Annotated in this window: 34 protein-coding genes and 1 tRNA gene; 10 read left to right on the top strand and 25 right to left on the bottom strand. The window is 43.7% G+C overall.

The genetic code is table 11. The annotated features are described in order from the left end of the window. Positions 1-200 precede the first annotated feature (200 nt). The 9 genes from MR764_RS18800 to ispG all read right to left on the bottom strand — a co-directional run bounded on the left by MR764_RS18800 (position 201) and on the right by ispG (position 11,438). On the bottom strand, positions 201-719 hold the full coding sequence (locus MR764_RS18800; protein WP_247981002.1) for a nitroreductase family protein: 519 nt from the start codon (positions 717-719) through the stop codon (positions 201-203). A gap of 76 nt (positions 720-795) precedes the next feature. Next, entirely contained in the window at positions 796-1,179 is a 384-nt protein-coding gene (locus MR764_RS18805) for a lipocalin family protein (RefSeq protein ID WP_247981003.1), read from the bottom strand. A 199-nt stretch (positions 1,180-1,378) separates the two neighbouring features. Then, positions 1,379-3,133, bottom strand: a complete 1,755-nt coding sequence (locus MR764_RS18810; RefSeq protein WP_247981004.1) for a hypothetical protein — start codon at positions 3,131-3,133, stop codon at positions 1,379-1,381. Between the two features lie 132 nt (positions 3,134-3,265). Then, positions 3,266-3,607, bottom strand: a complete 342-nt coding sequence (locus tag MR764_RS18815) for a zinc ribbon domain-containing protein YjdM (RefSeq protein WP_282189254.1) — start codon at positions 3,605-3,607, stop codon at positions 3,266-3,268. Positions 3,608-3,751: 144 nt separating this feature from the next. After that, the gene (locus MR764_RS18820) at positions 3,752-4,765 is read right to left on the bottom strand and encodes a glycoside hydrolase family 43 protein (RefSeq protein ID WP_247981005.1); all 1,014 of its coding nucleotides are present in this window, start codon (positions 4,763-4,765) and stop codon (positions 3,752-3,754) included. A gap of 884 nt (positions 4,766-5,649) precedes the next feature. Then, complete coding sequence (locus MR764_RS18825) at positions 5,650-6,159, bottom strand: hypothetical protein (protein ID WP_247981006.1); 510 nt, start codon at positions 6,157-6,159, stop codon at positions 5,650-5,652. A gap of 319 nt (positions 6,160-6,478) precedes the next feature. Continuing rightward, a complete protein-coding gene (locus MR764_RS18830; protein ID WP_247981007.1) occupies positions 6,479-8,569 on the bottom strand; it encodes a M3 family metallopeptidase in 2,091 nt (696 codons plus the stop codon). Positions 8,570-8,738: 169 nt separating this feature from the next. Beyond that, a complete protein-coding gene (locus MR764_RS18835; RefSeq protein WP_247981008.1) occupies positions 8,739-9,320 on the bottom strand; it encodes a flavin reductase family protein in 582 nt (193 codons plus the stop codon). A 258-nt stretch (positions 9,321-9,578) separates the two neighbouring features. Next, on the bottom strand, positions 9,579-11,438 hold the full coding sequence (gene ispG, locus MR764_RS18840; RefSeq protein WP_247981009.1) for a (E)-4-hydroxy-3-methylbut-2-enyl-diphosphate synthase: 1,860 nt from the start codon (positions 11,436-11,438) through the stop codon (positions 9,579-9,581). A gap of 90 nt (positions 11,439-11,528) precedes the next feature. Between ispG and gldA the strand changes: the two genes are divergently transcribed. From gldA to MR764_RS18875, 7 genes are all read left to right on the top strand, one after another. Beyond that, positions 11,529-12,443, top strand: coding sequence for a gliding motility-associated ABC transporter ATP-binding subunit GldA (gene gldA, locus MR764_RS18845; protein ID WP_247981010.1), 915 nt, complete (start codon positions 11,529-11,531; stop codon positions 12,441-12,443). Between the two features lie 320 nt (positions 12,444-12,763). Next, positions 12,764-14,560 carry a histidine kinase gene (locus MR764_RS18850; RefSeq protein WP_247981011.1) on the top strand — a complete coding sequence of 599 codons (1,797 nt, stop codon included), beginning with the start codon at positions 12,764-12,766 and terminating at the stop codon, positions 14,558-14,560. After that, positions 14,557-15,327 carry a LytTR family transcriptional regulator DNA-binding domain-containing protein gene (locus MR764_RS18855; protein ID WP_247981012.1) on the top strand — a complete coding sequence of 257 codons (771 nt, stop codon included), beginning with the start codon at positions 14,557-14,559 and terminating at the stop codon, positions 15,325-15,327. Before MR764_RS18850 ends, MR764_RS18855 begins: the two co-directional genes overlap by 4 nt. Positions 15,328-15,835: 508 nt before the next feature. Further along, positions 15,836-17,089: a methionine adenosyltransferase gene (gene metK / locus MR764_RS18860; protein ID WP_247981013.1), complete on the top strand. Its 1,254-nt coding sequence runs from the start codon at positions 15,836-15,838 to the stop codon at positions 17,087-17,089. A gap of 140 nt (positions 17,090-17,229) precedes the next feature. Beyond that, positions 17,230-18,339: a universal stress protein gene (locus MR764_RS18865; protein WP_247981014.1), complete on the top strand. Its 1,110-nt coding sequence runs from the start codon at positions 17,230-17,232 to the stop codon at positions 18,337-18,339. A gap of 144 nt (positions 18,340-18,483) precedes the next feature. Further along, a tRNA-Met gene (locus MR764_RS18870) sits at positions 18,484-18,556 on the top strand. Positions 18,557-18,745: 189 nt separating this feature from the next. After that, positions 18,746-19,072, top strand: coding sequence for a hypothetical protein (locus MR764_RS18875; RefSeq protein ID WP_247981015.1), 327 nt, complete (start codon positions 18,746-18,748; stop codon positions 19,070-19,072). A 283-nt stretch (positions 19,073-19,355) separates the two neighbouring features. Here the strand turns inward: MR764_RS18875 and MR764_RS18880 are convergent, their stop codons facing one another. The 6 genes from MR764_RS18880 to MR764_RS18905 all read right to left on the bottom strand — a co-directional run bounded on the left by MR764_RS18880 (position 19,356) and on the right by MR764_RS18905 (position 33,033). Continuing rightward, positions 19,356-21,596 carry a glycoside hydrolase family 3 N-terminal domain-containing protein gene (locus MR764_RS18880; RefSeq protein WP_247981016.1) on the bottom strand — a complete coding sequence of 747 codons (2,241 nt, stop codon included), beginning with the start codon at positions 21,594-21,596 and terminating at the stop codon, positions 19,356-19,358. Positions 21,597-21,615: 19 nt separating this feature from the next. Beyond that, a complete protein-coding gene (locus tag MR764_RS18885) occupies positions 21,616-22,905 on the bottom strand; it encodes a glycoside hydrolase family 16 protein (protein ID WP_247981017.1) in 1,290 nt (429 codons plus the stop codon). A 320-nt stretch (positions 22,906-23,225) separates the two neighbouring features. After that, the gene (locus MR764_RS18890) at positions 23,226-24,983 is read right to left on the bottom strand and encodes a PKD domain-containing protein (RefSeq protein ID WP_247981018.1); all 1,758 of its coding nucleotides are present in this window, start codon (positions 24,981-24,983) and stop codon (positions 23,226-23,228) included. 32 nt (positions 24,984-25,015) lie between these two features. Beyond that, positions 25,016-26,614 (bottom strand): RagB/SusD family nutrient uptake outer membrane protein, encoded by a 1,599-nt coding sequence (locus tag MR764_RS18895; RefSeq protein WP_247981019.1) that lies wholly within the window; start codon positions 26,612-26,614, stop codon positions 25,016-25,018. 38 nt (positions 26,615-26,652) lie between these two features. Next, positions 26,653-29,724, bottom strand: a complete 3,072-nt coding sequence (locus tag MR764_RS18900) for a TonB-dependent receptor (protein ID WP_247981020.1) — start codon at positions 29,722-29,724, stop codon at positions 26,653-26,655. Between the two features lie 438 nt (positions 29,725-30,162). Continuing rightward, the gene (locus MR764_RS18905) at positions 30,163-33,033 is read right to left on the bottom strand and encodes a triple tyrosine motif-containing protein (RefSeq protein WP_247981021.1); all 2,871 of its coding nucleotides are present in this window, start codon (positions 33,031-33,033) and stop codon (positions 30,163-30,165) included. A 190-nt stretch (positions 33,034-33,223) separates the two neighbouring features. On the opposite strand from MR764_RS18905, the gene MR764_RS18910 reads away from it, so the two are divergent. Beyond that, positions 33,224-34,648 carry a serine hydrolase gene (locus MR764_RS18910; RefSeq protein WP_247981022.1) on the top strand — a complete coding sequence of 475 codons (1,425 nt, stop codon included), beginning with the start codon at positions 33,224-33,226 and terminating at the stop codon, positions 34,646-34,648. A gap of 59 nt (positions 34,649-34,707) precedes the next feature. Here MR764_RS18910 and efp read toward each other — a convergent pair whose 3' ends face one another. The 10 genes from efp to MR764_RS18960 all read right to left on the bottom strand — a co-directional run bounded on the left by efp (position 34,708) and on the right by MR764_RS18960 (position 46,389). After that, the gene (gene efp, locus MR764_RS18915) at positions 34,708-35,277 is read right to left on the bottom strand and encodes an elongation factor P (protein ID WP_247981023.1); all 570 of its coding nucleotides are present in this window, start codon (positions 35,275-35,277) and stop codon (positions 34,708-34,710) included. Between the two features lie 100 nt (positions 35,278-35,377). Continuing rightward, entirely contained in the window at positions 35,378-36,112 is a 735-nt protein-coding gene (locus tag MR764_RS18920) for a DUF3108 domain-containing protein (RefSeq protein ID WP_247981024.1), read from the bottom strand. Continuing rightward, the gene (gene tsaB, locus MR764_RS18925) at positions 36,109-36,819 is read right to left on the bottom strand and encodes a tRNA (adenosine(37)-N6)-threonylcarbamoyltransferase complex dimerization subunit type 1 TsaB (RefSeq protein ID WP_247981025.1); all 711 of its coding nucleotides are present in this window, start codon (positions 36,817-36,819) and stop codon (positions 36,109-36,111) included. The genes MR764_RS18920 and tsaB overlap by 4 nt, the downstream gene beginning before the upstream one ends. A 34-nt stretch (positions 36,820-36,853) precedes the next feature. Continuing rightward, complete coding sequence (locus MR764_RS18930; RefSeq protein ID WP_247981026.1) at positions 36,854-38,503, bottom strand: carbamoyltransferase C-terminal domain-containing protein; 1,650 nt, start codon at positions 38,501-38,503, stop codon at positions 36,854-36,856. Next, a complete protein-coding gene (locus MR764_RS18935; RefSeq protein ID WP_247981027.1) occupies positions 38,503-39,489 on the bottom strand; it encodes a DUF6427 family protein in 987 nt (328 codons plus the stop codon). The genes MR764_RS18930 and MR764_RS18935 overlap by 1 nt, the downstream gene beginning before the upstream one ends. 3 nt (positions 39,490-39,492) lie before the next feature. Continuing rightward, on the bottom strand, positions 39,493-40,761 hold the full coding sequence (gene purD / locus MR764_RS18940) for a phosphoribosylamine--glycine ligase (RefSeq protein WP_247981028.1): 1,269 nt from the start codon (positions 40,759-40,761) through the stop codon (positions 39,493-39,495). Positions 40,762-40,786: 25 nt separating this feature from the next. After that, the gene (locus tag MR764_RS18945) at positions 40,787-43,870 is read right to left on the bottom strand and encodes a DUF2723 domain-containing protein (protein WP_247981029.1); all 3,084 of its coding nucleotides are present in this window, start codon (positions 43,868-43,870) and stop codon (positions 40,787-40,789) included. 144 nt (positions 43,871-44,014) lie between these two features. After that, on the bottom strand, positions 44,015-44,920 hold the full coding sequence (locus MR764_RS18950; RefSeq protein WP_247981030.1) for a PorP/SprF family type IX secretion system membrane protein: 906 nt from the start codon (positions 44,918-44,920) through the stop codon (positions 44,015-44,017). Between the two features lie 55 nt (positions 44,921-44,975). Further along, entirely contained in the window at positions 44,976-45,719 is a 744-nt protein-coding gene (gene pgeF, locus MR764_RS18955; RefSeq protein WP_247981031.1) for a peptidoglycan editing factor PgeF, read from the bottom strand. Beyond that, positions 45,712-46,389: a Crp/Fnr family transcriptional regulator gene (locus tag MR764_RS18960; RefSeq protein WP_247981032.1), complete on the bottom strand. Its 678-nt coding sequence runs from the start codon at positions 46,387-46,389 to the stop codon at positions 45,712-45,714. Before MR764_RS18960 ends, pgeF begins: the two co-directional genes overlap by 8 nt. Positions 46,390-46,476: 87 nt before the next feature. On the opposite strand from MR764_RS18960, the gene MR764_RS18965 reads away from it, so the two are divergent. Continuing rightward, a complete protein-coding gene (locus MR764_RS18965) occupies positions 46,477-47,358 on the top strand; it encodes a 4Fe-4S binding protein (RefSeq protein WP_247981033.1) in 882 nt (293 codons plus the stop codon). Positions 47,359-47,486: 128 nt separating this feature from the next. Then, positions 47,487-49,154: a hydroxylamine reductase gene (hcp, locus tag MR764_RS18970; RefSeq protein WP_247981034.1), complete on the top strand. Its 1,668-nt coding sequence runs from the start codon at positions 47,487-47,489 to the stop codon at positions 49,152-49,154. The last annotated feature ends 150 nt before the right edge of the window (positions 49,155-49,304 follow it).

A 49,304-nucleotide genomic window follows, 5' to 3' on the forward strand; every position in this document is an offset into this window, starting at 1 on the left:
CAAACAAGATACCATTAAAATTAAAAGCTATAAAAGAACAGACCGTTTCAAAGCTAGCTTTGAAACGGTCTGTGAATCTATTAACTTAGTCCAATAATCTGTAACGCTTATTTAGGACTAGTCATACAAACGAAAAAAAGGAACGGTTCTTAACACGAGGAACCGTTCCTTTTTTTATGCGTGAAACCAGTTGAACCGTGTTAAAAACGGTTCATCCTAATCTTTTCAAACTGCAATTCTTCCAGCGGTTTACCTTCTCTCAACTTTTCAGGACAACCAATAGTCACAATGCTTAGCACCCTGAAATTTTCGGGAATGTTTAATAAATCCTGAATGAATTTTTCCGAAGAAACCGCTTCGGAGTGCATCCGTTCGCGAACCTGAATCCAGCAACTTCCCAAGCCAAGCGATTGTGCCGTTAGTTGCAGCAGAATCGAGGCGATGGAACAATCTTCCACCCACACATCGTTCTTTGTTTCATCGGCGCAAACAACAACAGCAAGCGGAGCTGTACCTAGCGGAGCAACACCATGTGGCTTGCAGTTTTTTAACTCGCCGATCAAAGCAGGGTCATCTACAAAAACAAACTCCCAGGGATTGATATTTTTTGAAGAAGGCGAACGTAAAACGGCCTCCTTAAGTATTTCCAGTTTTTCGGGTTCAATCTGTTGCGTGGTGTATTTCCGGATACTCCGGCGCTGACGTAAAAGTCCGATCATGATTTTTTATCTTCAAAGATACGGGTTTCAGGATTACGTCAACGGATTAAAAATCCAACCCGGCAGGAATTCTGTTTTACTTCTTTTTCACCTGAATTAGTTCAAACGCCTCTGCCCATTCAGAGCCGTATCCTCGCCAAAACATAGTATCGCTTTTAATCGTTACATTCCAGAAACTATCGTCTTCGGGACCTGTGTCACTGTCCAGAAAGAGTTTATTCTCATTCTCGTTAAATTCATACTTACCTGTATTCTTCCCGAAAGGACGCCCCCCACTCTCGAAACTACAGTCTGATTTCAAGATCAAAAACCGTTCATGGTAAGGATCGTGTTCCAAAGTCACATCTTTCCCGTTTTGAATGACCTTGTACATTAACCAGGTTCCCTGAATATTATTCTTCGGATTTTGAGAATTAAAGAAGATGAAAAAAGCTACAATAAGAGTCACCACGAATTTCATATTTTGCTTGCTTAAAACGACTTACAAGAATAAAACATTCCTTGCCGCCCGAGAGTTCACACTGATTTCCATTTAAACTTTTCACTCCTTGTTTCAAGGCCATTCCTCTAAGAATTAGGTGTGCAATATAAAACCGAAACATCAGAATTATTTCTTTCTATTGACAGGGAATTCCGACTTTTCTGGCCTATTTTTTTGATTAATGAGTCAGGTAAACAGTTTGAAGCATTGGCGCCTCTTCATTGCTAAAGACCTTGAAAAGTACGGAATCTTTTAGGATTTCCGACAACAACACAGGTTTCCCGTCCAGCAAAACCTGATTATTCATCAACCTAATTCCGTGACTGTAATCCACATACCAGTAAACATGCCCGCTGTAAACCGGCTGAATCGGGCTTCCATCTATTTTGTGCCAGCCGTAAATCACAACTTTATCGGGCAGTTGAGCGATGTGGTTCGAAAGAATAACATCCTTTTTTATGCCGGCAATAATTTGTCCGTTCTGTCCTCCTGCCGCAGCTTTTTGCCTTTCGATCTGCGTATTGTGATCGATAAACTTCTGAACCGTTTCGTTGGCATTACCCACCGGCTTGTACGGAAAGGGCTCCAACTTCACCTCCGCCTTTTGGTAAACATCATCACTGATTTTAGCGGTGATCAGCGACGCTCCGAACAGCGTTGCCAGTCGTTGGGCAGTGCGCGGATTCATTGGTATCCGGCAGAAATCATCGTCGCTGCCAACTGACAGATAATCGGGCACAATTTGGTACTCTACTTTATGAACAACTCCTTCAGCATCGGCAAAATCAGCTTCTAGAGAAACTGTATTTCTCAAAAGACCCGGCATATTCCCGGCTGCCAGCGCTTTGTAAATTTCTTCTTCCCTTTCCTCAAGCCGCATGTTTTCGATGCGTTTCATAAATACCGATCCGGTTTCGGCATTCGTTTTCCGCGGAGGAATGTTTAGTTGCCGAATAGGGGGATTTACAGCATCTGAAATATAATTTTTGTAGGCTCTTTCACCAAAATACCGGTACCCTTTCTGCTCGTGTTTTGTCCCACTCAGCATGCTTTGAATAAACCCATTTCGCTCCTCCTGCACAGTGTGATAGATCTTTTCTTCGGGATTGGTTTTAAGGATAAACTCTATTTTATTCCCGCGAGACCGGTACCACAAAAGCGAATCGTTCAGCTCTTCTCTAAATTGAAAGGACCGGGAGAGATAACTTTTCATCATCTTGCTTCGGTACCAGGTGCCACCTGTTGCTGAAACCAAGGGTTTCCCGTTGTACACCACCACGCTGTCGTTATAGGCCAGCACCGATAAAAACCGGTCTTTACCGGAATTGAGCCAATCGGTAAGTTTTGGCCCGTGGATGGAGTCTTCGTAACCGTAATCGCTGTCGAGGAATGCGATTCGCTTTACCTTGTCGGGGATTTTCTGAACCGCTTCCAGGTAACTAAAAATAAACCGTCCGCCACCACTGTGTCCGTTCAATACAATTTCCGGATTCCAGGCAGAAAACATGCTGGTGATTTTGTCTACTATATTTTTAGTATCGAATGAAAAATCAGGGTTATCTTTTTTCCACAAAGGCCAGCTTTTATGCGAGCTTTCGAGGTACACCACCACAATCGTTTCTTTGGTGATAACATGCCTCAGGTAACGAGTTTGCGCACCGATATGCTGAATATCAAAATGCCAGTCGTCACCTTCTTTTAATGCTTTCCCGAAAGTCTGTTCAATGGTATTCCCGTTGGGAAGTGCATAGAAAATCAACAAAACACGGTTGTGTTTACCAAAGCCATCCAATGGTGCATTGATCAGAATTCGTGTATTGGCCGGACTATCTTCCAGCAACATTTGCTGCTCGTTAAAAGAGGATGTTCGCTCAAAACCGGGCAAAAGCTGACCACTCGCCCAAAACGGCAACCACCAACAAATGGTTATCAAAAGGAAAGTTTTCATACACGGAAAATAACTGAAAAAATCCGTTATTCCTTCATTCTAAACAAAATACACACAAACAGCAAGATTAATGTCCGGGGGTAATTAAAGCCGTTTAGATGCCAGGCTGCCCGAAGGCTAACCTTTTCTTACAAACTCCGATTTTAAGGCCATGGCGCCAAACCCGTCAATTTTACAATCGATGTTGTGATCGCCTTCCACCAAACGGATGCGTTTTACCTTGGTTCCTGCTTTAATCGGGCCAGAAGCGCCTTTTACCGGCAGGTCTTTTATCACGACCACTGAATCGCCGTCCTGCAGCAGGTTTCCGTTGGCATCTTTCACAATCAATGTATCTTCGTCGATCACTTCTGCCGGGTTCCACTCGTGATTACACTCGGGACAGGCATATACTTCTTCCTTTAAAAAATATCCGTACGGACAGTCGCACTGCGGACATTGTTTCATTTCGTCTGACATGGTTTTTTCTTTTCTGATAATTAAGGGCGGCAAAGTTAGGGAAACTTTTATACATACCCAGACTAAAACGTGGACGCCAACTTGCATTAATCGCCGGAACGGGAAATTGCCTCAAAAAGCAAGCTCCCTCAAAACAAATTCAAATTATTTCGCTAAAAGTTCTTTTTTCAGAACCAGGGTACTTCCTGTATCTTCCAACTCGTAAATGTGCGCGCGCTCGGCCCCGCCCGGTGAGTTGGGTCCGTGGAAGGTAATGCACAATTTACCATCGAAGGTGCGGAAGACCATTCCGTGCCCGCCGTTTTTACTAAAAATCGGGGTAGGCTGCTGTTTCCAGGGACCCGTTACTTTTCCGGTTGCCGACTCGGCAATCCCGATAGCATACTCGCCATCCATAAAACTCGACCATATCATCAACAACTTACCGGCTTTTGTGGGGTAAAGAAAACAACCATCGGTAACATACGAGGTGGGAAGCGGCTCTGCATGTTTGCTTCCGGTCGACCAATCGGCTGCCGACGCACAAAACAAGGTCTGCGAACGACCAACCGGAGCCGACAAATCGGGGGCCAGTTGAACGAGTTCCATGGTCCCGTCGATCATTTGCACCCACTCGTGACAATAGATCATGTAAGGTGTTCCGTTTTCCACCCACAATGTCCCGTCGAGCGCCATGCGATCTGTAGGAGTATGCGGCACCAAATCAAAGGGCAAAAACGGCCCTTCCGGCGATTCTGAATAAAAGATTTGAGTTCCCCGAAAGCTGTAATCGGGCCAGCCTTCCAGCTTCTTCTTCCAGTAAATATTGCTGTTTAATGTCGCAAACAGATAGTACTTTCCCTCGTATTCGTGCACTTCGGGCGCCCAAACCCTTCCCGTAATCCAGTTATCTTCAGGAACAGTAAAAACACGCTCAGGCCCCTCCCAGGCTTTAAGGTCCTTGCTTTTAAACACTTCCACACCGCCCAGTGTTTCACCTTTTTCGGTGCGTACACTCGACGAACGATACATGTAGTAGGTTTTTGTTTTGGCATCGGGAAGGATAAACGGATCGCGAATGTTTATTGTGGCGAGCGCCTGTTTTGCACTTATTTCCTGGCAGAAAGCTGATGAAACTCCGAGAATTATCAGACAAAAAGTGAATACTACTCTTTTCATTAGGTTTATATTTTTGCTGGTTTTGATATTGAAAAAACTGAGGTTCTGACGAATCGGCAACCTCATCCGGAACAGCAATTCCGTTCACCTCCGAAAGATAATTAAATCGTTTTGTTTACAAACCGGATAAAATGATTGGCAGCTGAAAATCAGGAACCTTCTTCCAATTCGAATAGGTTTATTCCCGATTTTTAGATTTCACGTTAGCAAGGTATTGAATTGATTGTTACAGGCCGGAACCATTATCTTTTAAAAGATGACTATTATCTTATGCCAGAGAACCTCTCGCTGAAGGGACAGAACCTTTATCTTCAACAAGATCATCTTGCTCCTCCGTAAGAGAATCGCCATCTGACGGGGAAGAACCCTTCTCTGATAGAAGATGGTCTTTATCTTATACAAGAGAAGCACTATCGGGCGGGAGAGAATCTCTCTCTTCTGTAAGATAATCGCCGTCGGGCGGAACAGAACCACTGTCAGAGACGAAACGACGGGAAAAATACTTGATTCCGATCTGCGTTGAACCACTTGACCATCTTCCCTGCCTACCGCAGGCAGGCTTCCTTACGTGCAGAAAAGGATAAGTACAAATGAGAATGTACTTCCAGACTTTCAGAACGCCCCAAAACCGGGATGCTCGATAAATACCCGAATGCCGCGGTAGATATGGCCGCGTGACTGGGAATACCTGGGCACCGGCAATCCCATGAAAAGCGATTTAATTGACGGTGAATTTTGGGGATTGAAACTTCCCAGAGAGGTGGTTGATAAAATTTATTCGGGAAACGCTAAAATCTGGCATCAGAGCTTCTAACCGTCAAACAGGTACACTTCCTTGAACAAAAACTTTACTATTAATTGGGAATACGGGGATGAACCGGACTTTAACCTGCTTTCTCAATACTTAACAAATACTGGCTTTTCAGAGCATAATTAAAAATCAATTTATCTCCATCGGCACATTGTTCAAATAATTCCTTATCAACGTTGAACTTTATATCATCCACAAGAAACTCAAATCTTATGGTATTAGCATTTGGCGAACTCGTATCAAGGGTTGAATACACATAATCAACGGTTTTACTTTTGCCCGTTAATGTTTTTGGTACCTGGATTTTTTCGTTGAATTGCAAATCGCGGTAATACTTATGGTTTATCAGAAAATTTAGCGTCCCCGAAAAGATCAGTGTCCCTATGGAAATAAAAATCACCATTTTAGTATTGATGGCATCAGGATTCAAATCAAAAATTAGCTCATAAATAGTTACTCCCAAAATGGTAGTAAAAACAAACACGAGTATACTAAAGCCTAATCCCGTTTGACATCGATTTCTCAGCACTTTTCGATCTGTTTTTGAAAGGCCTCGCCGCGTTTGATATTTGTTGGTTCCCATTGTACTACTGTTAGTGATCTTTATGGATAAAGATATAAATCCATTCGGGTATTCTTCCCATAAAAAATCTGCTTTTGAACAGTTCACCCCTTCGCTGTACTATACATGATTCTCATGAATCAACAACAGGAATGAAATTGAGGAAGTCTGCTCCTATCCGGGAATTGTTTTAAATTTTTAATGCAGAATATCCAATATTCCGGATTTTGTTGAACATTTTACATTCAAAATTGAGAATTACATGTTTTTCAAAATTGACTTTTAAAAAAAATGGCACCCCGAAACCGGAATGCCATTTTCAATATTGTGCAGTTGCAGCTTACAAAAGACCACTGCGTTTTAACAAAGCATCAACCGTTGGCTCCTGCCCGCGGAAACGTTTGTACAATTCCATCGGATGCTCAGAGCCACCTTTTTCCAAAATGTTTTTACGGAACGAGGCCGCTACTTCTTTGTTAAATAATCCTTTTTCCTTGAAAACACTAAAGGCATCGGCATCCAGCACTTCGGCCCATTTATAACCGTAATATCCGGCAGCGTAACCTCCGGCAAACAAGTGCCCGAATTGTGTGCTCATGCATACCTCATCCACCAGCGGAAAAATCTGTGTCTTCTTCCAGGCTTGCTCTTCAAAATCTTTTACACTTCCGGTGTAAGGCTTTTCGAGCGTGTGCCAGGCCATGTCGAGGTAACCAAAACTCAGCTGACGAATGGAAAGATTACCGGCCAGGTAATTCTGCGAATCAACAATTTTCTGCACCAGTTCAGCCGGAATGGTTTCTCCGGTTTGATAATGTTTGGCAAAGCGATCGAGAAACTCTTTTTCCACTGCCCAGTTTTCCATGATCTGCGATGGCAGCTCTACAAAGTCGCGGTAAACATTGGTTCCCGAAATACTTGAGTAAGTAGAATTGGCCAGCATCCCGTGCAACGCATGACCAAACTCGTGCATCAGCGTTTCCACTTCGTAAAAAGTAAGCAAAGCCGGCTTGGTTTCGGTTGGGCGGGTAAAATTCATCACAATGGTAATTTGCGGACGCGAATCCACCCCGTTTTCTTTCCACTGGCCTTTGAAATCGTTCATCCAGGCACCACCACGTTTCCCCGGTCGCGGATGAAAATCGGTATAAAACACCGACAAAAATTTACCATCGGCATCAAATACCTCGTAGGCTGTCACTTCCGGATGATACACCGGAATTTCCTTATTTTCCCGAAATGTAATTCCAAACAACTCGGTAGCCAGTCCCAGCACACCTTCGGTTACCTGGTTCAGCTCGAAATAAGGTTTTAACATTTCATCGTCGAGGTTAAACTTCCTGACTTTCAATTTTTCGCTGTAATAGCTCCAATCCCAGGGCATTATTTCACCTTTAAAACCTTCTTCAGCAGCATACTCCTGAATTTCCTGCTTTTCTTTTAGCGCTACTTTATACGAGGCTTCGTACAAGTCGTCGAGCAGGCCATACACGCCGGCAGCATTCATAGCCATACGAAGTCCGAGCACATAGTCGGCATAATTTTTATACCCCAGCAGTTGCGCCAGCTCCAGACGAAGTTCAGCAATGCGCCTGACGTTTTCCTGGTTATCAAATTCATCGCCTTTAAACGATTTCGAACCATATGCCATGTAGAGTTTTTCCCGCAGCTCGCGGTTGTCGGCATATTTCATAACCGGAATATAACTGGGCTGCGTAATATCAATGAGCCAACCTTCCTTGTTTTTTGCCTTGGCACGTCCTGCTGCGGCTTCCAGCTCGCCCTCGGGCAAACCAGCCAACTCCTCTTTATCGGTAATTAAAAGCTCGTACGCGTTCGTTTCTTTCAGTACGTTTTCGCCAAACGTGAGGCTGAGTTTTGACAACTCGGTGCTAATGGCCCGAAACTTTTCCTTATCGGCTTCCGAGAGATTCGCGCCTTTCCGTACAAATCCTTCGTAGGTATTTTCGAGCAGTGTTTTTTGCTCCGCATCCAGCTCCAGCTGGTCTTTTTGCGCGTACACTGTTTTCACTTTTTCGAACAAAACCGGATCAAGCGATACATCGTTCTGGAACTTGGTGAGTTTAGGCGAAACCTCCTGCGCAATTTCTTGCAATTCGTCGTTGGTTTCCGAACTCAGCAGGTTAAAAAATACTCCGGAAGTGCGTCCCAACAGGCGTCCCACGCGGTCGAGTGCAACTATGGTATTCTCAAACGTTGGAGCTTCGGTATTGTTTTTTATGGCTTCCAGTTCTTCTTCGCCGGCCTTAATCGAAGCTTCGAAAGCAGGCAAAAAATGTTCGTTTTTGATTTCGTTGAAAGGCGCTGTTTCATGTGGCGTGTTAAACGTGCCCAACAATGGGTTATTCTGTGCGTTGATCATTCCGATATTCATTAAAAAAACAATTGATAACAAGTTAATTCTCTTCATAGTTAAAGATTAAGTTATACTCTGATGATTTGATTTTCTAAAAGACAAAGGCGGGATTGCTTTGTTCAAATGAAGTTTATTTTTTCATCTGTTTATAAGTGCCAATTTTTTATGGTTACAGATGGAACTCCCATGATGGTAATCAATCGCTTTTGCGTGAAAGATTTTCTCATGGTCGTTTCCTTCTCTTCTTTTTCTCAACACTCCAGCCAAACTTCCCGATCTTCTTACCCATCCCAAAATAGTGCCCATGACTGTAAACCAATGGATTGGCTTTTGAAAAACTGAAAGCATCTTTTTCGTTGATGTACGCATCGTCGATCGAAACACCCAAAACCTCGGAAATAAACATGTGATGCGATCCCAGTTCCACCACTTCCTTTACCCGGCATTCGATATTCACCGGCGATTCTTCGATAATGGGAGCCTTTACAAACTTTGCCGGCGCAGGTGTAAGGTTCATTTCCTTCCATTTGTTGAACTTTCTTCCCGACCGGCAACCACACCAATCGGTGGCTTTGGCCAGTTGTTCGGTGGTAAGGTTGATCACAAATTCACCGGTTCTTTTAATAATGTCGTAGGAATGCCGTCCCGGCCGCACCGAGATGTAACACATCGGGGGATCGCTGTTGATCGTACCTGTCCAGGCAATGGTTATGATGTTGTATTCTTCGGGTGTTTCACCGCAGCTCACCATTACCGCAGGAAGCGGGTAAATAATCGTTCCGGGTTTCCAGTAGGTTCGTGCCATCGAAATAGATTAAGAATTGATTGCGTAAAGGTAAAAAACTTATGTTTTACCTTCATGCAACATCCTATAAATACAGGCTATTTGTATACACACGAAAGCTGATTCAACAAGTTCTAACCATTACACACCAAGGTGAATAATAGATTGATAGCAGACTGATGTAGTTTGAATCAATCTCATCAATCCAAGCAATCATTTCAATCTAAAACTGGTTGAAAGTAATCTGCCAGAAAATACACGAATACTCCTTAAACGATGCTAATCCACCGGATCTGTCCAGTCGCCGTTTTCACGAATCAGCTGTTCCAGTTCGGTTACCGCATCTTCGTATGGAATGTGACGCTTGATCGGCTTCAGGCCTTTGTACAGATTCACCTTGTTATTTCCGGCCCCTACAAAACCATAATCCACGTCGCCCATTTCGCCGGGCCCGTTTACCACACAACCCATAATTCCGATCTTCAAATGATCGAGATGTTTGAAATGTTCCTTGATCTGTTTTGTGGTTTCGTGCAGGTTAAACAGCGTTCGTCCGCAACCCGGGCACGAAATAAATTCGGTTTTTGAAACACGCATCCGGCTGGCCTGCAAAATACCAAAGCTCAGGTCTTTCAGCTCGGTGAATGTAATATTTTCGTTGTCGTTCGAAATGCAAATACCATCGCCGTAACCATCAATCAGCAAACCTCCCAGGTCGGCAGACGATTTGATCTGCAGGTCTTCGAGATGACTTTCGTTGTAACGGCGGTGCAAAATTACCGGCACTTTCCAGATGTGGGTTTCCAGTGCCATAAAGAAAGCACGGAGTTCCGCCATCGGGTTGGCATTGAAACTCTCCAGTATCAACACGGTTTTACGTGTCTGTTTGAGTTTCATAATAATTTCGGGGTGAAGATTCATAAACTTGTCGAACTCTGCTTTACTGGTGCGGATAAATTTCATCCGTCCCCAACGCGTGCTTTCAAACAAGTATTCCTCAAGTGTAATTACCGGGTATTCTTCGCCTTCAATGTCCAGAATTCGGTTTCCCGACAGGAAATATTCTGGAATAAGTTTACCACGGATCGGGATCATCTCACGTAAACTGCGGTCGCCCAAATCGGCAATCACCACCGGAAGTTGCTTCCCTCCCATATTCAGCACCGGGCGCGTATCGCGGCGTTCATATTCAAACGGGTTGGTCTGCCCCACCATCGGCGCTGTTATGGGCGCATGATTCTGATAGGTTTTAAAATGATTGACCAGTTTCATGGCCACAGGAATTTCGTTGATTGGTTTTTCTGTCAGCGAAATTCTTACCGTGTCGCCAATTCCATCGGCCAGCAAAGCGCCTACTCCCACCGATGATTTCAGGCGGCCATCTTCACCTTCTCCGGCCTCTGTCACACCAAGATGGAACGGAAACTGCATGTCTTCGAGACGCATTTTAAAATTCAGCAAACGTGCGGTGTACACCATCACACGGGTGTTGCTCGACTTAATCGAAACCACCACGTTGTTGAAGTTTACTTTTTTACAAATGCGCAGGAATTCAAGCACCGATTCTGCAATACCGGCAGGTGTGTCACCAAAACGGCTCATCACCCTGTCGGACAGCGAACCGTGGTTGGCGCCAATCCGAAGACACGTATTCGTTTTTCTTAATACTTCAAGAAAAGGAACAAACTGCTTCTCGATAATTTCGAGTTCGTTTTTGTATTCCTCGTCGGTATATATTTTATTCTTGAATTGTGCTCTTTTGTCGTAAAAGTTCCCGGGATTGATACGCACTTTGGAAACATATTGAGCAGCCACTTCTGCCAGGCGCGGATTAAAATGAATATCGGCAACCAGCGGCGTGTTGTAGCCTCTGCCCACCAATTCTTTTTTAATAACCTGCAGGCTTTCAGCGTCCTGCATGCTTTTTACGGTAACCCGCACATAGTCGGCTCCCGCCTTTACTACCCGAATAATCTGCTCCACTGTTGCATCCGTATCACTCGTATCAGTATCGGTCATCGTCTGAATACGAATCGGATTACTTCCTCCCACGGCAACCCCGCCAATATTCACTTCGGTAGTTTCCTGCCGCTGATATCTGGTAAGGTCTTGAATGTAGTTGAAATGACGGTCCTTCATCTAATAAATCTGTTAAGCTGAACTGCAAATTTAAGTGAATGCTTCTAAAATAAAAACATTCCGCTATTTTTGTTCATTCCAAATAAGAAAATGAGCATCGAAACCCGAAATATCAGCAAGTTGTACGGGAAACAACGCGCTTTGGATACAGTAAGCTTAACCGCAAAAAAAGGCGAACTGGTTGGCTTTCTGGGCCCTAACGGGGCCGGCAAATCTACTATGATGAAAATCATAACCGGATACCTGCCTGCTGATTCCGGTGAGATCTTCATCAATGGAGAAAGAATTTTACGCGGTGATTTAGATTACAAAAAAGAGATTGGCTACCTTCCTGAACATAATCCGCTTTATTCTGACCTCTACATTAAAGAATATCTTGAAATTACCGCCGGTTTTTACGGACTGAAGAACGTAAAAAAACGGGTAGCTGAAATGGTGGAACTTACCGGACTTGGATTGGAACAACATAAAAAGATCCGCGCCCTTTCAAAAGGATACCGCCAACGTGTGGGGCTGGCACAGGCCTTGATCCACGATCCGTCGATTCTGATTTTGGATGAACCAACCACCGGACTTGACCCCAACCAGCTGGAAGAAATCCGTAACCTGATCCGCACCATCAGCCGAGAAAAAACCGTAATCCTTTCGTCGCATATCATGCAGGAAGTGGAAGCTATCTGCAACCGGGTAATCATCATCAACCGCGGAAAAATTGTCGCCGACGGTAGCATCGCGGAAGTAAAATCGGGAAGCCTTCAGCAAAATCAGGTAGTACTGGCGGAGTTTTCGACTACCGTTGAGCAGGAAAGATTACTGCAGATTTCCGGAGTGCAAAATGCGCTTCCAAACGGAAAGGGCTGGGAGCTGGAAGCTGCATCCGGTCAGGATATCCGGGCAGCAGTATTTGAATTTGCCGTACAAAACCAACTTACACTTCTCACACTTCACGAAAAACAGAAAAACCTGGAGAACGTTTTTCATCAGTTGACACAGAACCAGAGTTGAAACAGGAGTAGGACAAACACTCCAATTTGACCCCCTCGGTCCCCCGAAGGGGGAAGATTCCTCCCTTTTGGGGAGGTTAGGAGGGGCCAGCAACTTACAAAAAAGTGGAAAATTTGTTTTCTTAACTATCTAGACAGTCTCATAAGGGAGAGTTCCTCTAACTATGAAATGCAAAATTGCATATTTATAAGACAACGATAAAAACGAATCACGATAAAAGAAAAAGCAGAATATTCCCTAAATTCAGCACTTCATCGGAAAAAGCTGAAATACCAAATGATAACACTGTTTATTTGACCCAAAACTAAAATCCGCCCACTATGAAACAGTTGTTATTTATCCTGATCATTCTGCTAACATCGTTTAGTACGACTCTTGCGCAAAATAAAGATATTGATGAAAATGAAGTTTGGGATATAATCAGAGCCCGACTATTTGGAGATTACAACTCTGAAGCATTCCGGTTTGAGGACGATATTCACATTCAGTTGAAAGGCTCTCCAAATCATGAAGATTCCACGATCTTTCAAACTCTCATAAAAGAATTAAACTCATTAACAGAAACAGTTGAAGTAAAGCTCGTTAAGAATAATGCAAATTTTATTATCTCTATTTTACCTCCTAATGATGGTTTAGGTCTAAATCAAGATATGGACACAGAAGAGTATGTGATCCAAAAAGTTGAATTAGATTTCAATCTTCGTTATATAAACTCATACGAAGAAAAGTTAAGAGACTACTACTTTTATACCATTCGAAGCCTTACTCAATTATTTCACTTTGATGCTGACATTATTGGTTACGGAGGGATATTTTACTACAAAGACAAGCCTGAATACATAGCCTTTTCCGACATCGATAAAGAAATCATCAAAAAATTATATTCCAAAAACTTTTACCGCGATTTAAAGCAAAACACCATCAAGACATATGGTTATCTATATTATTGGAACATCCGGTACAAATCAACCCTAAAGTTTTTTCTTACTTTTATTTCAATAATTATTGCCGCGATAGGATTACTTTATATGCAATCCAGATATGTTAAAAAAACTACTTATAAACTAAAAGATTACTTCAAAACCGGATTTCTTGTATTGATTTTAACAGCCTTCATCTACTGGATATTCATGCTTCCTGCATTCATTAGCTCAAAAAGCACACACTATTTCTCCAATCTTGCATTCTTAATTTTAGCTTATCTGCCTTTAGGTTTAATTGCAATTCCATTCCTATATTACAGTGAACGTTTCTTATTAAAGAACAGTCAAAAGTTCCTTCAAAGACAAACCATTATTTTCTTTACCACAATCATCGCATTTCTAATTGGTCATTTGTTTGAGCTCTCAATATTTGTCACACTCCAGCACCTAAATTTCACAAACATTTCTACAAAACCGGGCTTTATCAGCACAACATTTGCGCTCGCCGCATGTATCACAGCGTTTTTACGCGTACTATTTAATTGGTCAAGCTACCGCATCCAAAGTATGGTAAACCAAAAAGATGTGGAAATTGCCAAAATGAAAGAGCTGAAAAACCAGGCAGAGTTAAATGCACTACACTCACGTATCAACCCGCACTTTTTATACAATTCGCTGAACTCGATTGCCAGCCTGGCACACATCGACGCCGATAAAACCGAAAACATGGCCACCGGGCTTTCCGAACTGTTCCGGTACTCGATCAACAAGGAAAACAAAACCTTTGTTACCGTTGCCGAAGAGCTCGAAATGGTTAAAAAATACCTCGAAATTGAAAAAACGCGTTTTGGCGATAAACTGGTGTATGAGATCGATGCCGATGAAAGTACACGGGAAAAACAAATCCCCAAATTCCTGATTCAGCCGCTGGTTGAAAATGCGGTAAAACACGGGCTGTCGAAAATAAAAGCCATGGGGAAAATTACGGTGGAAGTAAGACAGCTTGAAAAAGATCTTTCAATTTCGATTTTTGACAACGGCCCTGATTTCCCTGCGGAACCGGTGAGCGGTTACGGGCTTCAAAACCTGCACGACAAGCTGGATATTATTTACGGAAACGATGCCGGTATTAACTGGGAAAACGGAGATAACAAACACGTTCGAATAACCCTGAAAAATCAGTTTAACCAATGAAACTTAACCAACCCTGGAAAACGATAATTGTTGACGATGAACCCCTGGCACGTTTGCGCTTGCAAACATTGGCCGGGGAGCATCCGGGTAAATTTGAAATAATTGCTGAGGCCGAAAACGGCGAAGAAGCCATTGAAAAAATCAACCGGCTGCGCCCGGAGTATATTTTTCTGGATATTCAGATGCCCGAAATCAGCGGATTTGACGTACTCAAAAAACTGGACTACCTGCCAAAAGTTATTTTTTGCACGGCCTACGACGAATTTGCTTTGCAGGCTTTCGATACCCACTGTATCGACTACCTGGTAAAACCACTGACCAAAGAACGGTTTGCCAAAACGATTGCCAAACTGGAACAAATAAACAACAGCAGTCCCGCAATTAACCTGAACAAACTGATCGAACAGTTTAACCAGGAACACCGGAAAAATGAAGCCACATCGATTCCGGTAAAGGTAGGCGACCGGGTGATTTTCGTGCGGCTCGACGAAGTTTCCTACATCCAGGCGGATGAGAAATATGTAACCGTTGTTACCAAACATTCAAAATCGTATATCCTCGATTCGAGCTTAAAAAAACTGGAAGATAAACTCCCTGATTATTTTATTAGGGTGCACAAGTCGTACCTCATCAACAAAAACCTGCTAAAGGAGATCCGAAAGCATTTCAACAACCGCTTTGTTTTAATCCTGGATGATTACAACCAGAGCAGGATAACCAGCGGAAGAAGCTATTATCCGGATATTAAAGCAATGTTTGAATTGTAATACCTTCGGCTATTTATGTAAATTTTACTTCGCATTGCAAATATACATACCACGAATGTATGAAGCAGATATTGAATCAAGGGGTGCACAACAAGTTTCCATTTTGCCTCAGAATAAAGGAAATAGAAAAAACTCCGGGTACCTCTGTAAAAAACTCCGTATCCTCTGTGGTTAAAAGTAAGAGAAGCCACAGAGTGTCACAGAGAAAATAGCACAGAGTAACTTAGAGGTTTCGTCGTGAAGGAAATTTCTCGTGCACTCAGGATTATTGTGTATGATAAAGATTGAAAAAAGAGAAAAGCCTTCGGTTATAATAAATTCCAATAAGTCTTTTTTTATTCAAAATAAACCCCTTACATTTGTGCCCGCTACGTGGAAAGATTTGAGATTGATTGCAACCACATGAAAAAAACGCTAAAACAATCGCATTTTTCACTATCAATCGAACATCCCGCAGTTTCATTTAATGTTTAACGTGCTGAAGGTTTTCAGCTTAAAAAGGGATTTTATGCATTATTTATTTACAAGCGAATCGGTTTCCGAAGGTCATCCCGACAAGGTTTCCGATCAGATTTCAGACGCATTGCTGGACCAGTTTCTGGCATTCGATGCTGATTCGAAAGTAGCTATTGAAACGCTGGTAACCACCGGGCAGGTAGTTGTTGCCGGCGAGGTAAAATCAAAAACTTATGTTGATGTGCAGGAAGTGGTCCGCAAGGTGATTAACGACATCGGCTACACCAAGGCAGCTTACCGTTTTGACGGTGATTCGTGTGGTGTGCTTACTGCCATTCACGAACAAAGTGCCGACATCAACCGCGGGGTTGACAAGGAGGACAAAGACGACCAGGGCGCCGGTGACCAGGGAATGATGTTTGGTTACGCCTGCAAAGACACCGACAACTACATGCCGCTGACGCTGGAATTGTCGCACCTGATTTTACTGGAACTTGCCGACATTCGCCGCGAGGGAAAAACAATGACCTATCTTCGTCCCGATGCCAAATCGCAGGTAACGGTTGAGTACAACGAAGCCAACGAGCCGGTGAAAATTCACACCATTGTGGTTTCGACCCAACACGACGAGTTTGATGCCGACGAACCGATGCTGGCCAAAATCCGCGAAGACGTGATCAACATCCTGATCCCTCGCGTGGTGGCCAAATTGCCTGAACGTGTTCAGAAATTATTCGGAAACGATATTATTTATCACGTAAATCCAACAGGCAAGTTTGTAATTGGAGGCCCGCACGGAGACACCGGACTTACCGGCCGAAAAATTATTGTGGATACTTATGGAGGCCGCGGAGCTCACGGCGGTGGCGCTTTCTCGGGTAAAGACCCGTCGAAAGTAGACCGGTCGGCAGCATATGCATCGCGCCACATTGCCAAAAACCTGGTTGCAGCCGGCGTTGCCGACGAAGTGCTGGTTCAGCTGGCTTATGCCATTGGCGTTGCCGAGCCGGTGGGAGTTTTTGTAAACACATACGGTCGTTCGAATGTGAGTATTGGCGATGCTGAAATTGCTGAGAAAGTAAAAGCCATTTTCGACCTGCGTCCGTCGGCCATTGAAAAAAGACTTTCGCTGCGCAATCCTATTTACCTGGAAACAGCCGCTTACGGACACATGGGACGCACCCCTGTTACCATTACCAAAACCTTTGAATCTCCGTACTGGGGGAAACTGGAAAAAGAAGTGGAACTGTTTACCTGGGAGAAACTTAATTTTGTTGATCAAATCAAAGAAGCTTTCGGAATCTGATTCCGAGGGAAGTATTAGTAATACGCACATGGGGCGGTTCGTTATTCGGGCCGCCCTTTTTGTTGCCCTTTTTTGAAACATAATATGTATTCTTCTCGAATACAATACCGGGAATCAACAACAATTAAAAACTAAAAGTCATGGAAGAAAAACTGATAACTCTGGTCGTTCTGCCCTATTCAAAAGCACATATTTTTAAGATGATACTCGAAGAAAAGGGCGTTGATTGCGAGCTTGAAGATATTTATCTGATCCAGGGCGAAACATCTGCCACCGTGCGAATCAAGATCCTGGAAAAGGATATTCCGAAAGCCGTTCGCGAACTAGAAGAATTTTTGGGGACAAAAGTTACGCTTGCAACCGAAGAAGAAAGCGGCGGACTGAAACAGATCCTTGTGCCGGTTGATTTTTCTGAAGCCTCTAAAAAAGCAGCCCGCTTAGCGGTTGACATTGCGGCCCACTTAAAGGCTGAGCTCGTATTTATGCACAGTTTTATTAATCCGATTATTCATTCGGTTCCTTACAGCGACATTTATGCCTTCGACTCCAGTACGCTCTTTAAAATTGAACATGCCGAAAAAACAGCCAACGAAGACTTTCAAAATTTTATCCAGGAACTGGCGAAAGACGTTGGCGAAAAAGTATGGAAGTCGGTTGAAACGTACTACATCATTAAATCGGGTTATCCCGAAGAAGACATACTCGCCTACGCCCGTAAAAACAAACCTTTGCTGATTATTGTGGGTAGTGGTGGAGAAAATTACCCACACGGAATAGTGGGTAGTGTCACTGCCGACATCATGTACAACGCCAATGTGCCGGTTTTGGTGATACCGAAAAATGCACCGGAAAAGAAAGTTACAGCATTTAACAACGTGCTGTATGCAACCAATTTCGACGAAAAAGATTTTGTGGCCATTGATAAGTTGCTCGATCTGCTTCAGCCTTTCGAAATACAGCTCACCTGCGTACATGTGGGACAACCCCGCCAAAACGGATGGGATTTGGCCCGTTTGGAAGGAATGCGCGAAGTACTTCAGAAAAAATACGAGAAGCGAAACTTCAATTGCCAGCTACTGGAAGGCAACGATGTGCTGAATTCGATCGAAGAATACATTAAAAATTCGAACGTAGATCTGCTATCGCTCACATCGCACAAAAGAAATATGATCTCGCGGCTTTTTAACCCGAGCATTGCGCGCGAAATGGTATTTCACAGTAACACACCGCTTTTGATCTTTCATGCTTAACTAAAACGGTCGGGGAAAAAGCTTAGTTTTTACATAAATTGATTTTAATCGAAAAGGAATTGCAAACTTTTTTGCAGATTATAAAAAAGCTGTTATATTTGCACCCGCGTTCAAGAAGACATTTCAACAGAAATAAAGATACATTGCGGGGTGGAGCAGTTGGCAGCTCGTCGGGCTCATAACCCGAAGGTCATCGGTTCAAGTCCGGTCCCCGCTACTCAGAAGCCGGTTTTTTAACCGGCTTTTTTATTTCCCAGATCCCTACTTTTCCCCATTTCGTGAACTAATCCATTTTACCCAAGCGGCATAAATTCCGATTCCGTCGATAAAACCCGCCCGTACATCTATTTCATTTTCAGAGTCTTTGTTTTACGTGTAGCTTTGATTCAAATAAAAAACTACAGACATGAAAACAACGGTAAAACAATTAGCAACAGGAACATTTTTAATCGTTCTGTTATTGATGGGAAACACAAAAGCTGAAGCTTCAGAAAGAAAAGTCTTTAGCAAAACATACACCGAAACGGCACTTCAGCTGGAAAACTGGATGACCGAAGAAACCTTCTGGAATACGAATTCTACTGCCCGTATTGAGTTTGCTCCCGAAATCGAAGTTGGTTTGCAACTCGAAGACTGGATGCTGGATGACTCAAACTGGAAAGTAAGTAGTCCTGAAGACGAACCCCGTTTAACGATTGAACATTGGATGATCAATAAAAAATTTTGGAGGTAACTTGGAAAAAGAATTACTCATAGTGCTAGTTTCATGAAAAGAGGTTGGAAAATTTCAATCTTTTTTTTACATCCTTTGCCTTGAAAAGAGGACTTCTCTTAGATTATTTGTTGTGTTGCCGGTTTACCTCAAAGTAAAAGCGCCGCAAAATATGCCGACCGGATTCAAAAAAAGGCCGCCTTACGGCGACCTTACTCCCTCAATTGATTTGTAGCTTTTGCTACTCAATGTGCCCCTTTCTCAGTCTATCCAACCGAACAAAAGCGGCTGGAGACAAGCTATTTTATTTCAACACAAATGTACTGTGCAAGCCTTCATCCGAATTCGGCCCGATCCACACCTCAAAATCACCGGGTTCAACAACATAAGCTTTCCCGTTAAAAAACTGCAGATCTTCAGGTTTTATCTGGAACGACACTTTCCGCACATCGCCGGGTCTCAGGTTGATCTTGTCAAAGCCTTTCAACTCCTTGATCGGACGCGTAAGTGTTCCGACTTTATCGTGCACATACAGTTGTACAATTTCCTCGGCCTCGAAATTCCCCACATTTTTTATGTCGGCTGAAACCGTGATGGATCCGTCTTTTGTCATTTCGCGGGATGAAAGCACCAGGTTACTGTACTGAAATTCGGTGTAGGTCAGTCCGTAGCCAAAAGGCAGCAAAGGTGAAACTCCGTAATCCAGATGCATTGATTTAAAACCAAGCGACAGCTGTTTGGTGTTACGCGGAATATCGTCGATGTAAATGAAATCGTCTTCCGTTGCAGGGCGTCCCGTATTTTTCCGGTAATAATAGAACGGAATCTGTCCCGCCCCTTTTACAAACGTCACCGGTAGCTTGCCTGATGGCGAGAAGTCGCCAAACAAAAGATCAGTCACCGCCGGCCCCGCCATGGTTCCCGGATGCCAGGCATACAAAACGGCATCGGCCATTTCCATTTCTGCGCCAATGGCCAGCGGCCTTCCGGCCATAACAACCAGAATAAGTGGCTTTCCGGTCTTCTTTAATTCGCTGATTAACTCGGTTTGAATACCCGGCAGGTTAATGATCCCGCGCGCATTGGCTTCGCCCGACAGAATCGCTTCTTCTCCGGCAAAGAACAGGATGGCATCGGAACTCTTTGCAGCGGTTAATGCATCTGAAAATCCTTTGGTTGATTTGTCGCGGCTGTACTCCAGCCCCGGTGAATAATTCATGCGATTCCCCAACATTTGCCCGATTGCTGTCCGCGGGGTGGTTGAATCATCTTCATCCCCGTCAAAAACCCAGGTTCCTAGCTGATCGCGCGGAGCATCGGCCAGGGGACCGATAACCGCCAAACGCTGAATGGATTTTGAAATCGGCAATGTATTGTTTTTGTTTTTTAGCAACACCATGCTTTTTCGCGCCATTTCACGAGCCTCAGCTAAATGCGATGCCGCCAGAATCGTATCGCTTGATACCATCTGATCGTAGGGTTTTGTAAACAATCCCAACTTCATTTTAGCCCGAAGAATGTTACCCACACATTCGTCAATCAGCTGCTCTGAAACCACTCCTTGTTCAATCAGTGATCTTAAGTTTTCGACATAACAGGTGCTTGCCATTTCCATATCAACACCGGCTTTTACCGCAATTTCGGCGGCCTGGCGTTTATCGGCTGCAAAACCATGATTGATCATTTCTTCAATCGATCCCCAGTCGCTGACCACCATTCCGTCGTATTTCCATTCGTCACGTAAAATTTGTCTCAGTGTAAATTCGTTTCCCGACGTAGGCACACCGTTTAAATCGTTAAATGCCGACATAAACGTGAGCACTCCAGCTTCCTGCGCTGCTTTAAATGGACGCAAATGAACGTTGCGCAGCAGCGGCTCCGGAATGTACGTTGTGTTATAATCGCGACCGGCTTCGCTCATTCCATAACCTACATAATGTTTGGCACAGGCAGCCATCGCCGTTGGGTCGTTCATATCACCCTGAAATCCTTTTACCATGGCCGCAGCAAATTGCGAGGTTAAGTACGGATCTTCTCCACAGCTTTCGGCAATTCGCCCCCAGCGCGGATCCCAGGTAACATCCATCATTGGCGCAAAGGTCCAGTTAATTCCCATCGATGAAGCCTCTACCGCAGCAATTCGCATCGATTTCTCAGCTGCCTCCGGTTCCCATGAAGAAGCCATTCCGAGCGGAATCGGGAAGATGGTGCGATAGCCGTGAATTACATCGCGGCCAATCAGCAAGGGGATTCCGTGCTTGCTTTCTTCAAGCGCCACCCGCTGCAATTCGGCCACTCGCTCGGGGCCAACCACGTTTAGCACCGAACCAACCTTCCCATCGCGGATTGCCTGTTTGAGCGCTTCTTCATCGGGGTAAAAACCGTCAGCAAGCTGCTGCATCTGCCCGATTTTTTCATCCAATGTCATCTGAGCGATCAGTTCCTTTATTTTCCCTTCCTCTGTAGTGCTGCCCGTATTTTCAATATTGGCACAGGCTGTCGCCAGAATCATCAACACGATGTATGGTAAAATATTAAGCTTCATGTCTAATTTTTATTATTCCTTATTCCTCCTGAAATACTTTCACATAATCTACTTCCATGCTTTGCGGGAAAATGGTATTATCAATTCCCTGTGCACCTCCCCAGTTACCACCAACGGCCACATTCAGAATAAAAAACTGTGGTTTATCGAAAGGCCAGTTTTCGGCGGTTTTGTTTGACGGGGCATACCGGTGTGTTACATTTTCAGGGGTATCGGTATAAAAAACCATTTCTTTTTCGGTCCAGATCAAACCATAAATATGGAATTCTTCTTCGGCTGTTTCCAGGGTTTTGCTGCTTCCGCTCCCGTTTCCTCCGTAGCCAGCCGATGTATGCACAGTTGCATGAACGGTATTGGGCTGGTAACCCACATATTCCATGATGTCGATCTCTCCGCATGCAGGCCAGCCCACTGTCCCAATGTTGGCACCCAGCATCCAGATTGCAGGCCAGATTCCGGTTCCTGACGGAAGTTTGGCACGAATCTCCATCCGTCCGTAGGTAAATTCCTTTTTACCGCTGGTAATCATCCGGGTTGAGGTGTAAGAACCTGCCACCTTGTTATCATTTACTTTCCTGGCCGTGATCGTTAAGATTCCACCTTTTACTTCGGCGTTGTCACCGGCTGTGTAATTCTGAAGTTCGTTGTTTCCCCAGCCACCTGAACCTGTTTCAAAAGTCCAGTTGTTGGTATTAACTGCATTTCCATCAAACTCATCCGACCAAACCAAGGAGAACTTTGAGTAATAATCGGGATCGTTTGAGGCAATGGAAACGGTTTGTTTCGAAGAATACGTTATCCCGTCTTTGACAAGCTGCAACTCGATTTCATAATTTCCTGAATAGGGAAAATATGCCACTGCTGTGTTTTTATTCTCAATATTCCGGCTCCGGTAAATCCACTTCATCGAATCAAAGGTTCCTTCCGAGGTATTCACCAGGTTTACGTAATTGGGACGGGTTCCATCCACGCTTGCCGAAAAAGCAACGACTAAATCCGTTTTCGAAATGGTCACGGTTTGAGAGCTTGACTTTCGGTCACCTTCCAGTCCGATCAATTCCAACGAAACCACATAAGCGCCAGCCTCGGGATAGTACACTTCAAAAACCTGAGATTTGGTCGTGGTTGTCTCGGTGCGGCCATTTCCAAAGTTCCAGTTTAACAGGTGATATTCTCCTTCGGATTGGTTGGTAAAACGCACATGATTATCATCGATAAAAGTGTAACTAAAACCGGGAGTAAAAGCTACGCCGGCATCATCGCCTCCGCAGCTACTCAGAAACATAACACTAAAAAACAGTGTTAGCATATTCCTGAAATTCAAAAACCGAACTGCTTTTTGCATCTTCATCCTAATATCTTATTAACGTGTGTTTCGTGTTTATAACTCGTGTTTCTTTTCCATCCGGCAGGCGAAAAAAGTAGTGCCCCAATATTTCATTATTTAACCCGAAAGCAATCGTATTTATGCTCGTTTCCGATATCTGACTGTAAGGGTAAATTCATCTAAATGAGCTTTTCCGAATCCGTTCCAATATGCAATTCCATTTTTGCGGCTCCGGCACAGGCGTTTTGAAAAGAGCAGGAAAGGGAAGAAAACCTTCCCTTTCTTATCTAACCAAACACAACCTATCGACTGGCAGATTTGATACCCTCGACATGCGGGCCTGCCAACTCATCAAAATAAAACTCATGCGTTCCTTTGTCTACTCCCGGATTCAACATGATTCTCACAACATTGTAGAAATCGTGGCTAACTGCAGCATTCGGATCTGTTACGTCATTTGTAAAGAAACTACCTGCAGCACCATTGTTTGCGATTCCTTTGAAGTTGTATTCCACCACTTCCCAGGTATTATCCTGCTGAATAGTATAAGTCAGTTCAACACCCGACATCCAGGCCTCTCCTCCCCAATCAGTGTTCTCCAGCTTTAATAAAACTACATCACCTGCTTTACCATAAACCTGCATTTTGAACGTGCTTAACTGGCGCAAGTCGAAACGATAGCCCGACGGCAGTTGCATAAATGCATTGGCATACGGATTAGCGGTTTTAGAATAGAAACCAACTTTTGTACTCTTATTCGGGTACTGGCGATTAGGATTGTCAACTGTTGATACAGAACAATCCTGACCTTGTGCCGCAATCATTATCACTTCGCTAAAATCGTTGTACATCACCATCTCATCCAGGAGGAATTCCACATAATCCGGATGGTTTTCGGTAATTTCAAGGGTCTGTGTTTTGGTAAGAACACCCAGCGAAGTAGTTGTTGTAACCGTAATCATATAGGTCCCTTTTCGCATATAAGTATTGGTGAACACTTCATTTACATCGGTAGATTCCTGCACGGTTCCGTTTCCAAAATCAACTGAAATATTGTCGATCGACTGGCCTGCAGGAATATTATTCACGGTAAAATGAACTTCGTAAGCGTTGATTCCACTTCCGGCCTGAACACCTACGGTATATTCAATCTTCGGAGGTTCGTATCCTTTGGGAATCAAAATGTAGTACCAGCGATTTCCGTCACCGCCAATACAACTTAGCGAGAGTTTATTTTCTGAAAGTTCATCGATTCTGAATTCGTTATCTACAGCGCCGTAGTCAAAGCCAAAGAAAGCAGGCGTTTCAGAGCTTAATATAAGATAATCGCCGTCAGCTTTGTTTGTTATTGTCCACGTAGCCGGCGCAGGATTATAGTTTACCTTACAATCTGCTTCTCCGTATAGCGGTTCCGGATTTGAATAATAGGGTAAATTCTTCCTGAAATCTTTAACGTAGGAATCGCCATTGTTATTAAAATCAAAAACAAATCCTTCAATTTTAAACACGAATTCATCATCGTAGGCTCCCGAGTTTGTTTTCTGAAGCGGAGTCGCTCCCCACCATTCGGGCCAGGTACCTCCGGCAGGACCAATTCCAAAATGTCCCCATGTCAGACTATCCACAACCCATGTTTTACCTTGGGCAGCACTTGCACCGCCACTTAAGAAAACGTATTTCTCATCGGTAAAAATTGAATAATCGGTTTCGGTTGTAGTATGCGTTTTTGTAACTGAACTACTTCCACCGTTGGTCAGAATGGTCATCGTAATGGTATAATCTCCGGGTAACGGATAATAGGCAGTTGCCGAAGATGACTTCACCGTTGCTCCGTTTCCCAGATTAAAACTTACCGTACTAATTCCGCTTAGCTGCGGGCTAACCAGGTTCACTTTAAAATGGTAAGCATCGTCACCCGGGGTGATTGAGAAATCCATTGTAGAAGGATCAGGCGGAAGGTTTATGCTCGATTCCGGGCCATCTTCCATGTAGGGTTCGCAGCCAAACATTACCATCAGCGCGAAAAGCCACATTAAATTGAAATATATTTTATTCTTCATTTTAGTCCTTTTAAATGATTAAACCATGAGGCCTACTTGTAAGCAGGAACCATTTGTTGTAATACTCCCTGGTTGGTATTGCGCAATTCGCTCGCCGGTATTGGGAACATTCCCCAGGTATCGGCTTTGAACGTACGCGGAGTGAAATGCGATGGATTTGGAACATCGGCGGGCACATTAAAACTGTCGTTGATTTTTTGTCCGGCATAGTTGTTTCCTCTTCTCAGCAAGTCCCATTTGCGAAGACCTTCCAGTCCGAATTCAACGCGACGTTCGTGATAAATATCGTCGAGTGTGATTGCCCCTTTAGCTGCTCCGGTTCCCATTGCACGGGTACGCACCTTGTTAAAATATCCGAGCGATTTTGAAGGATTGTCGGTCAGGAATAACTCAGCTGCCATCAACAGAACATCGGCATAGCGAATATCCATAAAATTGCGCGGAAAATTGTGGTTGGCGTCACCACCCGAACCAATGTAAGCATTCAGCGCCATGAATTTGTTATTGAAATACCCGGTATTCATAAATGCACGGGTGTAGTCATTCAATTTGGTTTCAGCATCGTACAAGGTTACCTCTTTACGAGGGTCGCCGGCTTCAAACTCATTCAGCAAGCTCCAGGTAGGAACCGAGAACGACCATCCCGGGAACAATCTGCCATTGTCGCCGTCGGGGTTACGAACGCCTACCCAAACACACGAGAAGTTACCGTTGATGTTCCAGCCACCCCAGTCGCCTGATTTGGCTTTGTCGGAATACTGAATTTCAAGGATCGACTCTTCGTTATTTTGATTGTCCCAGCTCCATAATTCGGCATAATCCGGAACCAAATCGTAAGCTTCACTGATGATCACTGCTTCAAGAGCATTTTGTGCATAGGTTTTATCGATGGTCGTCGTTCCGTCCGACCAGTTTCCAACACCCATCACGGGTTTTGCAAAACCTTCGTGATACAAATAGATCCTGGCAATTAAGGCCTGAACTGCACCTTTGGTAATGCGACCAGTTTCATCAGCTGAAACGGTTACCGGCAGAACTGCCACTGCTTTCAAAAGATCGCTGGCAATCTGGGTAAACAACTCTTCCGGTGTATTTTGAGGAAGGTTCTTGTAATCTTCTACCGACGGCAACACTTCCGTAATGATCGGGGTGTAACCGTAGTGACGTACAAGATCCCAGTAAAAATAGGCTCTTAGAAACAAGGTCTCTGCTTCGAGTCTTTCTTTCATTCCCTCGGTTGCCCAGGCTACATTGTCCTGTTTTTGCAGGTAAAGGTTGGCCCGGTAGATTCCCGAATAACACCGGTTCCACAGGTCAGAAGCAGAATTGTTTTCAGCTCCCATTTTAAACATTTCCATGTCCTGCCACTGGCTCATGTCACTAATGTTTGAACCACCGCAGAAAGCATCGTCAGAGAAAATATCCGACATGGTAGGAACAAACTGCCAGTTTTGTACCGAATAAGCATCGTACACAGCAGCCACGGCCAGCAAGGCCTGTTCTTCGTTCTGGTAGTAGTTGGCTTCTACCTGCCCGGTTTTGGGTTCCAGTTCCAGAAAATCCTGGGAACAGGACACCTGCAGGAAAACCAAAGCAACGAGACTTAGAATATATATTGTTTTGTTTTTCATCTGTTTTAATTTTAAATAGTTGATCATTCGGAACGAGCTTAGAAAGTAATGTTTACACCTCCGAGCACGGTTCGCGGCTGCGGATAAATACCATGATCGATACCATTACTAAATACACCACCACCAATTTCAGGATCGTAGCCGATGTACTTTGTAAACGTGAGCAGGTTTTCTCCTGACACGTAAAAACGCAGGCGATCAATTTTCAGGTAATTCGTTACGGTTTTGGGCAAAGTGTAACCCAGGGTAACGTTTCTAAGCCGTACAAAACTTCCGTCGTGAACAAAGAAATCACTCACTGTTTTCATGTTTTGATTGTCGTCGACAAAAGTTACACGAGGATATTCGTTTGAAGTACCGGGACCGGTCCAGCGATTCAGCCATTCCGTACGGTAGTTGGTTCCGTTCATGTCGTAACGACGGGTTGCATCGTATACTTCCTGACCAAGCGCAGCATAAATAAAAGCCGTGAAATCGAAACCTCCGTATTCAAGCGTCAGGTTCAAACCTCCTGTAAAATCGGGATACGGAGATCCTAATTCCATGTAATCATCCGTAGAAATCTTTCCGTCGCCATTGGAATCCACAAAGCGAATGTCTCCCGGTTTGGCATTGGGCTGAATCAATCCTCCGTCGTTATTTGTGTAGGCATTAATTTCTTCTACCGTCTGGAAAATACCATCGGTTTTTGCGCCCCAGAAAATTCCCATTGGAGTTCCAACTGCAGCATACAAAACTCCCGACTGACCAAAACCTCCGTCACCGCCCTGCAGGCGTTTTTCGGCATTCTGAATGTCGAGTACTTCGTTTTTGTTGTAGGCTCCGTTAATCGATGCACTCACATAGAGTTTACCCAATTCTTTCCGGTAGCTTACTTCTGCTTCGAAACCTGAGTTACGAACTTCTCCACCGTTAATCGTTGGTGCTGAGTTACCCACCAACATGGGCACAGGAGCGGTAACCAACCAGTCTTTTGTGGTTTTCACGTAGTAATCGAGCGAAACGCGCAAGCTGTTTTCCAGCGCTGCCATATCGATACCAATGTTGGTTTGTTCTGAAGTTTCCCATTTCAACGACGGGTTTGCAATTTTGGTAGGTTGCGTTCCGTTGTACTGGGTTTTATTGTCGCCGAAATAGTAGATGTTTTGGTTACCAATAATTGACGTATAACCAAAGTCTCCGATGTTTTCACTACCGTTTTGTCCCCAACTGGCACGAATTTTCAACAAATCGAGTTTGTCAGCCAATCCGGCCAGAAACTCTTCGCGTGACAGCACCCATCCCATAGAAACAGAAGGGAAGTAACCGTACTTATTTTCCGATCCGAAACGGGAAGAACCGTCGCGTCGCAGCGTAGCCGCCAACATGTACCGATCTTTATAGTCGTAGTTTACACGACCGAAAATAGAAGCTACCGTATGTTCCGAGAACCCTCCGTAAACGTTCATACTTTCAGGATCCGTTGCATTATCAATGTAGGAATGCTCAAGATCATCGAAAATCACATCCTTTTTGCTTCCGCCAACATTATCGAACTGATCTTTAAATCCTGTAGTACCGGCCATCAAGGTGAAATGATGGTCCTCGATGGTTTTGTCGTAAGTCAATACGTTTTCAAAGTTCCAACGGGTATAAAGTCTCATCTGACGACTGGCCTGATCGGTGATGGTAAAATGAAGAGCATCGAGGTAATAATAGGGCTGATACCCTCTATCGTCGACCAATGCCAGCTCTCCGCTGTAAGACGATTTAAAAGTTAAACCCTTCAATACGTCAGACAGTTTGCCAAAATCAACGGTACCGGTAAGACCTCCGATAAATTTGCTGGTTTTTGTTTCACTGTTAAGCTGATCAAGCAAAGCAATCGGATTGGTAATTTCCTGCAATCCAATTCCAAATTGCTCAGGTGTTGCCCACGAACCATCACTGTTGGTTACCGGAACAACCGGAGGCATGTTGATAGCCTGTGCCAAACCGTTTCCAAAATGGTCGTTGGTATCAATCCCTTTACTGTTTATGCGAACAAGGTTTACGTTTGTTCCCAAATTAAAGAAACCAAATTGCGAAGTGCTATTCAGGCGGATGCTGAAGCGTTCGTATTTTGATTTGCCCTTGGCAACAATACCATCCTGTTTCAGGTAATTAAATGAAGAAGTGTAAGCAGTTTTTTGGGTACCTCCGGTAAACGATATGGAATGATTTTGCTTTGGAGCATCGTAATTAAACATCTGGTCCTGCCAGTCGGTGTCAGCAGTAAAGCCTGCAATTTCATCGCTGGTGAAATACAAGGTTCCGTTACCATTCAACGAAGCCTCGTTGGTGAGCATTGTGTATTCCTGTGCATTCAACAGGTCGAGCTTTTTCCATGGATTTTGAACTCCGTAGTAACCGTCGTACGATACCGTGAATTTTTCGTTGGTATTTCCTTTTTTGGTCGTAATCAGGATTACACCATTCGCACCACGAGCTCCGTAAATCGCACTTGAAGCAGCATCTTTCAAAACTTCAATAGATTCAATATCTCCCGACGACAGGAAATCTGTTCCTGCGCCACTCATTGGCAAACCGTCGATTATGTATAAAGGCTCAGCATCTCCGTTGGTGCCAATCCCCCTGATACGAACCGAAACCTGGTCGCCAGGTTGCCCCGAATTACCGGAGATAACAACACCTGCAGTTTTTCCCTGCAAGGCTTGTGTTAACCTCATATCCGATGATTTTCTCAATTCATCTCCATCTACTTTTGCAATAGCACCGGTTACAAGGCTTTTCTTTTGAACACCATAACCAACCACCACCACTTCGTCGACATCGAAAGCAGTACTTTCCAGTTGAACATTGATTTCTGTTCGTCCACTAACTGCAACTTCCTGAGTTTTCATTCCTACAAACGAAAACTGAAGAATAGCATCGGCAGGTACTGATAATTGGTAAATCCCGTCGATATTGGTAACGGTACCATTTGTAGTACCTTTGACAACAACCGTAACTCCGGGCAATGGCTCGTTGTCGGCAGCCGAAATTACCACACCTTTGAGCGCAACTTCCTGGGCAAACAAACCCACGGAGAAGATTGTCCCCAAAAGCAACATGAGAATTTTTCTCATCATTTGTCTTCTTTTCATAGATAAAAGTTTGATGTTAATGTGTAATAATGACGTACATTTCATTTGAACACCCGCCTAATTGCGGTGTATCTTTGCAATATGATCTTATTGTGAATTTGTGCAGGAGGCGTTTTTCAAGATAGGCCTTAAATTTCATAGATAAGTTATTTTTGTTTCGTTAGACACTCTATCAGATTTCAGCATAATCCACATCGTGAATTCCGTCCGTCTGATTAAATTGTAGCAACAAAAATGTGATTTGACCTAACCCAAAGCAAAAAAATACCTATCACATAAATACTTCATTCATATTTTTTCAATACATCAAAAACACATCACAAAAACCATTAACACCTAAATATGTGGTACTTAACAATTATTAACTTGTAGTGTTTACTACAACAGCACAGTATGTGTTCTACAACACATCTGCTTTTATTGTTAAATATTCAACAGGAAAGTAGATAGATTAACATCGCGCGAGAGTTCCATCTTTTTCCGGAGGCGATAGCGACTGATTTCAACTCCACGATCAGAAATATTCATTAAAGTGGCAATTTCCTTGGTCGATATGTTCATTCGAATATAGGCACAAAGACGTAGATCTTTGGGTGACAACTGCGGAAAATGTTCTTTTAGCCGGGCAAAGAAATCGGCATGCACTTCCTCGAAATAACTCTCAAAAATCTTCTTTTGCTGCTGACCATCAATTTCGCGATCGATACGCTTTTTTAGCACCACCATTTTGGTTTTTACCGAACTGTCGGCGGTTTGGTCTGCAATCTGTTTTAATTCCTGGTTGATCTTTAACAGGAATTTATTTTTCTGAACAAGACTCAGTGTTTGATTAGCCAATTCCTTATCCAGGTATATTTTCTCTGCCTCCAGTTTTTCATTTTTAAGCCGGATGATTTCCTTGTCGGCCAACAGCGACTGTTGCTGGAATTCTTTTTCTGTCTTTTTTAGCTCTTTTTCATGTTTCCTTCGTTCTCTCTGCTTCGAACGTTCAAACCGTCGTTGCACAATCCAGGTGATTGCAATAATCAACAGAATAAAGAACAAGAGGTAAATATAGCGGGCCAAAAGCGACCGGTACCAGGGAGGAGTAATGACAAACGAAAACTGCGCTTCGTCACTTTCGGCACCGTAAGCATTTTGGGCTTTTACCCTGAAGACGTATTCATTCTCGGGCAGGTTGGTAATATCCCTGTAGTTGTCGGGCGACCAGGGCGACCAGCTTTCGGAATAGTTATCGATAAAATAGCTAAACTGCAACTGACCCGGATTCTGAAAAAAAGGTGCTGCAAAGTAAAAGCGGAATGCATTTCGGTTAAAGGGAAATTCGCGGGCCAAATCGGGCTCCTTTGGATAGATCACCGAATCGAGATACGGGACTTCAACTTTGGTAATAAACGACCGGAAGGGTACATTGTAGGAAGTAACTATGCGCGAAGAATAATGAGCAAATCCATCCTCTATTCCAAAAAATACGTTGTCGTTACCCAGCACATACAAAAACTCAAATCCGCCAACAAAGGTGCCGCTGAGCTGAGAAAACGGCGCAGCTATTTTACTATAACTAAAATCGTCGTTCTTGTGTAGTAGCCCGGCATCTTTCCCGGCAATGTACCAAAGGTTTTCCTGATCGTCGACTGCTACAAATTTTATCTGATCGCGGAGGTCGAAAAGCGTATTTAATTCCTCATTCTTTTCAAACCTGTCTTCTGCCTTGTTGTATTGATACAAACCGTCGGTTGTTGAGATGTACCAGTTTTTATTGATTTCCATCAACAAATTTTGATCGACACTTGGTAAGCCTTTGGCAGAATTATACAAGGTCATATTTTCAACCGATTCATGGTCGGTACTAAACTGAATTCGGAACACTCCCTTACTCCCATGGCTCATCCACAGGTTACCTTCCTCATCCTGTGTCAGAAACCGGCTCGATTCAGAGAAGTTCTTTATTTTTGTTTTAAACTTCCATCCACTGCCCAAATCCTGAAATAAAACCAGTCCGTTGTAGTGGCCTCCCACCATTAAAGTCGAATCCTCCGACAGCTGAATATATTTCCACCCTCCAGGTTCTTCACTCATTTTTCGGGCTTTCGTTCCATCTATTATGAAAGTTCCAAAATGGTGTCCGCAAACCAGCTGATTATTTATCACTTCGAGACTCCAAACCTGTCCTTCAGTATTTTTTATTAATTCAAATCCTTCTTCAGTATTGGTACCAATCGCATTGAACGGTTTTACAAAAAGTCCCTGATTGGTTCCCAAATAGAGATTATCATTATTGACGATGCAGCAATAACCTGTACTTATTCCATCGTAACTCGTTATGTAGCTAAGCGGAGAATTCAACTCAATATAATCTATCCCGTTATCAAGTCCCAGCCAAAGATTTCCCGAATTGTCGAGGAATTCACTTAAAATGGTATTGTTTTGAAGTCCTTTTGCACGATTAATTTGCTGAACTACTTTCCCGTCTGATGTTACAATCAGAATTCCATTCAAAATTGTACCTATTGCTAAATGGTTTTCATCGGTTTTTACCGCGCAAAAAAGTTTGTATTTACCTACCAGATCATTTACAGGAACATCCCATTCATCCAATTTCCCGTTTGAATAATAAAACCAACCATCCTGAGCCGTCCCTATCAATAGTTGATTATCGTGAAAACTGACAATGGAAAGAATCTCCGAGTTTATAAGTTCATCTGCCCAGGGAACCTTGTTGACAAAACCGTTGATCAACTCAAATAAACCTACGCCCGGCTCGTGAAAGAACAATCGATTATTCACATAAAAAGAGTAACTAAACGCCTTTTGAGGCCTGATTGTCGAGATCTCACCTTCCCGGTAAATAAAAATGTACTGGTACGATTGAAAAACTATTCCGAACTGAGTTTCGTAAATTTTCCAAATCACGCCTGTCCCGCCAAAATCTGAGGGTAGCTTACTTTTTAAACTCCTGAAGCGAGTATTCTCGTCACTATTGGTCTCATACACACCAAAATCATCGTCTAATCCAATATAAACTGTGCCTTTTTTATCCACACAAACCGAGCGAACCGGCGAACGACCCGGAACATCAAAGAGGGTCCATTTTACGCCATCGAACCGAAGCAGCCCATCATTATTGGCAAAATATAAAAAGCCATCCGGATCCTGTGCAACTGCCCAGTTCTGTGTTCCTGCATTGTATTCTGATTTAGGATAATTGTGAATTTTCGGTATACCGGTATTCTTCACCTGCGCGAAACCGGTCCATGGGAGGATGAAAAGCAATATGATCCAAAAATTTCTCAAAACTCAGGCCTGATTTTATTAGCTGTCCGAAAAATAACGTTTTTGAATTTAAAATTTTCCGAGACAACTTGCAAACGAATTTTTCATTGGCGAATTCAGGCAGTTGTTCATCAACCGGATCAAGTTATTCACCGATAAAATAAATGCCCTACAAGCGAAATTCGTAACTTTTCTATAAAAACCGGATACCATGAAAAAGCTACTTATTGTCGTCATGGTGCTACTAACTGCCTGCCTGCAGCAACAAAACAGGAAAAACCTTTACGGCTTTTGGCAAGGACCGCATCCCGAAGACGATACCCGAAAATTTTATATCCGATTTTATGAAAACAACGATTCGCTTTCTGCACACGGCTATTGGACACACCACGGTTTTTATGATTCGGCGTTTGATATCGATTCTGTTTATTTTTCGGAAAACGAAATTCACTTTTATGTACCGATGTGGGGATGTCACTACCTTGGTAAATTTACCGGCCAGTCTATTATCTCCGGAGGATTTTGTTGTCCGGGAGAACCCTTCGATAGTGTCAGCCTAACGAAAAACGACACCATTCGTTCTTTTCTTACAGATATCCTTCCCGGATCTCAAAATCCAGGGTTTCGATATACCTGGCAAGCGCCCCGGGCAACGAACGATAATCTGGAATGTACCACTCAACTTTCACACGGCGAAATGTTGTTTGTTGATTCACTACTTTCCGAAATAGTTGAAGGAAAATATGGGAGAATCAACTCCATATTGCTGGCCAGAAACCATCAGCTTTTTTGTGAAGAATACTTTTGGGGCTATCAGGCAGAAGATCTTCATCCGCTGGAATCGGCGACAAAAAGTATCACTTCCTTGTTAATCGGCATAGCAATTGATCAGGGGAAAATTAACGGAACAGAAGAAAAGATCGCCGATATCTTTCCGGAAATCAGGCATCAGCAAGCGGAAATTTTTCGCCAAATAACCTTGCAACATTTGCTTACAATGACTTCCGGTTACGAATGCAAAGATGATGAACTCACACAAAACGACGACCGAATAAGTTTTTGCCTGAACCGAAAAATCATCCACGAACCGGGCAAAGTCTTTCAATACGACGGAGGCAATACTGAAATTCTCGGAGCTGTTATCCACCGAAAGACGGGAATGTTTGCCGATGAATTCGCTTCGAAATACTTGTTTACACCCTTGAATATTTCGTGTTACCAATGGTCAGACTACCGGCAAAACGGCTATCCGCTGATGTCGGGGGCTTTGCATTTGCGGCCGCGTGATATGTTAAAGATTGGAGAACTGGTCTTGAATAAAGGAAGGTGTAACGAACAACAGATCGTGAGCAAAGAATGGATTGATGCATCAGCCACCACCGCTGTAAAAACAGGTATCGACAATGACAACTACAGCTATTTGTGGTGGAACATTTCGCTGGAATCGAAAGAAAAAGAGTATCGCTGCATCTGGGCGAACGGCTGGGGAAGCCAGTTCATTTATATAATCCCCGACTTGAACGTTGTAATGGTTACCACGGGTCACAACTACGAACAAGACTCATGGGCGATCACCTCCGGATTGGGAAAATACATTTACCTTCTGGATGAAGATGCAACCGCAGCTTCCTTTTAGGCAATAAAAAACCGGCCCTGGTAATCCAAAGCCGGCCTGTATATTGTATTTACGGCGTACTACTGTTTTACACGTTCACTGTATGAACGGTCGCTTGTATTTACGCGAATTACATCGCCTTCGTTGATAAACATCGGAACCATAACTTCAGCTCCTGTTTCAACAGTTGCAGGTTTCAAAGCGGTTGAACTGGCAGTGTTACCTTTTTCTCCTTCAATTGTACTTACAACTGTAAGTTCTACTTTTTCAGGCATCTCCGCAGTTAACGGAACTTCCTCGTCTGCATGAAACTGAATCTCAATAACCTGTCCTTCTTTCATCAGGTCGTTGTTTTCCACCATCGAACCAGGAATCGAGATTTGTTCGAACGTTTCATTATTCATCACGTTCAAGCCCATATCGTCGCGATACAGAAATTGGTACTGACGACGTTCCACACGAACATCTTCCACTTTCACGCCCGAGTTAAAAGTATTTTCAATTACCCTTCCGGTTTTTACGTTTTTCAGTTTGGTACGAACAAAAGCCGGTCCTTTACCGGGTTTTACATGCAAGAATGATACAATTGTATAAATATCACCTTTGAATTTGAAACACAATCCGTTTCTAAAATCTGATGTAGAAGCCATATCTAAAAGTTATCTTGTTTTTAAAAGTGCTGCAAAAATAATCAAATCAATTAAAAATCAACCCCTTCTGTTATTTTTGACAGATTTTTTATAAATTTTCCTAGCGGGTCTTTTGCTCCACACCGTCTATTTCGTAGCTTTTTATTACTGCTTTCAGCGCTCCTACACGCATGTCAAACGTCACAAAAACGGGAACTTTCTTTTCTTTTGAAATATAGAATCGCACACCGTCAGCCCGTTTTAACACTTTGCCTTTTGCAACAGTCGGACTCAAAACGTAACACTTGATGGGACCAATATCTGTTTCCACGGTTTCCTCGCGCAAGTACTGCACCGAGATATCCGATACTTTATCGGCATTCAGCGTGGGGTATGTCACCCCATCGCCGGGATTCAGGCTGTCGAACGGCTGATTGTGCAGAAAATAAAACAATATCGAAATCATATCTACCAAATTAGGCGGAACCTTGCGCCAACCGCTTCGCTGACTGTAGATAGAATCAACGTCATGATAAAACAAGGTCTCGTTATAACGGGTATAATTGCCTTCCTTTACATTCCGAATGGTTTTTAGCGGAAGAAAAGTTTCTGCATCCACGGTAGTCTCGTAAATATCGTAAACGCCGTATAACTTTTCGGCCAGCCCGGTGGTTTGTCCCATCATGTAATAATGAAAAGCCGGCTTTCCATTGAAAACGGTGTCGCGAATAACCATTTCAGCTTCGCCCCCTTTTAAAAATCCAAATTTCAGGTTAAATCGAATGCGTTCTTCTTTGGCTTCCAAGGTTTGAAAGCTCCAAACGAGTAATAAAACTATCAGAATATTTTTTTTCATTTTAATACTTTGTTCTTGGGGATCGTTGCCACAAAATCCTTTAAATAAAAAGGTTCGAAATAGGCAACGTTTTCAAATTCCCGCTGGTTATACTTCTTTTCCGATAGTTTTTGCATAAATCGTGCCGATGTTTTTTCCGGCCCCTGAAATACCGCGTTGGGATGTGTTAACGTTTCCCTGCATTTTTCTGCTCCATTACCAAAAAACAGGATCTTGTTTTCAGCCAACAGGCTGGCAAACGAGTTGTCGTCGATAATTTCTGCCGTAACGGATTGAATCATTTCTCCGCTTTTATCAAAAATGGCGGTGTAAACTTCCATTCTGCGGGCGTCGATCATCGGACAAAACAACAGGTTTTCATTGCTTTCGACATAATAATCAGCAACATTTTCTGCCACATAATGTCCCATTGCTTCAATCGATCCGACACCAATCATCGGAATATTCAATCCGTAGCACAAGCCTTTTGCTACCGAAACTCCGATACGCAGCCCGGTATACGAACCCGGACCTTTACTGACCGCAACCGCATCGAGCTCATTTTTATCGAAGCCGGCTGTTTCAAACAGTTCTTCGATATAAACCGTGAGTAACTGCGAATGGTTAAGACCTTTTGTATTCTCTTTCAGAAAAAGCGTTTCGCCGTCTTTTGTCAAGGCCACCGAACATACTTCGGTTGACGTTTCTATATTTAATATTGTTGCCATAAGATTATCAATAAACAAAGTTCTGCAAAAATAGTTAAAGCATAACAATCTTTCCGTTTAGAACGACGGCATCGAGCTTCATGTTTCGGGCCGCCTGCAACGCATCCGCTTCGGTATGCACAATCGGCTCTCCTCCTGCATTAAAAGAAGTATTTATCAAGGCTTTAACATTACACTTATTATCAAGCTGTGTCAATAAATCAAACATAAACCGATTTTGCTCCCGTTCGAAAATAGTTTGAAAGCGCGCCGTCCCGTCGGCATGAACAGCTCCGGCAATTTCTTTTGCTTTTTCAGGGAGCACTTCAAAATCGAGCAGCATGTATGTTGAGAGATGATCGATTTTTGATTTCCCGGTAAAATACCGGGTATTTTTTTCGAGCGCAATTGGCGCCAGCGGCCGGTACCATTCGCGTCCTTTTTTTTCCATACTCAGTTTTCCGGAAATTTCTTTTGAATCGGCAAGCGCCAAAATACTCCGGTTACCCAAAGCACGTGGCCCGGCTTCGCCAAAACCGTTACAAATACCCACTATTTTTTTCTGAATCAGTAATTCTGTTATCTGGGCGATGGTTTTTGGATCATAATTAGCTGAATATTCTTCAATTCCCAAGTTGTTCAGGTAAACTGAATGGTTCTCCACTCTTCCATGTTTAATCCATTCGGCAAAAGCTGCAGCGCCCAATGCCAGACCAGAATCTTCGGTACACGGCGGAATAAATACTTCGCTGAATAACCCGCTTTTTACAATCTGCGTATTGGTTACGATATTCAGGGCCGATCCTCCGGTATAATACAAATATTCAGCTCCGGTTTTGGCTTGTAACTCTTTCAATTTATTCAGAGTTGCCTGTTTAAAAACCTGTTGTAATGTTGCCGCCACATCGCGGATAAAGGGATCGTTCTGGTTAAACGATTTCAGTTCAACTCCCCAGTCTTTTTGGGCCTGACGAAAGAAATCAGAAGTTTTTCCCCAAATGTCTTCAAAAAAATTATGCTGAATCAGCCATTCCTCCAATTCGGGGCGATAGTTTCCCCAACCTGCAAATCCCATAAATTTACCGGGAACCGAGTTTTGCTCCGCCAGCTTTGCTCCGATGATTGAAAACACCAGCGCATTGGCATTGTATAACGTTGAGTATGGTTTTAAATCCCAATGGTATTCGATCCATTCAATTTTTCCGTTTCGGAATACTGCTGCGGAAAAATTGCTTAAACTGGCCCCGCCATCAAAATGTACGAGCAGACTATTCTCCTTAAAATTCCCAAAAAACGGAAGACACGAAAATATATGCGCCAACTCGTGATTAAGCGCCCACGCTTCCTTTTCTTCGCCAAACCACCAGCATTTCCCTTTTTCCAAGGCGGTGGAAAGACGATCATTCAGCGGAGCCTCGAAACGTACTTCTCCCGAAGGAGTAAGAAAAGTTCGTCCGACCACATTGTCAACAAAAACCAGGTCGTAGTCAGTTCCCAGCAATTTCTGCTGTTTCAGAATGTCTTTTAAATGCAGATAAAGGGTATTGTCGCGCTTTCGCCTTGAGATACGTTCCTGCTGCAAAAACCGGATCACTTTCCCGTTTTGCATCAGCGCCAGATTGTGATCGTGCACATAAAACGGATGTTCATAGTCGAAACGATCCTGAATTCCGTAAACAGCTAATGTGGGCCGGTTCCTGTCCATTAGCCAAAAATTTGAAGGGCAATAACGATTCCAAGTAACAATAGAAAAAAGAACTCACTCCAGAAACGGCTCTTCATAAAAACCAGGAAATTGGAAATCAGATACGTTACCGGGATGGCTGTTAGAATAAGCATTTCGTGCGATGCAGCGGGAATGAGTACAAATCCTCCCAGCGAAAAAACAAAGACGAAAAAGAATACCGTAAAATATTTTCGGGAACTTACTTTTTTGGTGTCGTATTGCTGTGCCATTACAATGCTTCCCAGCACCGTGAATACCACCAAAACTCCAAGATAAACCTGAAGCGGAATATTAGTGCGGAAATGATTGACCGGCTCCATTATACTTTGCTGAAATATCTGCAGCAAGGAAATTAAACGGCCGGTGAAAAAGAAATAGCTCCCAGCAAATATCAGTGGCAAAAGAAAGCCGATGATAATTAGCACAATTTCGCGCCAGCGGGTATCGCGGTTCAGCACCAGCAGCCCAACAATGAAAGCGGGTAAAAACACGACCATGTTGAAATAAAACAGCGAACCTACGCCCAGCAAAACCCCGACATCAAACGCAATGGTGTAGGCTTTTGATTGCTCAAAAATTCCAAACAGCCGAAAGATGGCCACCAACAGAAAAATGGCTGCAAAATACACCGGCAGCAAGGTATGCAGCCCCGTAAAACCGCCAACAATGATGATAAACAAAATGGCGGGCAGCCGCGTTCGTATGCGAATAAACTGGTAGCGGGCAATAATCATCTCGACCAAAAGCGCAAGAACCATTGTCAAAACCGCTGAAAGGACAACATTAAGCAATGGGCTTTGTTCCGTTAGTCTGAAAATGGGAGCAAACAACACATTATCAGCCTCGCCGGGCATAAAACCATAATTGTATGGAGACAGAAATTTCTCGAACCAGAATGCCAAAACAGCAAACGGTATAAAAATCAGATTCCCTAAACTATTTGATTTTAATGTTTTTAAAAGCATGCATTACAGATCGAAGCCCAAATCTTTCCTGTAGTATTTACCGTCGTATTGTATTTTTTCTGCGTTTGCAAACGAAGCGGCCAAAGCATCTTTCATATCCGTTCCGTACGAACTTACTGAAATAACTCTTCCTCCGGCTGTTACCACCTTATCTCCGTCCATTTTAGTGCCGGCATGAAATACGATGCTGTTTTCCACCTTTTCTTCGCCGGTTATTACTTTTCCACTTTCGTAGCTGCCTGGATATCCTCCCGAAACCAACATTACGGTAACCGCTGTACGATCGTCGAATTCAATTTCTTTACCGGCCAGCGTTCCGGTAGCCGCGCCTTCCAAAAGATCGACAAAATCTGATTTTACCCGAAGCATCACCGCTTCGGTTTCCGGATCGCCCATGCGAACATTGTATTCAATCACAAAAGGCTCTCCCTTCACGTTGATCAGTCCGAAAAAGATAAAACCGTTGTATTCAATATTGTCTTTTTGAAGTCCCGAAACCGTCGGCTGAATGATCCGTTCTTCCACTTTTTTCATGAACACCTCGTCGGCAAACGGAACCGGAGTAATGGCTCCCATACCGCCGGTATTCAAGCCCGTATCGCCTTCTCCAATACGTTTGTAGTCTTTTGCTTCGGGCAGAATTTTGTAATCCTTACCATCGGTGATCGTAAACACGGAAACTTCCACTCCGCTTAAAAACTCTTCGATTACCACTTTGCTGCTGGCCTGACCAAACTGTCCGCCAAGCATTTCCTTTAATGATGCCTCAGCTTCTACCAGTGAATCGATAATCAAAACGCCTTTCCCGGCCGCCAATCCATCGGCTTTTAAAACATACGGCGCCTGCATCGTCTTCAGAAAATCAACTCCTTCGTTTATGTTATCTGAAGTAACCGTAAAATATTTGGCTGTTGGAATATTGTGGCGAGCCATAAATGCTTTGGCAAAATCCTTACTGCCTTCAAGCTCGGCACCGGCCTTTTTCGGGCCAACTACCTTAATATCTTTCAACGCTTCGTCGGCAGCAAAAAAATCATGCAAGCCTTCCACCAACGGCACTTCCGGCCCCACCAACATCAGGTCGATGTTGTTTTCCAACACCGCTGTTTTTATCTTTTCAAACTCGCTTACACCTATTGCCAGGTTGGTTCCCAATCCTTTTGTCCCGGCATTTCCGGGAGCAAAAAACAATTGGTCAACTTTATCGCTTTGTTTAATTTTCCATCCCAAAGCGTGTTCCCTTCCGCCCGAGCCAATAATCAATATCTTCATCAAAAAAGTGTTTTATCTATTCGTTTTAACCGTTGCTGTATTGCTTAAAATAAGCCTCAAAGCTGGCGCGTATTTTATCTGAAAGTTCAGTGTTTCCGGCAGTTCGCACTGCACGTTCCATTTTCTGAATATAGAACAGGTTTCGCTGAATTTCTTCGTTTACGCCTCCTGTCGAAAAATGTTCAGCAGAAAGTGAGAAGTAATAATTCAACTCGTCGTTCGAATTCGAGAAAGCTGTTTCAATCAATGCGATTCCCTTTTCTGTTGCACCTGCCTTGATATAATTCTCGGCCAGTTCGAGTGCAAAATATTCGTACGAAATAATATCGTTGGGGATCAGTTCCACACAGCGATCGATCACTGCAATCGCAGAATCGTTTTTATTTTCTTCAATTAAAGCAGCTGCCAGGCGATTGAAACTGTTCCGGATATTGGTCATCATCCGGGCATTGTTTTCATCGATGTACACCTTCGGATCGTTCATGCCTCCCCACTTGAACTTATTCATCATATTGTCGTACATCCGGGTGGTTTCTACCCGTCCGAATTGCAATTGTTGTGGCGAGCTGGGTGTTTTTATCGGCACCAGACGATAAGCAAAACCTTCGGTCTGGAAATAATCATTCAGATTGAGGTATTTGTCCCGGCCTACCGTTATCGCCCAGTAAATAGGACGTTCCCAGTTATTATTCGCGATCAGATCAAGGATCATCATTTCATCTTTTGACAAGGCCGATTTATTCGACAGGTCAATTACGATCTCATCTACGATTTTATCCGCATCTTCGGGAGCAACCACATTATTGCGTAACACCGCTTCCTTATCCACTTTAAAACGGATTTCCTTTTTCGGAATGTAGGCGGCATCGCCCATTTGCTGAAGTTTGGTTGCCGGATTATCATCTGCAATCCAGTCTACCGCTTCTTTCAGGCCGATGTAGTCGCGTTTTATGCGCGGATTATCCAGCACATACACCATGTCGCGTGTGCCCAGACGGTATTGATTTTCGGTCATTGAAAAAGGTACCGGATCCGAATCGTAGGCTTTGTGTTTCATCTGGTTGATGTACCAGTCGGTTTGCAGGTAACTCAGGTTACAAACCCTCACATCCTGCCGCACACCTTCCACTTCCTGGTTGTACCACAAGGGGAAGGTATCGTTATCGCCGTTGGTAAAAATAATACCGTCTTTCTGGCAGGTATTCAGGTAATTTGCACCAAAATCGCGGGCAGTGTAGCGACCTGAACGATCGTGGTCGTCCCAGTTTTGAGCTCCCATAATACCGGGCACCAAAATCAGAGCGGCTAAACCGGCAATTCCGGCGCTCACCGTTTCCGGCAGGAATCGCTTTAATGCTTCGGTCAGCGAAAGAACGCCAAGTCCGATCCAGATGGCAAAAGCATAGAACGAACCCGCGTAGGCATAATCACGTTCACGCGGCTGATGCGGATACTGGTTGAGGTAAACCACAATGGCCAAACCTGTCATCACAAACAACAGGAACACCACCCACAAACCTTTCTGACCTTCTTTTCCTTTATTGTATTGAAATAAAATCCCCAGAATTCCGAGCAGCAAGGGCAGGAAGAAATAGGTATTCCGTGCTTTGTTATTGGCCAGGCGGGCCGGTAAATTATCCTGATCTCCCAACCGGGCTTCGTCGATAAACTTAATACCGCTTAACCAGTTGCCGTATAAGATTTCGCCATGTCCCTGAATATCGTTCTGACGGCCTACAAAATTCCACATAAAATAGCGCCAGTACATAAAATTAACCTGGTACGAAAAGAAGAAACGCAGGTTTTCGCCAAACGTTGGTTTGATAATGGTTTCGTTCTCTCCCCGCTCATTTTTAAAATTAATCCGCGTACCTTTTACCCGTCCCCACTGGATATAATCCTGCTCGTGCGACGGATCGTTTGAACTCCACATACGAGGGAAGAAAGTAGTGAAACGCTCATCGTAATTGGCGCTGTAGCGGTGATGAGTCACCACATATTTGCCGTCAATCTGTGAATATATCGGGCGACCTTCAGTAAAACGGTCACCGCTTTTCAACGGAGAATTGTAATATTGTCCACTAAACAACGGACGCTCGCCGTATTGTTCGCGGTTCAGGTAACTCAGCAACGAAAAAGTATCGTTCGGACTGTTTTGATCCATCGGCGGTTCGGCCGATGAACGAATAATAATAATGGCAAATGAAGAATAACCGATCAGTATCACCGCAACCGACAACAACATGGTGTTTAAAATCGGTTTCTGTTTTTTGTAGGTAAAATAAATCCCGTAAGCAAAAGCCGCCACCAGCAGTACCACATAGAAAAGCACACCCGAGTGGAACGGTAATCCAAAAGAATTTACAAAGAGCAACTCAAACCACGAGCCGATGTTCACAACTCCGGGGATGATTCCGTACATGATCAGTCCGAGCAAACCAACAGAAATGACCAGCGCCCAGAAAATTCCTTTTTTAGTTACTTCATATTTTTTGAAATAGTAAACAAACACAATGGCCGGAATTGCCAGCAGGTTCAACAGGTGAACACCGATTGACAAGCCGATGATGTAGGAAATAAATACCAGCCAACGGTTGGCATGCGGCTCATCAGCTACATTTTCCCATTTCAGAATGGCCCAGAAAACAATGGCGGTTAACAGCGACGAACTCGCATAAACTTCGCCTTCCACTGCCGAAAACCAAAAGGTATCTGAAAACGTGTAAGCAAGCGCTCCCACCAAACCACTGGCCACAATGGCAAGAGTTTGTCCGAAAGTAGCCTCACTTTCCCTGACAACAATTTTACGCGCCAGGTGGGTAATGGTCCAAAACAGGAACATAATGGTAAAAGCACTGGCCAGCGCCGACATTATATTCACCAGCTTAGCTGCATTTTCAGGCCCGCCAAACAAGGTAAACATTCTGCCCACTATCATAAAAATAGGAGCTCCGGGCGGGTGCCCCACTTCAAATTTGAAGGCAGTTGTAATAAACTCACCACAATCCCAGAAACTAACGGTCGGTTCGATCGTCATCAGATAAACGACGGCAGCAATTAAAAAACTTACCCAGCCACCAATGTCGTTGTACAATTTGTATTGTTTCATTCGTTGAAATGTTTTCAGAATACTGAAATAAGTGAAAAATTATAAACAGTTGCGAAGATAAAGCTTTTGATATAAACTATGCCTCACCTTCTGTTTTTTAAGTCTTTTTAGAGATTTCAAAGCTTTTTACTTACTATCTGCAACTTAATTGATCCTGTAGCCCAAAACAATTTCATGACTATTCACCGTTTCGGTTTTCAAAAAGTCATTAAACGTGTAACTGTAGCCAATCCTGTATTTTTGTTTGAGATCTACTCCAAACATCACCGAATGAAAATCCTCAAAATCGCCATTCTGGTATCCCGCCCAGAGTGTTTTTTTGTATTCCGCATGAATCCCCGGAATAACCAAATAATTTTTGTCGGAATAATCAACCATAATGTTTGGTTTAAGCGAGAAGTCTTCTGTGTTAACTAATGCAAATGCCAGAACACCTGTAAAAACAGCAGGTACATCAATCGCTAAATTATCCTCTCCGGCAATTTGCTCCTGAAGTGTTACACTTAGTCCGGCACTTAGCTTTGTTGAATGAAAAAACATGCCAATGTTTCCATTAAACGTTTTGAAATGTTGATCTTCAAACGACTCAAACAAAGGATCATATTGATCACCAGGATAAAGAGGATAGGAAGAAAGGTCATTTTTATAAAAAGTGGTACCTCCCGAAATACCAAAACTTAAAATGGCCGAATTAAAAACCTTGAAATCAAAAGCGTAGTTTACTTTTACCAGATTGGCGGTCTCCAGCCCAATTTTTGTATGATAAAAATCGAGCCCCACAGTGCCCGCTTTTGGTGAAACTCTATAGTCGAATGAACCTGTCACCAAATTATATGACTCTTTTCCATAATCCCCGAAATCATAGACAACATGGGAGAAACTTCCATAGGCCCAATCGGATGGAGTTGCAATTGCTGCCGGATTCTTAAGCGGGAGCCCGATCCAGTATGCACCTTCCTGAGCACTTGTTTGCTTGTTAAGAAAAACAGATAATAACATCAGCACAACCAACATCGGCTGAATCATGCATTTGCGGTTTTTAGTTTTCATTTTGGGTGATTTTTAAAGATGAAAATTAAAAGGTATTTAACCTTGTATTTTCTTGCTAATATATCATAATTCCAGATACCATGCGCCCGGTTTGAATGCCTTCGCGACGTGCCGAGTAATATTTTTCGGCTTCCTGAAAAGAACATTCTTCGAGTACATCAATGTTCTTTGCTTGAATGCCACAACTCAGTAACAAGTTTCGGTTGGCGTCCCAAAGGTTAAAATGATATTTCCCTGAACCATTTAAACACAGGGTTTGCTCAGCCTCAGGTATCGTCCGGCGCACAGCCTGCTCCACTTCCGAACCCACTTCGTACACCACAGGACCAATCGACGGACCAATGGCCGCTTTTAAGTTTGCCGGATCGCTTTTATACTCTTTTTGCATTTTCAGAACGGTCTCCACCACAATCTTCTGAACCGTTCCGCGCCAGCCAGCATGAACGGCAGCCGCTACCTTTTCTACCGGGTCGAAAAGCAGAATCGGAACACAATCGGCCGTTTGTACGCAAATACATATTCCGGGCTGATTGGTGATCAGGGCATCAGTTTCAGCAATTTCCATTTCCGGGATTTCATTTACCGCGCACACCGTCGAGGTATGTGTCTGTCGCGGGAAAACCAACTGTTCAGTTTTTATTCCCAGTAAGCGGGCGAGTTCCTTCCTGTTTTCCACAAAAACTGATGCTTCATCGCCGGTAAAACGCGCAGCAGGTGTGCCCATACTTTGTTTGGTTGTAGTAAATGCCAGCAGCTTGTCGCAGGTTTGAAAAACCGGGTATTGAATAAAATTATCCATTTTTCAGCAGTTGATTTAAAGCGTTTTTATCCAGCAGGGTTACCGTTTTTTTCTCAATGGAAATCAAACCTTCCGTCTGCATTTCACCCAAAACACGCGCCAGCGAAGGCCTTGTAACACCAAACAAATCGGCAAGTTGTTGCTGGGTACTGTTTAACTCAAAAGAATGAAAACGATCTCCGGCCCGCTGCAAAAGAAAATGAGCCACTTTCTCGCGAATGGTTTTAAAACTCAGGAAATTCAGTTTTTGCGAAAGAAACTGTGCACGCGAAGAAATACTGTTCAGGTAATTCCGAAGAACGCGGGTATTCAGCTGCAGTATTTTCAAAAATTCGGGAACCGGAATCGCCAGTATCTTTGCCTTCGTATTGGCCGACACTGTCACCGGAAAACGGTTTTCCTTACCAAATAAAAAGGCAGCTGCGAGCGGTTTCGGCGCTTCAATGTCTTCAATCTTTACGGTTTTTCCCGAGTAATCGATCATCTCGCCACGCACCGTTCCGTCGAGCACTATCAGCAAGTGCTTCACCTCTTCGCCGGCAAGCACCACCACTTCATCTTTTTCGTAATTTTTTAGCTGAAAATGAATTTCATTGAGAAGCTGCCTGGTTTCGTGTTCAGGAATTCCTCTGAATACGGGGCAAAGACTTAAAAGTGAATAATCTATCATTTTGTAACAATTGATACAATTTACGAAACGCCGCACCGCTACTTTTGTTGCGTGATCCAAAAATAAGAAGAACAAATAAAAAACGATATGATACGGGAAATTGTAAAAATAGACGAGGAATTGTGCAACGGTTGCGGAGCATGTGTTCCGAACTGCCACGAAGGAGCTTTACAGATTATCGACGGCAAGGCCAGATTGGTAAGTGAACTGATGTGCGACGGACTGGGAGCCTGTATCGGTCATTGTCCCGAAGGCGCCATCACCATCGAAAAACGTGAAGCAGATGCTTACGACGAGGTAGCCACCATTTCGCAAATGATAAAAAGCGGCAAGAACACCGTTTTTGCTCACCTGAAACATTTACAGGACCACGGTGAAACCGGTTATCTGCAACAAGCGCTGGGCTTTATTAAAGCCAACCGCGAAGCGATGCCCTTCGAAATCAGCGAAGTGCACGAACTACTGCATGGCGAAAAAAAGGCAACTGCCTCGTCAGGCGGATGTGCAACAGGAGGTTGCCCAGGTTCTGCTCCCGTAGCTTTTGATGCCGGAACGCTGAAAATGGCGGCTCCTGCCGGCGAAGTTCCATCGGCGCTTACCCAATGGCCGGTGCAAATGCACCTGATCAATCCGGCAGCTTCGTATTTTCATGGCGCCGACCTGCTGGTGGCAGCCGATTGCGCAGGCTTTGCCTACGGGAATTTCCACGCCGATTTTATCAAAGGCCGGAAAATGGTAATTGCCTGCCCGAAACTTGACCAAGGAAAAGATATTTATGTTCAAAAACTGACCCACCTCATCGACGATGCAAGGGTCAATACCATTACTGTTGTAATTATGGAAGTACCGTGCTGCGGCGGTTTGTCGCAGATGGTGCAAATGGCCACACAAATGGCTTCGCGCAAGGTACCCGTAAAAGAAGTTGTGATAAGCATCCGGGGAGAAATTCTTTCCGAAGAATGGATCTAATTGTTTGATCGGGATAGTCAGGGACACCGGATAATTTATCATTACCAGAGTCCAGTCCGGTACCTGACACCATCCTCCTTTAACACACCATCATCAAAGAAATTAATCATCAATTAAATTGTACAGATATGAGTATGTTTTGTTTTCAGTGTCAGGAAGCCGCCAAAGGAACCGGCTGCACCATTGCAGGAGTTTGCGGAAAAACAAGTGATGTAGCGAATCTGCAGGACACTTTGCTGTATGTTTTGAAAGGAATTAGCTGGTACAACGAAAAACTGCGTGTGATTGGCGCCAATCCATCCAAAGTTGACAAGTTTGTTTTCGACGGATTATTCAGCACCATTACCAACGCCAATTTCGATAAAAAGGTCTTTGAAAAAAGAATCATCAAAGCCTTACAAATGCGTAACGAATTGCTCGTACTGTGCAAGGAAGCGGGTGTAAGTCTGCCCGAAGAACTTCCTGATGTTGCCAGGTGGAATGCCGTATCAGCGGAAGAATTTGAAGCAAAAGCAGAAGAAGTTGGCGTATTAAGCACTGAAAATGAAGACATCCGTTCGTTGCGAGAACTCATTATTTACGGGGTGAAAGGATTAGCTGCTTATGCCGAACATGCCTGGAACCTGGGCAACAAAAAAGACGAGATTTTTGCGTTCATGCAACGCGCACTGGTGGCCACTACCGAAGATCTTTCGGTGGAAGAACTGGTGGCACTTACGCTGGAAACCGGAAAGTACGGAGTGGATGTAATGGCACTGCTCGACGCTGCCAACACTTCGGCTTACGGAAACCCGGAAATGACCAAAGTGAACATTGGCGTTCGGAACAACCCGGCTATCCTGATCTCGGGTCACGACCTGAAAGATATGGAAGAGCTGCTGAAACAAACCGAAGGAACCGGCGTGGATGTGTACACTCACAGCGAAATGCTTCCGGCACACTACTACCCGGCTTTCAAAAAATACAAACACCTGGCAGGTAACTACGGAAATGCGTGGTGGAAACAAAACACTGAATTCGAAAGCTTTAACGGCCCGATCCTGTTCACAACCAACTGTATTGTTCCGCCAAAAAGCAGCGCAACTTACACGGACAGGATTTATACCACCGGCGCTTCAGGTTTGGAAGGTGCCATCCACATACCGGATCGCAAAGACGGTGAAATGAAAGACTTCAGTGCAATTATTGAACATGCCAAAAAATGCGCAGCACCGCAGGAAATTGAAAGCGGCGAAATCATTGGTGGATTTGCACACGCACAGGTTTTTGCACTGGCCGATAAAATTGTAGATGCCGTAAAAACCGGAGCCATCAAGAAATTCTTTGTAATGGCCGGTTGCGACGGACGCATGAAAAGCCGTGATTATTATACCCAGTTTGCAGAGCAACTTCCACAAGATACAGTAATTCTGACCGCAGGTTGCGCCAAATACCGCTACAACAAACTGCCTTTGGGCAATATCGGTGGAATTCCACGCGTGATCGACGCCGGACAGTGTAACGACTCTTACTCACTGGCAGTGATAGCTCTTAAGTTGAAAGAGGTTTTCGAACTAAACGATATCAACGAACTACCAATCGCCTACAACATTGCCTGGTACGAACAAAAAGCTGTAATCGTATTATTGGCGCTGCTTTACCTGGGCGTGAAAAACATTCACCTCGGACCTACATTGCCGGCGTTCCTTTCACCCAACGTAGCCAACGTTTTAGTAGAGAATTTTGGAATTGGCGGAATTACCAGTGTTGACCAGGATTTGGAAATGTTTCTGCAATTAAGCGAAACAGACAAATAATATACATTAGGGACAAAAAGGGGTGACTAGTCCTAAATAAGCGTTACAGATTATTGGACTAAGTTAATAGATTCACAGACCGTTTCAAAGCTAGCTTTGAAACGGTCTGTTCTTTTATAGCTTTTAATTTTAATGGTATCTTGTTTGTGC

This window comes from Maribellus sp. YY47, assembly GCF_023111095.1.
GTDB lineage: Bacteria > Bacteroidota > Bacteroidia > Bacteroidales > Prolixibacteraceae > Draconibacterium.

What these genes read in the sequence shown, in the direction of transcription:
- MR764_RS18835 (WP_247981008.1), bottom strand. Translation starts at nt 9,320, where the DNA reads ATGGCACGAACCTACTGGAAACCCGGAACGATTATTTACCCGCTTCCT.
- gldA (WP_247981010.1), top strand. Translation starts at nt 11,529, where the DNA reads ATGAGCATCGAAACCCGAAATATCAGCAAGTTGTACGGGAAACAACGC.
- MR764_RS18895 (WP_247981019.1), bottom strand. Translation starts at nt 26,614, where the DNA reads ATGAAAAACAAAACAATATATATTCTAAGTCTCGTTGCTTTGGTTTTC.
- MR764_RS18850 (WP_247981011.1), top strand. Translation starts at nt 12,764, where the DNA reads ATGAAACAGTTGTTATTTATCCTGATCATTCTGCTAACATCGTTTAGT.
- MR764_RS18875 (WP_247981015.1), top strand. Translation starts at nt 18,746, where the DNA reads ATGAAAACAACGGTAAAACAATTAGCAACAGGAACATTTTTAATCGTT.
- MR764_RS18880 (WP_247981016.1), bottom strand. Translation starts at nt 21,596, where the DNA reads ATGAAGCTTAATATTTTACCATACATCGTGTTGATGATTCTGGCGACA.
- hcp (WP_247981034.1), top strand. Translation starts at nt 47,487, where the DNA reads ATGAGTATGTTTTGTTTTCAGTGTCAGGAAGCCGCCAAAGGAACCGGC.
- MR764_RS18965 (WP_247981033.1), top strand. Translation starts at nt 46,477, where the DNA reads ATGATACGGGAAATTGTAAAAATAGACGAGGAATTGTGCAACGGTTGC.
- MR764_RS18800 (WP_247981002.1), bottom strand. Translation starts at nt 719, where the DNA reads ATGATCGGACTTTTACGTCAGCGCCGGAGTATCCGGAAATACACCACG.
- MR764_RS18820 (WP_247981005.1), bottom strand. Translation starts at nt 4,765, where the DNA reads ATGAAAAGAGTAGTATTCACTTTTTGTCTGATAATTCTCGGAGTTTCA.
- MR764_RS18910 (WP_247981022.1), top strand. Translation starts at nt 33,224, where the DNA reads ATGAAAAAGCTACTTATTGTCGTCATGGTGCTACTAACTGCCTGCCTG.
- MR764_RS18950 (WP_247981030.1), bottom strand. Translation starts at nt 44,920, where the DNA reads ATGAAAACTAAAAACCGCAAATGCATGATTCAGCCGATGTTGGTTGTG.
- metK (WP_247981013.1), top strand. Translation starts at nt 15,836, where the DNA reads ATGCATTATTTATTTACAAGCGAATCGGTTTCCGAAGGTCATCCCGAC.
- MR764_RS18815 (WP_282189254.1), bottom strand. Translation starts at nt 3,607, where the DNA reads ATGTCAGACGAAATGAAACAATGTCCGCAGTGCGACTGTCCGTACGGA.
- MR764_RS18960 (WP_247981032.1), bottom strand. Translation starts at nt 46,389, where the DNA reads ATGATAGATTATTCACTTTTAAGTCTTTGCCCCGTATTCAGAGGAATT.
- MR764_RS18865 (WP_247981014.1), top strand. Translation starts at nt 17,230, where the DNA reads ATGGAAGAAAAACTGATAACTCTGGTCGTTCTGCCCTATTCAAAAGCA.
- MR764_RS18930 (WP_247981026.1), bottom strand. Translation starts at nt 38,503, where the DNA reads ATGGACAGGAACCGGCCCACATTAGCTGTTTACGGAATTCAGGATCGT.
- MR764_RS18830 (WP_247981007.1), bottom strand. Translation starts at nt 8,569, where the DNA reads ATGAAGAGAATTAACTTGTTATCAATTGTTTTTTTAATGAATATCGGA.
- MR764_RS18825 (WP_247981006.1), bottom strand. Translation starts at nt 6,159, where the DNA reads ATGGGAACCAACAAATATCAAACGCGGCGAGGCCTTTCAAAAACAGAT.
- MR764_RS18805 (WP_247981003.1), bottom strand. Translation starts at nt 1,179, where the DNA reads ATGAAATTCGTGGTGACTCTTATTGTAGCTTTTTTCATCTTCTTTAAT.
- MR764_RS18890 (WP_247981018.1), bottom strand. Translation starts at nt 24,983, where the DNA reads ATGAAGAATAAAATATATTTCAATTTAATGTGGCTTTTCGCGCTGATG.
- purD (WP_247981028.1), bottom strand. Translation starts at nt 40,761, where the DNA reads ATGAAGATATTGATTATTGGCTCGGGCGGAAGGGAACACGCTTTGGGA.
- ispG (WP_247981009.1), bottom strand. Translation starts at nt 11,438, where the DNA reads ATGAAGGACCGTCATTTCAACTACATTCAAGACCTTACCAGATATCAG.
- MR764_RS18945 (WP_247981029.1), bottom strand. Translation starts at nt 43,870, where the DNA reads ATGAAACAATACAAATTGTACAACGACATTGGTGGCTGGGTAAGTTTT.
- MR764_RS18855 (WP_247981012.1), top strand. Translation starts at nt 14,557, where the DNA reads ATGAAACTTAACCAACCCTGGAAAACGATAATTGTTGACGATGAACCC.
- MR764_RS18900 (WP_247981020.1), bottom strand. Translation starts at nt 29,724, where the DNA reads ATGATGAGAAAAATTCTCATGTTGCTTTTGGGGACAATCTTCTCCGTG.
- efp (WP_247981023.1), bottom strand. Translation starts at nt 35,277, where the DNA reads ATGGCTTCTACATCAGATTTTAGAAACGGATTGTGTTTCAAATTCAAA.
- MR764_RS18920 (WP_247981024.1), bottom strand. Translation starts at nt 36,112, where the DNA reads ATGAAAAAAAATATTCTGATAGTTTTATTACTCGTTTGGAGCTTTCAA.
- tsaB (WP_247981025.1), bottom strand. Translation starts at nt 36,819, where the DNA reads ATGGCAACAATATTAAATATAGAAACGTCAACCGAAGTATGTTCGGTG.
- MR764_RS18935 (WP_247981027.1), bottom strand. Translation starts at nt 39,489, where the DNA reads ATGCTTTTAAAAACATTAAAATCAAATAGTTTAGGGAATCTGATTTTT.
- pgeF (WP_247981031.1), bottom strand. Translation starts at nt 45,719, where the DNA reads ATGGATAATTTTATTCAATACCCGGTTTTTCAAACCTGCGACAAGCTG.
- MR764_RS18885 (WP_247981017.1), bottom strand. Translation starts at nt 22,905, where the DNA reads ATGCTAACACTGTTTTTTAGTGTTATGTTTCTGAGTAGCTGCGGAGGC.